48 protein-coding genes (1 of these 48 running past the window's edge) are annotated in these 57671 nt (G+C 44.7%); 14 read left to right on the forward strand and 34 right to left on the reverse strand.

All coding sequences use genetic code 11. The features are described from left to right. Window positions 1-58: 58 nt before the first annotated feature. The 6 genes from RN22_RS15710 to dinG all read right to left on the reverse strand — a co-directional run bounded on the left by RN22_RS15710 (window position 59) and on the right by dinG (window position 6410). Window positions 59-1477: a sodium:alanine symporter family protein gene (locus tag RN22_RS15710; RefSeq protein WP_002535528.1), complete on the reverse strand. Its 1419-nt coding sequence runs from the start codon at window positions 1475-1477 to the stop codon at window positions 59-61. Window positions 1478-1893: 416 nt separating this feature from the next. Further along, window positions 1894-2055: a pleiotropic regulatory protein RsmS gene (gene rsmS, locus RN22_RS15715; RefSeq protein WP_046305656.1), complete on the reverse strand. Its 162-nt coding sequence runs from the start codon at window positions 2053-2055 to the stop codon at window positions 1894-1896. Beyond that, on the reverse strand, window positions 2052-2972 hold the full coding sequence (locus tag RN22_RS15720) for a histone deacetylase (protein WP_046305657.1): 921 nt from the start codon (window positions 2970-2972) through the stop codon (window positions 2052-2054). Before RN22_RS15720 ends, rsmS begins: the two co-directional genes overlap by 4 nt. A gap of 7 nt (window positions 2973-2979) precedes the next feature. Then, complete coding sequence (gene priC / locus RN22_RS15725; RefSeq protein WP_046305658.1) at window positions 2980-3528, reverse strand: primosomal replication protein PriC; 549 nt, start codon at window positions 3526-3528, stop codon at window positions 2980-2982. Window positions 3529-3549: 21 nt separating this feature from the next. Continuing rightward, window positions 3550-4323 carry a TSUP family transporter gene (locus tag RN22_RS15730; RefSeq protein WP_046305659.1) on the reverse strand — a complete coding sequence of 258 codons (774 nt, stop codon included), beginning with the start codon at window positions 4321-4323 and terminating at the stop codon, window positions 3550-3552. 2 nt (window positions 4324-4325) lie between these two features. Then, window positions 4326-6410, reverse strand: coding sequence for an ATP-dependent DNA helicase DinG (gene dinG / locus RN22_RS15735; protein ID WP_046305660.1), 2085 nt, complete (start codon window positions 6408-6410; stop codon window positions 4326-4328). Between the two features lie 517 nt (window positions 6411-6927). Here dinG and RN22_RS15740 point away from each other — a divergent pair. Continuing rightward, on the forward strand, window positions 6928-7938 hold the full coding sequence (locus RN22_RS15740) for a porin (protein WP_046305661.1): 1011 nt from the start codon (window positions 6928-6930) through the stop codon (window positions 7936-7938). 66 nt (window positions 7939-8004) lie between these two features. Then, the gene (locus RN22_RS15745) at window positions 8005-8625 is read left to right on the forward strand and encodes a DUF2057 domain-containing protein (RefSeq protein WP_046305662.1); all 621 of its coding nucleotides are present in this window, start codon (window positions 8005-8007) and stop codon (window positions 8623-8625) included. A gap of 21 nt (window positions 8626-8646) precedes the next feature. Here the strand turns inward: RN22_RS15745 and RN22_RS15750 are convergent, their stop codons facing one another. Further along, window positions 8647-8994: an RNA polymerase-binding protein DksA gene (locus RN22_RS15750; protein WP_046305663.1), complete on the reverse strand. Its 348-nt coding sequence runs from the start codon at window positions 8992-8994 to the stop codon at window positions 8647-8649. 335 nt (window positions 8995-9329) lie between these two features. Here RN22_RS15750 and RN22_RS15760 point away from each other — a divergent pair, with 335 nt between their 5' ends. From RN22_RS15760 to recR, 5 genes are all read left to right on the forward strand, one after another. Next, entirely contained in the window at window positions 9330-9728 is a 399-nt protein-coding gene (locus RN22_RS15760; protein WP_046305664.1) for a YbaN family protein, read from the forward strand. A 102-nt stretch (window positions 9729-9830) separates the two neighbouring features. After that, on the forward strand, window positions 9831-10376 hold the full coding sequence (gene apt / locus RN22_RS15765; RefSeq protein WP_046305665.1) for an adenine phosphoribosyltransferase: 546 nt from the start codon (window positions 9831-9833) through the stop codon (window positions 10374-10376). 105 nt (window positions 10377-10481) lie between these two features. Continuing rightward, window positions 10482-12698 carry a DNA polymerase III subunit gamma/tau gene (gene dnaX, locus RN22_RS15770; RefSeq protein ID WP_046305666.1) on the forward strand — a complete coding sequence of 739 codons (2217 nt, stop codon included), beginning with the start codon at window positions 10482-10484 and terminating at the stop codon, window positions 12696-12698. A 56-nt stretch (window positions 12699-12754) separates the two neighbouring features. After that, window positions 12755-13084 carry a YbaB/EbfC family nucleoid-associated protein gene (locus tag RN22_RS15775; RefSeq protein ID WP_002539630.1) on the forward strand — a complete coding sequence of 110 codons (330 nt, stop codon included), beginning with the start codon at window positions 12755-12757 and terminating at the stop codon, window positions 13082-13084. Between the two features lie 2 nt (window positions 13085-13086). Further along, window positions 13087-13689, forward strand: coding sequence for a recombination mediator RecR (gene recR / locus RN22_RS15780; protein WP_002539629.1), 603 nt, complete (start codon window positions 13087-13089; stop codon window positions 13687-13689). 37 nt (window positions 13690-13726) lie between these two features. Here the strand turns inward: recR and RN22_RS15785 are convergent, their stop codons facing one another. Together RN22_RS15785 and RN22_RS15790 are read right to left on the reverse strand one after the other, a co-directional pair. Next, entirely contained in the window at window positions 13727-14281 is a 555-nt protein-coding gene (locus RN22_RS15785; protein ID WP_046305667.1) for a regulatory protein ToxS, read from the reverse strand. Next, window positions 14272-15150, reverse strand: a complete 879-nt coding sequence (locus RN22_RS15790; protein ID WP_046305668.1) for a transcriptional regulator — start codon at window positions 15148-15150, stop codon at window positions 14272-14274. Before RN22_RS15790 ends, RN22_RS15785 begins: the two co-directional genes overlap by 10 nt. 219 nt (window positions 15151-15369) lie before the next feature. Here RN22_RS15790 and htpG point away from each other — a divergent pair, with 219 nt between their 5' ends. The 4 genes from htpG (at window position 15370) to RN22_RS15810 (ending at window position 20702) form a co-directional block, all read left to right on the forward strand. Beyond that, on the forward strand, window positions 15370-17277 hold the full coding sequence (gene htpG, locus RN22_RS15795; protein WP_046305669.1) for a molecular chaperone HtpG: 1908 nt from the start codon (window positions 15370-15372) through the stop codon (window positions 17275-17277). 259 nt (window positions 17278-17536) lie between these two features. Further along, complete coding sequence (gene adk / locus RN22_RS15800; protein ID WP_046305670.1) at window positions 17537-18181, forward strand: adenylate kinase; 645 nt, start codon at window positions 17537-17539, stop codon at window positions 18179-18181. A gap of 114 nt (window positions 18182-18295) precedes the next feature. Then, complete coding sequence (hemH, locus tag RN22_RS15805) at window positions 18296-19267, forward strand: ferrochelatase (RefSeq protein ID WP_046305671.1); 972 nt, start codon at window positions 18296-18298, stop codon at window positions 19265-19267. A 130-nt stretch (window positions 19268-19397) separates the two neighbouring features. Next, window positions 19398-20702 carry an inosine/guanosine kinase gene (locus tag RN22_RS15810; protein WP_046305672.1) on the forward strand — a complete coding sequence of 435 codons (1305 nt, stop codon included), beginning with the start codon at window positions 19398-19400 and terminating at the stop codon, window positions 20700-20702. A 120-nt stretch (window positions 20703-20822) separates the two neighbouring features. Here the strand turns inward: RN22_RS15810 and RN22_RS15815 are convergent, their stop codons facing one another. From RN22_RS15815 to nagB, 25 genes are all read right to left on the reverse strand, one after another. Next, on the reverse strand, window positions 20823-21266 hold the full coding sequence (locus RN22_RS15815; RefSeq protein ID WP_046305673.1) for a low molecular weight protein-tyrosine-phosphatase: 444 nt from the start codon (window positions 21264-21266) through the stop codon (window positions 20823-20825). Further along, entirely contained in the window at window positions 21259-22686 is a 1428-nt protein-coding gene (locus RN22_RS15820) for an O-antigen ligase (RefSeq protein WP_046305674.1), read from the reverse strand. Before RN22_RS15820 ends, RN22_RS15815 begins: the two co-directional genes overlap by 8 nt. Window positions 22687-22766: 80 nt before the next feature. Further along, window positions 22767-23228, reverse strand: a complete 462-nt coding sequence (locus RN22_RS15825; protein WP_046305675.1) for a hypothetical protein — start codon at window positions 23226-23228, stop codon at window positions 22767-22769. Between the two features lie 97 nt (window positions 23229-23325). Continuing rightward, on the reverse strand, window positions 23326-23721 hold the full coding sequence (locus RN22_RS15830) for a VanZ family protein (RefSeq protein ID WP_046305676.1): 396 nt from the start codon (window positions 23719-23721) through the stop codon (window positions 23326-23328). Next, entirely contained in the window at window positions 23714-24343 is a 630-nt protein-coding gene (locus tag RN22_RS15835; RefSeq protein WP_046305677.1) for a hypothetical protein, read from the reverse strand. The genes RN22_RS15830 and RN22_RS15835 overlap by 8 nt, the downstream gene beginning before the upstream one ends. Window positions 24344-24440: 97 nt before the next feature. Further along, window positions 24441-26591 carry a choice-of-anchor A family protein gene (locus RN22_RS15840; RefSeq protein WP_046305678.1) on the reverse strand — a complete coding sequence of 717 codons (2151 nt, stop codon included), beginning with the start codon at window positions 26589-26591 and terminating at the stop codon, window positions 24441-24443. Window positions 26592-26653: 62 nt separating this feature from the next. After that, the gene (locus tag RN22_RS15845) at window positions 26654-27388 is read right to left on the reverse strand and encodes a WecB/TagA/CpsF family glycosyltransferase (RefSeq protein ID WP_046305679.1); all 735 of its coding nucleotides are present in this window, start codon (window positions 27386-27388) and stop codon (window positions 26654-26656) included. 141 nt (window positions 27389-27529) lie between these two features. Next, window positions 27530-28615, reverse strand: coding sequence for an acyltransferase family protein (locus RN22_RS25635; protein ID WP_046305680.1), 1086 nt, complete (start codon window positions 28613-28615; stop codon window positions 27530-27532). Further along, entirely contained in the window at window positions 28615-29775 is a 1161-nt protein-coding gene (locus RN22_RS15855; RefSeq protein ID WP_046305681.1) for an aspartate-semialdehyde dehydrogenase, read from the reverse strand. The genes RN22_RS25635 and RN22_RS15855 overlap by 1 nt, the downstream gene beginning before the upstream one ends. An 18-nt stretch (window positions 29776-29793) precedes the next feature. After that, window positions 29794-31974 carry a bi-domain-containing oxidoreductase gene (locus tag RN22_RS15860; protein WP_046305683.1) on the reverse strand — a complete coding sequence of 727 codons (2181 nt, stop codon included), beginning with the start codon at window positions 31972-31974 and terminating at the stop codon, window positions 29794-29796. After that, complete coding sequence (locus RN22_RS15865; protein WP_046305685.1) at window positions 31971-33026, reverse strand: glycosyltransferase family 4 protein; 1056 nt, start codon at window positions 33024-33026, stop codon at window positions 31971-31973. The genes RN22_RS15860 and RN22_RS15865 overlap by 4 nt, the downstream gene beginning before the upstream one ends. Further along, entirely contained in the window at window positions 33023-34012 is a 990-nt protein-coding gene (locus RN22_RS15870) for an O-antigen ligase (protein WP_197076307.1), read from the reverse strand. Before RN22_RS15870 ends, RN22_RS15865 begins: the two co-directional genes overlap by 4 nt. A 227-nt stretch (window positions 34013-34239) precedes the next feature. Further along, window positions 34240-35427 carry a hypothetical protein gene (locus RN22_RS15875; RefSeq protein WP_046305689.1) on the reverse strand — a complete coding sequence of 396 codons (1188 nt, stop codon included), beginning with the start codon at window positions 35425-35427 and terminating at the stop codon, window positions 34240-34242. 43 nt (window positions 35428-35470) lie between these two features. Next, complete coding sequence (locus RN22_RS15880; RefSeq protein WP_156168216.1) at window positions 35471-36376, reverse strand: hypothetical protein; 906 nt, start codon at window positions 36374-36376, stop codon at window positions 35471-35473. Between the two features lie 311 nt (window positions 36377-36687). Beyond that, the gene (wecC, locus tag RN22_RS15885; RefSeq protein ID WP_046305693.1) at window positions 36688-37926 is read right to left on the reverse strand and encodes a UDP-N-acetyl-D-mannosamine dehydrogenase; all 1239 of its coding nucleotides are present in this window, start codon (window positions 37924-37926) and stop codon (window positions 36688-36690) included. A gap of 129 nt (window positions 37927-38055) precedes the next feature. Beyond that, on the reverse strand, window positions 38056-39192 hold the full coding sequence (wecB, locus tag RN22_RS15890) for a non-hydrolyzing UDP-N-acetylglucosamine 2-epimerase (RefSeq protein WP_046305695.1): 1137 nt from the start codon (window positions 39190-39192) through the stop codon (window positions 38056-38058). Window positions 39193-39201: 9 nt separating this feature from the next. Continuing rightward, window positions 39202-41430: a polysaccharide biosynthesis tyrosine autokinase gene (locus tag RN22_RS15895; protein WP_046305697.1), complete on the reverse strand. Its 2229-nt coding sequence runs from the start codon at window positions 41428-41430 to the stop codon at window positions 39202-39204. A gap of 161 nt (window positions 41431-41591) precedes the next feature. Then, entirely contained in the window at window positions 41592-42125 is a 534-nt protein-coding gene (locus RN22_RS15900) for a polysaccharide biosynthesis/export family protein (RefSeq protein WP_046305699.1), read from the reverse strand. 23 nt (window positions 42126-42148) lie between these two features. Then, window positions 42149-43381 carry an outer membrane beta-barrel protein gene (locus RN22_RS15905; RefSeq protein ID WP_052737554.1) on the reverse strand — a complete coding sequence of 411 codons (1233 nt, stop codon included), beginning with the start codon at window positions 43379-43381 and terminating at the stop codon, window positions 42149-42151. 10 nt (window positions 43382-43391) lie between these two features. Further along, complete coding sequence (locus RN22_RS15910; RefSeq protein ID WP_046305703.1) at window positions 43392-44795, reverse strand: undecaprenyl-phosphate glucose phosphotransferase; 1404 nt, start codon at window positions 44793-44795, stop codon at window positions 43392-43394. 624 nt (window positions 44796-45419) lie between these two features. After that, on the reverse strand, window positions 45420-47093 hold the full coding sequence (gene asnB, locus RN22_RS15915) for an asparagine synthase B (protein WP_046305705.1): 1674 nt from the start codon (window positions 47091-47093) through the stop codon (window positions 45420-45422). Window positions 47094-47340: 247 nt separating this feature from the next. Then, window positions 47341-48912: a cation:proton antiporter family protein gene (locus RN22_RS15920; protein ID WP_046305707.1), complete on the reverse strand. Its 1572-nt coding sequence runs from the start codon at window positions 48910-48912 to the stop codon at window positions 47341-47343. Between the two features lie 165 nt (window positions 48913-49077). After that, on the reverse strand, window positions 49078-50292 hold the full coding sequence (locus tag RN22_RS15925; protein ID WP_002539586.1) for an ROK family protein: 1215 nt from the start codon (window positions 50290-50292) through the stop codon (window positions 49078-49080). A gap of 7 nt (window positions 50293-50299) precedes the next feature. After that, the gene (nagA, locus tag RN22_RS15930) at window positions 50300-51436 is read right to left on the reverse strand and encodes an N-acetylglucosamine-6-phosphate deacetylase (protein WP_046305708.1); all 1137 of its coding nucleotides are present in this window, start codon (window positions 51434-51436) and stop codon (window positions 50300-50302) included. A gap of 15 nt (window positions 51437-51451) precedes the next feature. After that, window positions 51452-52252: a glucosamine-6-phosphate deaminase gene (gene nagB / locus RN22_RS15935; RefSeq protein WP_002539584.1), complete on the reverse strand. Its 801-nt coding sequence runs from the start codon at window positions 52250-52252 to the stop codon at window positions 51452-51454. A gap of 265 nt (window positions 52253-52517) precedes the next feature. Between nagB and nagE the strand changes: the two genes are divergently transcribed. The 3 genes from nagE to glnS form a co-directional block, all read left to right on the forward strand. Further along, window positions 52518-54008, forward strand: a complete 1491-nt coding sequence (gene nagE / locus RN22_RS15940) for an N-acetylglucosamine-specific PTS transporter subunit IIBC (RefSeq protein WP_002539582.1) — start codon at window positions 52518-52520, stop codon at window positions 54006-54008. Window positions 54009-54103: 95 nt separating this feature from the next. After that, on the forward strand, window positions 54104-56782 hold the full coding sequence (locus tag RN22_RS15945) for a beta-N-acetylhexosaminidase (protein WP_046305709.1): 2679 nt from the start codon (window positions 54104-54106) through the stop codon (window positions 56780-56782). 204 nt (window positions 56783-56986) lie between these two features. Next, on the forward strand, window positions 56987-57671 hold the beginning of the coding sequence (gene glnS / locus RN22_RS15950; protein ID WP_046305710.1) for a glutamine--tRNA ligase. Its footprint extends 983 nt past the window's final position; 685 of the gene's 1668 nt are visible here — the first part of the coding sequence; the start codon lies at window positions 56987-56989; its stop codon lies beyond the right edge, outside the window.

The following is a 57671-nucleotide window of genomic DNA, read 5'->3' on the forward strand; positions in this document are numbered from 1 at the left end:
AATTCACATGCATTAAGCCCATCGGCTCCCTTTTTTGATGTTGTGTTTTAGGTGTTTTTTACCAAACGTCTTTGTCGATCTGCTTGTCCAGCTTCGGGAACTTGGTGCGATCGAACGTCGGCTTTTTGCCTTCTTTACGCTGGGTTTCATAGTCTTTAAGCAGCGCAAACACGATGCCAGACAGCGCAAGAATTGCCACAAGGTTGATGAGGGCCATCATACCCATCGACAGGTCTGCAAATGCCCAAACTGTTGGTAAATCAACAACAGCGCCGATCACTACCATTGCCAGAACAGCAACACGGTAGACATTGATGGCCTTTTTGCTTTTGAAGATGTACTCGATGTTTGATTCACCGTATGAGTAGTTGGCAATCAGTGAGGTGAATGCAAACAGCAGGATGGCGATAGCAATAAAGCCTGCACCCCATGCGCCTACTTCTTCAACCAGAGCCGCTTGAGTCAGCGCAATACCAGTGACGCCGCTGTCAGTATCCAGCATGCCTGATAGCAGGATGATAGATGCGGTCGCGGTACAGATAACGATGGTGTCGATAAACACGCCCAGCATTTGTACATAGCCTTGTGCCACTGGGTGGTTAGGGCGGGTGGTTGCTGTTGCTGCTGCGTTAGGCGCAGAACCCATACCTGCTTCGTTTGAGAACAGACCACGTTTGATACCTTGCATCATGGCTGCACCAATCGCACCGCCTGCTGCTTGTTCAAAACCAAGCGCACTGCCGATGATGGTACCGAACACATCTGGAAGCAGCGTGATGTTGATGCCGATAACGTAGAACGCGACAACCAGGTAACCAATCGCCATAAACGGAACAATCAGCTCGGCCACTTTGGCAACAGAGCGCATACCACCAAAGATGATAGGTGCCGTTGCCAGCGCCAGAATTACACCTACCCAAGTGTTATCAGTGCCGAAAGCAGTGTTCATCGCCGCAGCGATAGAGTTCGACTGTACGCCGTTGAATGCCAGACCAAATGCGATGATCAAACAGATAGCAAAGGCGATACCCAGCCAACGCTGACCCAAGCCCTTTTCAATGTAGTAGGCTGGACCACCGCGGAAGGTGTTGTCTTTGTGATTGATTTTGTATGCCTGTGCCAGTGTCGATTCTACAAAGCTGGTAGACATACCAACCAGTGCAGTAATCCACATCCAGAACACTGCGCCAGGACCGCCAAGGTAAATCGCCACGGCAACACCTGCCATGTTACCTGTGCCTACGCGGGCTGCGAGACTGGTGCTGAATGCCTGGAATGATGAGATACCACCGTCGGCGCCTTCACGGCTACCTTTGATGAGCTCAAACATGTGCCCGAAAGAGCGGAATTGGAGGAAACCGGTGCGGAAAGTGAAGTAAAGACCAGCGCCGATCAAAAGGTAAATAAGCACGCTTCCCCACAACAAGCCATTCCCGGCGTCGACAAAGGAAACGAATAGTTCTTTTAGTTCCGTCATATACAAACTCTACTGTCGTCAAATTTAAAATGGCAGTTGAGTGAGAAGGAGGAGACAAGGGATCTGAAACTTCCTTTTCAGCTCTCTGCCCCGGACAAATAACTTGTCCTGGCGACGCTTCCGTGCAGAGATTCCAGCCAGCAGATTTGCGCGTCGATTGCGCTACTTACAAATCCATTTGAGCATGATCTGTGGCCGTTTTTTGCTCACTTGACGTCAAGATAAGCAAATAAAGCGGCGGGATAATACTCCAAATTTGATCTTCTGGCATCTGTAAATTTCACTAAAAGATTAAATGTTAGGCAAATAGTTTAATAAAAGGATGTTTTTACAACATTATTTACTATCAAAGTTAACATTTTCGAAGGGGATGATCTGGCCTCACAATCGAGGGAGTTAGAAGACGTTCCTGAGAGTTAATCGTTTGCTTTCGACACTTTTCGTTCAAGGTCAGATCTGACGATCTCCAGCGCTTTTAACGCGGTTTCAGGGTCGACCTCATTGCTTTCCAAAAGGTAGATTAAATCAACAGCAAGTTTGATTTCATCAGGGGCATTATCCAGTCCTGATTGACTCATGATTCTTTACTCCTATTTGGGAAATAGATTTTGAATGCTGCTTTTATCAATTCGGCATGAAGCGGAACCAAAGCGCTCTGTTCGGTGCGATATCCGCCGCCGATAACCGCGGCGACAGGAATACCATTTTGATGACAAGTTTCCATGACGGCTTTATCTCTATCGGCGATACCGCGCTGACAAACATTCATATAACCAAGCTCGTCGTCGACGTGAATATCAACACCTGCGTCATAGATGACCATATCCGGTTGGTGCTGGGCGATAGCAAGGGTTAGGACTGGCACGAACTCAGACAGGTAAGTGTCTGATTCGACCCCTATAGGCATGGGAATATCAATATCCGAGTCTGGCTTTCTTGATGGGAAGTTTTTGTCACAGTGCACCGAAAGGGTAATGATATCTTCCCTCTCTTGAGCGAGTGTCGCTGTGCCATCACCATGATGAACATCGCAATCGACGATAAGCACCTTGTCTATATTCGGATAGAAAAGCGCGTGGTCGGCTGCGAGAATCAAATCATTGAATAGGCAAAAACCACTGCCAAAGTCTTTATGTGAGTGATGGTATCCACCAGTAAGGTGAACAGCGACACCGTGCTCAATGGCTTTATCGACAGTGAGAGTGGTTCCTCCCAGTGATGTGAGACTACGTTGTATCAGTGCCTCACTCCAGGGGAAGCCAATACGTCGCATTTTTACCAGAGGTAAGGAGCCGCTCACCAAAGCATCGACATAGTCATCGTCATGGAAACGTTTTAGATGTTGATGATCAAGACGTGTTGGCTGAAACGTTGTTACGGGCCAGCCCATTTCATCAATGTGTTCTTTGAGCAGCCGGTACTTTTGTAGCGGATACCTGTGACCTTCAGGCAATGGAAAGTCAGAATAGATCGGATGATAAATAATCGGCAACATCAGAGCTTTAGCCTTTGCGCTCACGGAAAGAGATACGGGATTCGATTTTTTGTCTGGCTTCACGACAGCGTGATAAACGCTTTTCCAGCGCCAGTAGCTGCTTCTGGGCTTGCTGCTGTTCCGCAAAGCTGGCGTATTGCCCCATCTTGGCCTCCGCATCGCGAACCATATCCTCCAGCCTTCTTTCCCACCCTTGGTGCTGTGCGAGATCCTGGTAGAGCTGGCTGATAGAAGCGCCGGTTTTCGGAGCCATGGCTTTTTCTTGCTGTCGAATAGCCAGAGTTGCCATTTCACGCTGAAGCGCACCGATTTGATTCACCAGTTTTTCGCATAGGTGCTCGGCACGCATTGCTGAAAGGCGCCCGCTTGCCTGCTCGCGTTCAATGCTATCAACGACACTTTTTGCTTCAGACACACAAGGCGTAAGCAGCCTTGCTAGGCAAGAGAACAGGCGTTCATCGAACAACGGCTTTGCACTCTCACCGCGCTTTCGGTCAATCTCCGCTGCGCGGTTTGCCAGCGTTTGAAGCTCGGTTCTGAGGGATGATAAATCCATAGCTCTTAATACCTATTGGGCTTAAAGCCAAGCGTCGATGGCCAGTTTAACGGATAGCACCACAACCACAGTAACAAACACAGGGCGAATAAACTTAGCGCCAAACTTAATAGCAGAATGTGCGCCGATGTAAGCACCTACCATCAGGCAGACACCCATAGTAAGCCCAAGTGCCCAGTTCACATGACCCAAAATGATAAAGGTAACGAGTGATGTAATGTTGCTGACGAAATTCATCGCTTTGGCCAAACCTGACGAAAGCAGAATATTCATTTTATACATCGACATCGAAGACACGGTCCAGAATGCGCCGGTTCCCGGCCCTGCAACCCCGTCATAGAATCCTAAGGTGAGCCCTTGAGCCCACTGCTTTTCTTTTAGGTGAGGCTCATCCTTCGGCAGATTGTGATTCTCTGCTTTTGGTTGGCGATGCCAGATGGTGTAGGCGGCGGTTGCCAGCACCACTAGCGGCAGGGCTTTTTCCAGCCACTCGGTGGAAATATAGTCCACGACCAAGGTACCCAAAATTGCGCCAATGAAAGTGGCGACAAAGGCATGAATCCAAAATGAAGGCGAAAACAGCTTTTTCCGGTAATAGGTAAACGCAGCCGTCGAGGAGGCAAACGTTGCTGACAGCTTATTGGTACCTAATGCGATATGCGGCGGTAAGCCAATGGAAAGCAACGCAGGAACCATTAACATGCCACCACCACCGGCAACAGCATCAATAAAACCTGCCGCAAGTGCGACCATTCCCAGAATAAAGAGGGTATTTGGATCCAGAAGTTCGAGCATCTTTATTTTTCTTTGTGTTCGATAACACGCTTAAAGGGAGGCAATGAATCCAACAAGGCTTTTCCATAACGCCTTGTAACAACTCGTCTGTCTAGCAAAACGACTCTACCAGAGTCCTGTTCTTTGCGCAGCAGTCTACCTGCTGATTGAACAAGCTTTTTACTGGCTTCCGGCACGGAGATCTGGAGGAATGCATTACCGCCTTTTCGCTCTAGATACTCAGCATGAGCTTCTTCCACCGGAGAGGTGGGTACCGCAAACGGAATTTTGGTGATGATAAGGTTGGTCAGCTGTTCTCCGGGCAAATCGAGACCTTCAGAAAAGCTGCCCGTTCCGAAAAGGATGCTGATCTGGCCTTTTTCACAACACTTGCGGTGCGCGTCCAATATAGAGGTGCGTGATGCTTCTCCCTGCACATGAAGGTGCCAGCCAAGTTTTTTGATATCGGCACGCATCTTTTCAGCGACCTGATTCATCTGCCAGTAAGAGGAAAAAAGTACCAAGCTGGCAGTTTCACCTTCGAGGTATTCCATCAAGATATCGGGAAGGTGGCTGGTGAACTTTTCGTCTTGCGGTTCGCAAGGCATAGCTGGGACGACCAGACGCGCGTTTTCCTGATAATCAAACGGTGACGGCAAAGCAAGAAAACGTGTGCCATCGTTTTCGTCCAATCCCACCTGGCGACAAAAGTATGTGAATGAGTTTAGGGCACGTAATGTGGCTGAAAGAAGGCACACTCCTGCTGCGCGAGACCAAAGTAGTTGGTCCAGTCGCCAACCGATTTCCAACGGTGATACATGAACAATAAGGTCAGATTCGCGCTCGGGACATTTTTGAATCCACCTAGCCAGTGGTGCACCTTTATCTGAATTAGGTTGTGCCATCAGCGTCCACACTTTTTCGAGATTCTCTAAGCGCTGTAAGAAAAAGGCGCATTCAGCAAGAAGAGGGTCGGCAAGCCTTGAAGCAAGTTCACCGTCTTTTACACGCTCCGAGATAAGGTCGTGGAGTTTTGCGAGCGACTGATTAGCTTTTTTTGCGGCTTTTTGCATTTCTTTAGATTCAAGATGTAAGGCTTCGGGTAGCTCACCATCAGTAAAACGATAGACGCCATCATTATTCAGAGGGAAACCAATCAGCATGTCGCGGATGCTTCGCAGCCCGGGAATAAGCACTTGGATTCCTGACTGCAACGCATCTAAAAAGCGGCCACTGCGTTTGATGTCGCCGCCATTGGCAATCTTGGATGCGCTTTGGTTGAGTTTTTCCAGCCAGGATGCAGCGCCAACCAAGCTTGCAGATGCAGCAGAGAAATCTCGCGCGACAGTGGGCAAGTGGTGTGCTTCGTCGACCATATAAAGCGCGTGCTCTGGCTCAGGCAGAATCACGCCACCGCCGAGTTCTAAATCCGCCATCAATAAACTGTGATTAGCAACAACAACATCGGCTTTGTCCAGATGTTCGCGGGCCTTTGCGAAAGGGCAGTTACGATGAGCGGCTAATCCTGAATGGCATGTGTGCTTATCTGAAACAATAGTTTGCCAGAGGTGATCAGGAATCGTTTTGGGCCAGGCATCTCTGTCACCATTCCATTTTCCGCGGGAATAAGCACTATACATGGTGTTAACCATGTCGATATCTGCCTTTTTGGGTTTCTCTGTAAACAAGGCTTGCTGCCCATGTCCTTCAGCGCTGGCAGCGGCGGCGAGTTTCTCCCCACAACAATAGCGCTGGCGACCTTTTGCCAGCACAAAGCTGAACTCCCTTGAAACCACTCGGCGAAACAGTGGCAGGTCTTTTTCTATTAACTGTTCTTGCAGAGCGACTGTGGCCGTGGAAACCACCACCTTTTTATTGTTGTTGAGGGCGTAACAAATGGACCCCATCAGGTAAGCCATTGACTTACCGATACCCGTTCCTGCTTCCGCCACCAGAATACGTCTTTTTGGGTTGTATTCCCCCGCGAGTGTTTTTGCAATTTCAGCAACAAGGTAGTTTTGCGCTTTTCTTGGAATAAAATTCTGTAGCTGGGCTCTCAAATTCTCGTAGCTGGAGCGGATGTCTTTTTTGGTTGATGGGCTAAGCATGTTTGTCACAATCTGAGTGGTAGAGCCGCAGTATATCACGCGCGGAGAATGTGAAAGAGTTCAAGTATTCGATCATTTATTCCAATTTATGCGATTTAGATCACGAATATCAATTGAACTAATATTAGCTATCACTATGAAATCCAAAGGGAATGCCATTCACTGCACAAATTGCTTACATGTAGAATATAATTCTGATTCATGGGTATATTATTGTTGTTTGTAGATTAATGCTCTGATATGGCTTTGCGATCAACTTTGCAGAATTTTGACAATGTGGTTTCGTTTCCGTGACCCTGCTCGACGGGTTGTGTTTATCTACATGTATTTAAAGGTTATTTTTGTTTTTTGACATTGATTTTGGTTGATTTGACAGATTTTAGATTTCTCTGCACTCTAAGTTTCGAAGTTTAAGCGTACTTGTTGTGATGTTTTAGTGACGTTGTGACACGTACAAACATAAAAGGGATCCTGGAACAGGAATTCCAATCTAATAAAGAAAAGGCAGTGGATTAACATGAAAAAGACTATCCTAGCGATGGCAGTACCAGCTCTGCTGGCTGCTGGTGCAGCGCAAGCGGCGGTTTCAGTATATGACCAAGACGGCACCTCTGTAAGCCTTTCAGGCACGGCAGAAATCCAATACCGCTTGACTGGTAAGCAGGACCATGCGAACGAAGATGCTCAAATCCGTGTTGATGACGGTGACTTGAGCGTCGGTATCAAACATCAAATTAATGATGACCTGTACTCTGTAGGTAAATTGCAACTTCGTGTTGGTGAAACTACAGAAAACACGGCTGACGCAGGCTCTGGTTCTGGTGACGTAACAAACGGCGACTTATATGCAGGTCTTGGTGGTTCTTTCGGCGAAGTAACTTTTGGCCGTCAAGCTGCTTTCATTGATGATGCTGGTATTAGCACTGAGAAAGAGTTGAAAGACTCTGCTGGTTTGCAGTTTGAAGATACAGATTTTGACCAGCTGGTAAAATATAGCTACAGCAATGACAATTTCTGGGCGGGTGCTAGCTACAATGTAAGCCAAAGCGATACTGCTGGTAAGAATAACGATGAGCTATACGAGATCGCATTTGGTTTACCAGTTGCGGAAGTATTTGATTTTGCTATTTTCTATGGCAATTACGTCAATGAACAGTCCGACGATGTAGATAACAAAGGCGTTGTAGTTCAAGGCACCTATAGCGATGGTCCATTCTACGCTGGACTGTTGTACGGTAACTTTGAAAATGAACAAGCGTCGACAGGTGCAAAAACTGGTGATACCGATGTTTGGGAATTCGCTGTTGCTTACACCATTGGAGATGGCAAGTTTGGCGCTGGTGTTGCGTTCGAAGATGATAGCAAAAGCAAAAAAGAAGACACCTCTTGGTATGTCAACTACTCTTACTCTCTAAGCTCGCTGACTACAGTCTACGCTGAAGTTGGCTTTGAAGACGAAGACGCTGAAGGTGTTGTCGATGACTTTGATGGTACTGGTTATGCAGTGGGTTTGGAAGTGAAATTCTAAAGCTATCTGGACTTCTTATAAAGCCGCCTTCATGGCGGCTTTATTTTTAATTAGGAATAACTTCGCATGAAATTAGTTTGCTTACTCTTTAGTATTTTGCTGAGCAGTCCAGCATTTTCTGCATCACTTTCAGTGGAACAGGGGTTAGATGTACTGGCCATAAATGGAACAAAAGTTGATTATCGAAAAGATTCTTTTGCTCTGGAGGATGGTGCTAATCAGATAGTCGTGAGAGTGGACAGAGATTTCAGAGTTGGGTCCAAGTCTGATGTGTTTACATCTTCTCCGTTTGTTGTTTCATTTGAAGCATCCAAAGACGTCTCTATTGGGCTGCCTAATCGTGTGAACAATTTTAGGAAAGCGGAACTTGAGTTTAAAGATGATACTCCTGAGTGGAACATACAAGCTAATGGTAAGCTTATAAATTATAAAAGTGAAAAGTTGCCTGGTGGGGCTGGTTTATTCCCATACTCTGATGTAGAAAAGTTACTTCGAAGCTATAATGCGGACAATGGTGTATTAATCGAAAATGGTATAGTTTCGAGCGAAAATGAATTGCTACCAGCTTCATCTATAAGTCCTATAAATGAACAATCTGACAATCTTACTCAGCTCAAACTCTGGTACACTAAAGCGTCAAAAGAAGAACGCAAGGCATTCCGTAAATGGGTGATTGACCAAGAGTAAAAAACGCCGAGAGGCGTTTTTTTATGCATGGTGATATCGACTATGTTCTCTGCAGGCTCGACAGCGTGATTCTGCAGGGTCAGAAAGAATATCCTCGACTTCAACCTCTTCTTCACAATCTGCACACAGCCCAAATAGGCCAGTATGAATAGCACAAAGTGCGGCATCGATTTTCTCTAGTCGTAAGCCATCGTCATGTAATTTTGTGCTTTTTTCCCTTCTACATAATTTAATCAGATGCGCTGTCGGGACGTTAGAAACGTCCAATCCGGTTAGGCCAATCAATGCATCTTCCAATCTGCTGCGTACCGCTTCCTTCTCATTCGCGAGCTTTTGTTGTAGCTGTGCTACAGTTTCTGTATCAATCATTGTGATCTCTCGGTGCGCGTTGTAACCGGATCAGTGTAGTGATACCAGCCTTATTTGTTCTGATATATATCAAGACATAACGAGTTAGGTTTGAGCAATGCGTATATTGACCCTGCAGTTTGTCGGTATTTAGCCGTTCGCTAAACGGTTATATTTGCAACCTGCTCAACAAAAGTCAGAACAAAAAGGATGTACGAGATGGACACTAACTTTAAAGACCCGTTTAACTTTGCTTATTTCTTGGGAATGATCGCTGTGCTGCTCATTCCTACGCTGCCAGCTACCTTGACCTGGATTGGCATGCTAAGCAGATAAAACCCTGTTTGGGAGGAAGAGTGCAAGAGTCGATTAAACGCATACTGCTTCTGAGTATCGGATGGGTCTGTGTACTGTTAGGTGTGATTGGCATCTTTCTCCCATTATTGCCAACAACCCCTTTTATGCTTCTCGCTAGCGCATGTTTCATGCGTGGCTCTCCCCGTATCGCTCACTGGCTCCATAACCATCCAACCTTTGGTCCGGCGATCAATAACTGGAATGAGCACCGGGCCATTGACAAGAAAATTAAGCGACGGGCAACTGTCTTTATCGTGCTCAGCTTTTCACTCTCTATCGTGATTGTTCCTGAGCTTTGGCACAAGATCATGCTAGTGACCATGTGTGTCGCACTTTTATTTTGGTTTAACCGTTTGCGTGAAATCGAACCTGTTGCCGGAGCCTCAGAAAATACATAACATGAGCCCTTCGTCTCCCCATCGGCTGGCTATTGAAAGCGCGCGTAAATGGGGTCATTTACTTCCAGCATTATCGGAAGCCACATACCGTGGTGAGTCATTATGAGCCAAGACAAAATCGCATTTATCAAAGACAGCATCAAAACCATTCCTGACTATCCAAAACCAGGCATTATGTTCCGCGACATCACTAGTCTGATGGAAAACGCAGAAGCGTATAGAGCGACCATTGGCTTGCTCGTGGAAAAATACAAAGATCAGGGTTTCACAAAAATTGTGGGTACTGAGTCCCGTGGCTTTCTGTTTGGAGCACCATTGGCACTGGAATTAGGCGTCGGTTTTGTTCCTGTTCGTAAACCAGGAAAGCTGCCACGTGAAGTGATCAGCGAAAGCTACGAACTCGAATACGGCACAGACAAGCTCGAAATTCACACGGATGCTATTGTTGAAGGCGACAAAGTACTGATGGTTGATGACTTGCTTGCGACTGGCGGTACGATTGAAGCAACCACTAAACTAATCCGCCGTTTGGGTGGTGATGTCGCCCATGCAGCATTTATCATCAATCTGCCAGAAATTGGCGGAGAAAAACGTCTTCAAGAGAATGGCATCGACGTTTATAGCATCTGCCAGTTTGACGGTCATTAATCGAGCGTTCAAACCGTTGGAGCAAGAAGAGCGTGTTCGTCAAGATCGCGCTCTTTTTACGTCTGTGCTAGCATGGCAGCAGACTATTGGAAGAATTTATAACGCATGAGTTATCAGGTACTAGCCAGAAAATGGCGACCACACCAGTTCCAAGATGTGGTTGGCCAATCCCATGTATTGACCGCTTTAGCGAATGCGCTCGATCACAATCGTTTACATCACGCCTATCTGTTCAGTGGCACGCGCGGTGTGGGTAAGACCACTATCGCCCGCATCTTTGCCAAAGGCTTGAACTGCGAACAGGGTGTAACCTCAACGCCTTGTGGAGTGTGCTCGACCTGTCAGGAAATCGATCAAGGTAGGTTTGTTGACCTGTTGGAGATTGATGCTGCTTCACGCACCAAAGTAGAAGATACTCGTGACCTTCTGGACAACGTTCAGTACAAACCCGCTCGTGGTCGCTACAAAGTCTATCTGATAGACGAAGTGCACATGCTCTCGCGCCACAGCTTTAACGCGTTACTCAAAACACTCGAAGAGCCGCCTGAGTATGTGAAATTTCTGCTAGCAACCACTGATCCACAAAAGCTGCCAGTCACCATTCTGTCGCGTTGTCTGCAATTCCATTTGAAGCATTTGGACGCCACGCAGATAAAAGATCAATTGTCACACGTTCTCGAGCAAGAAACGGTTTCAGCAGAACCTAGAGCACTGTCCCTTATCGCACGTGCGGCTGAAGGCAGTATGCGTGATGCGCTATCGCTGACTGATCAAGCGATTGCTTTAGGTAATGGCAGTGTTCTCGAAGGCCAAGTAACAGAAATGCTGGGCACTTTGAGCACCGATCAGGCGATCTTACTGCTGGAAGCGTTGGCAGAAGGCCATGCAAACCATGTGATGCAGTGCTTGACGCACTTAGCCGAAGTGGGTGTTGAGTGGGATGGACTATTAAAAGAAATAGCGGGGCAATTGCATCGCGTGGCCATGGCGCAAGCCTTACCTGAGTCTGTTGATGCTTCATCTCCGGATGCAGAACGTATTTTGATGCTGGGTCAATCCATTTCTCCGCAAGATGTACAACTTTACTACCAGATTGCGTTGCAGGGACGTCAGGATTTGCCTTATGCACCGGATGGGCGTGCAGGTCTTGAGATGGTGTTGCTGCGAATGCTGGCATTTAGGCCAGTCACGTCTCAGCAATATCAGCCTTCTGTGGTTAGCGTCCCTACGAATGAAGCAGGGAAAGCACCAGCGGTGTCTGCACCTCAGTCCAACTCCAGGCTTGAAACGTTAAAAGCACAGGTTGAAGCTAGTCGTACAGTGAGTAAGGCTGCTCCTGCTCCTGCTCCTGCTCCTGCTCCTGCTCCTGCTCCTGCTCCTGCGCAGCCAGCGCTTAATCCAACGCAGTCTCAACCTATTCAAGCTGCTCAGCCGAATGTGGTTCAGGACGATCCTCAGATGTCTGCGCATATGGCAGCGATGGAGATGGAAGCGCAGCGGGAAACTGAGTCCCATGCTGACTACGATTTGCCGTCTCAACCAACGGTAGTAACATCACCTCAGCAGCCTCAGCAGCCTCAGCAGCCTCAGCAAACAGCACCTTCTTCCGCAGGGAGTCTGGTGGCCGCACGCAACATGTTGAGAAGCCGGGTTCGTCATCAAGAGGGCCAATCGCCAAAAAAGGGTAGTGCGGCAACAGCCGGCGGTGATGCACTGTCGGTTATCGACCGGATCGCAGCAAAACATAAACCTGCTGATCCTGCTGTTTTTCAGCAAGCGTCGATGCCGAATGAAAATGCCGCGACCCAAGATGAAGCTTATCGTTGGAAACCGACCAAGATAGAAACGGCCGAAGAAAAGCCCGTTACTGTTACGCCGGATAAGATTAAAAAAGCGCTGCAACACGAGCGCACGCCGGAAATGCGCGATAAGCTGGAAAAAGAGTCGATTGAGTTGGATGAGTGGAGTCGCATTGCCAGCGCGCTGGAAGCACCGCGATTGGTCAAGCAGATGGCATTGAACGCATCCATGGAGCGACATGGCGACCAGATCAATCTTTGTTTGCGTGGTGAGCAAGCGCACTTGAACACTGAAAAAGCACAGGCTGCCTTGCTTGATGCTTTAAGCAATCAGCTGGGTACTTCAATAACATTGTCAGTCACGCAGGGAGAAGCGGGAACGACACCGCTGGAATGGCGTGACAGGCTTTATACAGAAAAATTGGCTCAGGCTTCACAAAGCCTGAGTGATGATCCCAATGTTCGCTTTATCTGCCAGCGTTTTGCCGCGCAACTGGATGAAGAGAGCGTTAGACCTATATAAACCTAAAAGGGCTGTGATTTAGATATCTCAGCGCAAAGCTAAATAGAGAGAAGAGTATGTTTGGTAAAGGCGGAATGGGCAACCTGATGAAGCAGGCGCAGCAAATGCAAGAGCGCATGCAGAAGATGCAGGAAGAAATTGCGAATATGGAAGTCACCGGCGAAGCGGGTGCAGGCCTGGTAAAAGTGACCATCACCGGCAGCCACAGTGTTCGTCGCGTTGAGCTGGATGACAGCCTGATGGAAGACGACAAAGACATGCTGGAAGACCTGATTGCTGCAGCCTTTAACGATGCAGCGCGTCGTATTGAAGAAGCTCAGAAAGAGAAAATGGCTTCAGTCACTGGCGGCATGCAGATGCCACCAGGCTTTAAAATGCCATTCTAAGTATGCGTACAAGCCAACTGCTTGAGCAGTTGATGGAAGCCTTGCGTTGTTTGCCTGGGGTCGGTCCCAAGTCAGCACAGCGCATGGCTTTTCATCTTCTGCAACGTAATCGCCAAGGTGGTGTGAAGCTTTCTGAAGCGTTACTTTCTGCGATGACAGATATCGGACATTGCGGTAAATGCAGGACCTTTACTGAGGAAGAGGAGTGTGCGATTTGTGCTAATCCCCGTCGTCAGGAAAACGGTCAGATCTGTGTGGTAGAAAGCCCTGCTGATATTGCTGCGATTGAAGCTACTGGCCAATACTCTGGCCGTTACTTTGTTCTTATGGGGCATTTATCACCACTTGATGGAATTGGCCCTTCTGATATCGGTTTGGATTTGTTGGAAAAGCGTTTATCGTCAGAGTCAATTTCTGAGCTTATCCTAGCAACTAACCCAACGGTAGAAGGTGAAGCGACCGCGCATTACATCAGTGAGCTTTGTCTAGAACATAGTGTCATTGCTAGCCGCATCGCACACGGTGTGCCAATGGGCGGAGAGTTGGAGCTGGTGGATGGTACCACGCTCTCTCATTCGATTATTGGACGTCACCGTCTGGGATAAAAAAAGGCCGCTTAGCGGCCTTTTTAGTTTTTGTCGATCACGACTTGCTGTAAAGCACCAGCGAACCATGGTTCAAACTGGTAAGCAGCAGTGAACCGTCATTCAATACATCAATGCGGCGAACCTTTTCAGCGCCTAGGCGGTAGAAAGTGCGTACCAGAGTCAGGTCCTCCTCTGAAAACTCCGCGGTATCTCCGGTCGTCACATCTTTGATGCTACCGAGCTTGAGTTTCAGATAGCCGCCACTGATTTCCCATTCACCGGACTCGGATATCGACATCACCACTTGAGTATTCTGCTCTTCATTTTTCAACACAATTTGAGTGTCACGGGAATAAGTATTATCGGGCAAAAACACCATATTGCTTTGTTGTTCGGTCTCTGTCAGACCTGCCACATCACGATAATCGGCTTCTTCAATATGATTGATCGTACGTGACTTCCATTCCTTAGATAACAGCAGGTTGGAAGTGCGCATGTCTTCACCGAGGAAAATCCAAGCGCTAGCTAATACTGAAATCAGCAACAAGGCAAATGGACCAAATCGCTTTAGCTGATCACGACGTCTTGGTGCGTTATGACTCAACGACATAGTGCGTCGCTCCCTTGCTGGCTGGTAAGAAGAACATAAGTAATGTTGTCATCTGCGTCTTTGGCACTGTGGATATAGTTCAGGGAAATTTGGTTATCTTGACCGCCCGTCACAATCACTTCTTCCAATTCGCGCTCTTCACGATAGAAACCAATGTACTTTTCAACACAGCGCTGAACCATGGGTTGCCATTGGTTGATACGCGCATTGGTCACGGGAATGTAAACCGGTACATCTTCCACCGTTAAGATTTCCCGAAATGCTTCAGATTTAGGAGTGGAAGCAACGTAAAATGCCAGAGGTACCAGCAATGCGAGCACGAATGCTACCCATGAGCCAAGCGGGATTTTCACCGCAACCGGAGCTCTAGGAATGTCCGCTTGTTCTGGCTGAGGTGCCGATACAGCAACCTCTGTTGGTGACTCTTGGAGCTCGCTTTCAGCTTCAGCAGTTACGATCTCTGCTTCGACAACGTCGTCTTCCATCTCATTGACAGTAGATTTTGGCAGGTCAACTTCCTGATCGTTATAGACTTCTACTGAACACACTACCTGATATCCACGTTTTGGCACGGTTTTGACAAACATCGGGCTTTTCGTGGAGTCTTTCAGGCCTTTTCTTAAGGTAGAAATAGATTGTGTCAGGCTGGAATCGTCGACTTCGAAACCTTGCTTGCGCCATACAAAGTCGTGGATTCGGTTTCGGGTGACAATAGCGTGAGGTTCTTCTATGAGAACCATCAATACTCGGCACTCGTTACTGCCCAGTCGGATCAACTCATTATTTTCATAAAGATCAATCAAAGAGCTGTCGCTGGGAGAAAAAACAAAACGCTCTCCCAGAAGGTAACGGTTCGATTTATTTAACATTCGATTTACTTACCTGCGCGAATCTTGAAAAGTTTGGCGGGTTAACCTCGAAATTGGAGGTGAATAGCGCCTAAATTGGCTAAAAATAAAGACGATTATACCTGAAATGCGAAAAATAGCTCAAGAAATCAAAAATTCCTTGCCTGCCCTTGAATTGGAAAATCGTGACCATATTTACAGGTAGTGATTAAACCAAAATACATTTAGTTTGGGGTTAAAATGAGCGATCAAGCGACTCTACAAAGTAAGGAAACACGTGGTTTCCAATCTGAAGTGAAGCAACTGCTACACTTGATGATCCACTCACTCTATTCCAACAAAGAGATCTTCCTGCGTGAGCTGATCTCTAATGCTTCGGATGCATCTGACAAGTTGCGTTTCAAGGCACTGTCGGATTCAGCACTGTATGAGAGTGATGGTGATCTTCGTGTCCGCCTGAGCGTAAATAAAGAAGCGGGCACTTTGACTGTTGAAGACAACGGCATTGGTATGAGCCGTGACGAGGTGATTGAAAACCTCGGTACGATTGCAAAATCAGGCACAGCAGATTTCTTTAAACAACTTTCCGAAGACCAATCGAAAGACAGCCAGCTGATTGGTCAGTTTGGTGTGGGCTTCTACTCTGCATTTATTGTTGCAGACAAAGTCACCGTTATGACCCGCGCAGCAGGTGCTGAAGCCTCAGAAGGTGTTCAGTGGGAATCGGCTGGCGAAGGTGAATACACCATCGAAGGCATTGATAAAGCGTCTCGAGGTACATCTATTACGCTTCACCTTCGTGAAGAAGACAAAGAGTTTCTGGATGAATGGCGTTTGCGTGACGTGATCGGTAAATACTCTGATCATATTGGTATCCCTGTCGAAATGTGGGAGCAGGAACGCGACGAAGAAGGCAAAGAAACGGGCGAAGGTAAGTGGGAAAAGGTCAATAAAGCTCAGGCTCTGTGGACTCGTTCAAAATCAGACATTTCTGATGAAGAGTACAACGAGTTCTATAAGCATCTGTCCCATGATTTCGCTGACCCACTGCAGTGGAGCCACAACCGCGTAGAAGGTAAAAACGACTACACCAGCCTTCTTTACATTCCATCTAAAGCTCCATGGGATATGTTCAACCGCGATCATAAACACGGCCTGAAGCTTTACGTGCAGCGCGTGTTCATCATGGATGATGCGTCGCAGTTCATGCCAAGCTACCTGCGCTTTGTCCGCGGTTTGATTGACTCAAACGATCTGCCATTGAACGTTTCCCGCGAAATACTGCAAGACAATAAAGTGACTCAGTCTTTGCGTAATGCCTGCACCAAGCGTGTTCTGACCATGCTTGAGCGTTTGGCAAACAATGACGCGGACAAATACCAGAGTTTCTGGAAAGAATTTGGTTTGGTACTGAAAGAAGGACCGGCGGAAGATTTTTCAAATCGTGAGAAAGTCGCTGGCTTACTGCGCTTTGCCTCGACGGAAACAGACAGCAGTGAACAAACCGTTTCTCTTGCTGACTATGTATCTCGCATGAAGGAAGAGCAGGACAAGATTTACTATCTGACTGCAGATTCTTATCAGGCAGCAAAAAACAGTCCTCACTTAGAGCAATTCAAAGCCAAAGGTATTGAAGTCATTCTGATGTATGACCGTATCGATGAATGGCTGATGAGCTATCTGCCTGAGTTTGATGGCAAGCAATTCCAGGCGATCACTAAAGCGGACTTGGATCTCAGCAAGTTTGAAGATGACGCAGAGAAAGAGAAACGCGAAGAAACCGAAAAAGAGTTTGCATCTGTGGTTGATCGAACCAAAGCATATCTTGGTGACCGTGTGAAAGATGTTCGTCCTACGTTCAAACTGTCTGGCACACCAGCGGTGGTGGTCACCGACCAGTTTGAAATGGGTACACAGATGGCGAAGCTACTGGCTGCGGCTGGGCAAGAAGCACCAGAAGTGAAATACATCTTTGAGATGAACCCAGAGCACACTCTGGTGAAGCAAATGGCTGACGAAGCGGACGAAGAAGTGTTCGGACGCTGGGTTGAGATGCTGTTGGGTCAGGCGATGCTTGCAGAGCGCGGCTCGATGGATGATCCATCTCAATTCCTTAGTGCGGTGAACCAACTTCTGACTAAAGGCTAATTGCATAACGATTCATTTTCGTTATTAATATGACCGAGCCCAGCGGGAATGCTGGGCTTATTAACTTCAATACCTAAACGATTTTGTGATCCATAGCCTCTTCTTTTGCCGACCCAATGTCGAATGAAGAAACTAAGAGACCTGAGCCGATGTCAGCGCCAATTGTGTTGAAAACGTCGGGCACGAGGTTGTTTAGGTATCAATATACGTGTATGTTTCGTGTTTTTGCGAAACTCCAAAGTAAATAAAGGGGATAACTATGCGCATCATTCTTCTGGGCGCACCAGGTGCAGGTAAAGGGACTCAAGCGCAGTTCATCATGGAAAAATATGGTATTCCACAAATTTCCACTGGTGACATGCTGCGTGCAGCAATCAAAGCCGGCACCGAGCTGGGCAAACAGGCGAAAGCAGTTATCGACGCGGGCCAACTGGTATCTGACGATATCATCCTTGGTCTGGTTAAAGAGCGCATTGCACAAGAAGACTGTGCGAAAGGCTTCCTTCTGGATGGCTTCCCACGCACTATTCCACAGGCAGACGGCCTGAAAGACATCGGCGTAGTGGTTGACTACGTACTGGAATTCGACGTGCCAGACAGCGTTATCGTTGAGCGTATGAGTGGTCGCCGCGCGCACCTGGCTTCTGGCCGTACTTACCACGTGGTTTACAACCCGCCTAAAGTGGAAGGTAAAGACGATGTAACTGGCGAAGATTTGGTTGTTCGTGATGACGACAAAGAAGAAACCGTACGTGCTCGTCTGGGTGTATACCACGATCAAACAGCACCGCTGATTGCTTACTACTCAAAAGAAGCGGAAGCAGGTAACACCAAGTACCTGAAATTTGATGGTACTCAGCAAGTTGCTGAAGTAAGCGAAGAAATCGCTAAAGCGCTGGATTAATATCCCCAGTGTTTAAAAAAAGGGCAATCAATACGATTGCCCTTTTTTGATCTTTTTCTCCCAAAGAAAAGTAGTGGTATCCTCGGGGTAAAACAATCTGTGTTGCAGGACGAAATGGAAAACAAAAACAACAAAGTAGGAGTATTGCTGGCTAACCTCGGCACACCGGAAGCACCGACCGCACAAGCAGTAAAAGCCTTTCTCAGCGAATTTCTTCATGATCAGCGTGTCGTCGATATGACACGTTGGCTGTGGTGTCCGCTATTGCACGGGATTATCTTGCCTGTGCGTTCTCCCAAGGTAGCAAAACTCTATCAAACCGTCTGGATGGAAGAAGGTTCACCACTGATGGTCTACTCCAAGCGTCAAAAAGAGGCGTTGGAGCGGGAAGCGGGATTACCTGTTGAGCTCGGCATGACGTATGGCAACCCAAGCATTCTGACGGGTGTTGAAGCGTTAAAAGCCAAAGGCTGTAATAAAATTCTCGTGCTGCCGCTTTATCCGCAGTACTCGCGCACCACGACAGCGGCTGTTTTCGACAAAATTGCGAAATCACTGAAGCAAATGCCCGAATTACCAGAGTTCCGTTTTGTGAACCACTACTACAGTGAAGACAGCTATATCGAAGCGCTGGCGCAATCGGTTGAAGCCCACTGGGCAGAGCATGGTAAACCTGACATGCTGCTTTGCTCTTATCACGGCATTCCAAAACGCTACGCAGACAACGGTGACCCGTACCAGAGTCACTGTATAGGAACAACAGAAAAACTGGTGGCAAGATTGTCCAGCGATGTACCGCTGAAAACGACATTCCAGTCGCGTTTTGGTCGTGAAGAGTGGCTACAGCCCTATACCGACAAAACGCTAGAAAGATTGCCAAGTGAAGGGGTGAAGCGTCTGGATGTGATTACGCCGGCGTTCTCTGCGGATTGTTTGGAGACATTGGAAGAGATTTCTGAGCAGTGCCATGAGAGCTTTATGGAAGCTGGCGGCGAGTCATTCAGATACATCCCTTGCCTCAATGATTCTCCTGCTCATATCGACATGATGAAGCTGTTGGTAGAACGAAATACCAAAAGTTGGTAACGCCTTCTTTTCATTTTCGTTTTATGCCCGGGCTGATTTTTCACCCGGGCATATTTTTGTCCGAAAGATTCCTCGCTGAAATTTGTGTGATAGAATTCGCACTTTCGCCACAACAACGACGCATTGAATCATGAAATTCCCGGGCCAACGCAAGTCTAAGCATTACTTTCCTGTCCATGCACGCGATCCACTTTTGGTGCAAGCGAGCGAGCAGCGCAAGCTGAAACGTCCACATGTTATCGGTATCGACCAGACGCTGGTGGATATTGAAGCGAAAGTAGCCGACGATTTCGTTGCGAAATACGAGTTGAGTAAAGGGCATTCTTTGGTGATTGATGACAAGCGCGCAGAAGCGCTGTATCAAGAACTCAAAGATAACAACATGGTTAGTCACGAGTTTGCAGGCGGTACTATTGGTAATACGTTGCACAACTACTCAACGCTTGCCGACGACAAGTCTATTCTGCTTGGTGTCATGAGCCAAGACATCACGATCGGCAGCTATGCATATCGCTATCTTTGTAACACTTCAAGCCGCATGGACCTTAACTACTTGCAGGCAGTTCAAGGGCCAATTGGTCGTTGTTACACGCTGATCAGTGAAGAAGGTGAGCGTACTTTCGCTATCAGCGAAGGTTTGATGAACCAGCTTCACGCAGACTCTATCCCAGAGCATATCTTCAAAAATGCATCTGCATTGGTACTGACCGCTTATCTGGTTCGCTGCAAGGAGGGTGACCCAATGCCTGAAGCGACGATGAAAGCGATCGAATATGCGAAGAAACACGACGTACCTGTGGTAATGACTATGGGCACCAAGTACGTGATTCAAAACAATCCGCAATGGTGGCGTGACTTCCTGTCAGAGCATGTTTCTGTTGTTGCAATGAACGAAGAAGAAGCGGAAGCGCTGACTGGTGAGTCTGATCCTTTGTTGGCGGCAGACAAAACCCTTGAGTGGGTAGACATGGTGCTATGTACAGCTGGTCCTGTGGGACTTTACATGGCTGGCTACACGGAAGAAGAAGCCAAGCGTGAAACCAGCTTGCCGTTGTTGCCTGGCTCAATTGCCGAATTCAACCGCTACGAATTCAGCCGCCCAATGAAAAAGTCGGACTGTGAAAACCCATTTAAGGTTTACTCACACATTGCGCCTTACATGGGTGGCCCAGAGCGTATAAAGAACACCAACGGTGCGGGTGATGGTGCATTGTCAGCGGTACTACATGATATGTCTGCAAATCGCTATCACCGTGATAACGTGCCAAACTCCAGCAAGCACGCCCATTCGTTCCTGACCTACAGCTCGTTCTCTCAGGTATGTAAATACGCCAACCGTGTAAGCTATGAAGTGCTGGCGCAGCATTCACCACGTTTGTCTCGTGGCCTGCCAGAGAAAGAGGATTCTTTAGAAGAAGCGTACTGGGAACGTTAATCTCTTCGACTTAACTAAGCACCAACTGAGTTGTGATTAGCGACTTTAAAAAAATCCGCCACTTGGGCGGATTTTTTAATTGGTAGGGAGAACGACTCGAATGAACTGGAGTCGTTGGGCTTAAGACAGTCTCTTAGCCCATGTATTCGTCGCGCGGACGAGTGTGTGATAAAGGGTATCAAAAGACGCTTTGGGCTCAAGGATGGGATCTTCGATATCGCTAAGGCCAATCCATTGGCCGATTAGCATGGTTTTGCCTCTCGAACCTGGAGAAAGCAGCGCGACTTCCTCAATATGCTCATGGGACATCACCAAAATTAAATCAAAGCCATCGCAAAGCTCTGGCGAAAGCTGACGCGCATTGTGGTTAGAAATATCAAGGCCATTTTCGTGACATACTTGCTGGCTATATGGATGAGCCATTGCGTCAAGAAGATTGCTCTTGGTAACTGCAGTGCCGGCTGATTCAATGACAAATTCTGGCAAAAGCTTCTTTAGCAAAGCCTCTGCAATTGGTGACCGGCAGATATTCCCAGTACACACCACGAGAATGTGCTTAAACATGTTCGGACTCCTTTAAGCGATCTACCTGATTTGATTTCGGGGGTATAGAGACTAACTGCCCCAAAGCAGGTAAAGCCGAACATGCATTGGCAATGAAGAGTATCAGGATAAATGTCAGCGCATTCGCCATTGGCTGAAGGTTAAAATCCACACTGATATGAATGAGCATACCAATGATGGACATGATACAACCCAGCGCTATTCCTTTCATTGTTCGGCTATGTCTTTTCCGAATCGTATGGAAGGCGCGCGCAAAGGCCAAAAGTACCACGATGCCTAAAAGCAATGTCGCTGGAATTCCTGCTTCGACCATAAACTGGATATAGTCATTATGGGCATGGTCATAGAACCCAATATCGGCCTTGGAATACATGGGAAAGACCGTGTAAAAGCTCGCCATACCAGTGCCGGTGAAAGGGAAGTCCCTGATAATATACAGTGACCATACCACCACCTGATCGCGGGACTCCGCGCCAAGGGAGGTTTCAACCAAGCGCTGTTTAACCTTTTCCAGCCCGAATAAGGCACCCACAACGATTGTGTCGACAGCAATAACACTGCCCACCAAGATGGTTAAAGCACGTGGCTTATTTTTATAAAACACCAATGCAAGTAAACCACCGATTGCTGTCGCGGCAAAAAAAGCAGTATTTCCCATTCTCGAACGTGTCATTACCAACGCAATCACCATGATCACAAGGCAGAGGCGTATATACATTTTCCGGCTGAGAATACCTTCCATCAGTCGTTTAACAAACATATGGCGCGACTCGGAAGGGGAGGTATGAAGCTGAGAGACGATAAGGCCAATACCCATACAAAGCGTCATCATCAAATAATTTGCTAAGTGGTTCTTGTAAACAAAAGAGCCAGTGGCAATCCCTTTTTCACTATAACCAAATATCAGGCTCTCTTCGATATCAAGCAAAACGACCATTGCTGCGTAGAAGGCCTGTAAGGTGCCGCTAACCACAATTACCAATACCACTTGCTTAAGTCGCTTACTGGAGTTCACGAGATATATGGCGTTGAAAACCAGCATGGTGTAGGCAATCCCTTTGAAAAGAGACGCCAATGTCATTCGAGAATCAAGGGAAATAAAACCTTCGGGTGCTCCAACGAGTTGGTAAATCTCGGCACTTTTTCCAGAAAAGACGGCTAGTACTTCCCAAGGAAGAGGAAGAGTTTGAAACAATACCCATAGCTGGAACAGTGCCAAACCAGAAAGAAGCCATTTGTAATGCTTTAACGGCTCGAAAGGTAAATTCCCCCGATAGGCGATGATCAGCAGTATTGATTGAAATGCTATCCAGAATTCCGCAATTGACCATGCCCAATCTCGATTGCTCCCAAGGGGGATAGGTAACCAAATGATAAGCGCGAGTAGGGAATAGAACGAGGATTTTTCAATAGACGCCATGTGAATCACTCAATTTGTGAGTACAACAAAAAGCCCAACGAACGCTGGGCTTTGGTGGGGTGAATCTTTTCTGAAAATGATTAGTTTGGAGAGATGACGTCTTCACCACCCCCACCTTGGCCGCCGACTGCCGGCGCTGATGGTGGAGCAGGGCCAACGGCAGCGGTTTGGATACCAGCCGCGGTTGCTTCTGCGATTTCTGTTGGGTCAAGCCCAGCCAACAGTGCCGCAGTCGTAATGTTTTCGTTGGCAATCCCTGCATCTCGGGCAAACTGCGCAATTTCAATCGCTTTGTCCGGCGCGGCGGTCATTGCTGCCTGAATCGCGAACTGAGGGTCGACGCCTTCCATCTCCAACAATAAAGCGAGGATTTCAACTGCGAACTCGGCGTTTTCAAACAAAACGTTCTGGTATGTTTCCTCGCTTGGAACATCACCGAGTTGTGAAATGATGGATTGACGCTGTTCGTCACTTTCGAAAGCAAAGGCCATTGATGACAAAGCCAAGCTTGTTACACCGAAAATGGTGGTGGTAATCTTCATGTTTTTTCCTTGAAAGTGTTTTCAAGAGTCTGATTAAAAAGACTATATCAAAGTTAAAATGATTAAAGATAACTTCAAAGCAATTAGAAAAGCTCAATCAGTGAATGGCTTTTGCTTTTGACTGAAGTGTCGCAATTAGACTGCAAAAATATGTACCAAGCAGTACGCCAAAAACATTGACGATCATATCCAGCCAGGAAAACTGTCTTGATGGGATCTGGGACTGCAGTGATTCGTCTAGTACGACCAAGATCAGGACAAAGAGAGTTGTAACGGGAAGCCCTAAAATAATTCCCTTCGATGAGGCTAGGCGGCAGAGTATGCCCAGCGCGACAGAGCCAAACATATGCAGATAAATGGCACCACCGATCATGAGTTCAGTTGCTTTTATATGGTTGCCCCAAATACCGGCAGATTTCAGTACTGAAGCACCACCCAAGAAAGACAACATTGCGATGAGGATAAAAAACGGAGCTTTATGAACGCTATACACAGGCTTTGACCCTAATAGTGTTGAAAGCAAGCAGGTTACACATTCTTTGTTTCGCGGAGGAGTAAGAAATCATAGTCTCCAGCGCTTCTCTGTGACGCCATATACGAGCCAAAGAAACAAGATGTTTAGATGCCAAAACTTGTTCATCCAAATCTGCTTTTTCCCACCTTGTAAAAGTATACTCAATCATGAGTAATCGACTCGATGGGGCATATGGGCCGAAAAGTGAAGCTAAATGAATGTATCTATCGCGCTCACGCTTTGATTCTGAGAGCTTTGCTAACTCAACGTAAGTATTGGACCAAGTGGGTCTTATGTGGGTACTGGTCTGCAGAACTGATTGTGAATCAAGGTAGGACTCATCCTTTTTTTCAAGGTATGACATCCACTGGTCGAAGAGCACAATGCTGTTTAACTGGTGAGCGGTCGCCGATGAAGCTAATGCCGCTTCCATTAGCTGCTCATCGTTTTTACGTAATGGCTGGTTGGGATGTTGTGAAAAAGAATCGAGCCTAGTCGTTATTGCGTTTGCAGTTAGTGCATCTTCAAGAGAAAGTGGAGCTAAGACGGCCAATAACAACGCGAAAAAAAGTGCAGTTACAGAAACAAAATAAAGTTTCATATGCAGCTTAGCATCCCAATAAGTTTCAAATTTAATTTCCTTTTGTCAAACCAAAGCTGGACTTGGAGCGTTATTCGCTTCCAAGTCCATATTGCTTTTACCTTAATGTACTAGAACGATAGGTGTTGTTGAGAAGCCAGCTAGGCATTTCGTACTGTGGAATTTTACCATCTTGCGTAATGTTGGTTTGATGGTAAGAGTGCTGGTTCCAGATGCGAGTAGCGTTTTTCCATTGATTGCCATTAGACTCAAAAACGCGCACGCCTCGATGCGTGTTGAAACGGGAATCATAATCGTTAGAAACAACAATTAACTCTGCATTATCATCACCTTCTAGGTCAACAAGGATAGGATATTCCCAGAGCGTAGCACTAGAATTTGCTACTGATAGCAATGATTCACCGGTCGCTCCATGGAGTACTTGTACGCCAAGTTGATCTTGAATAATAAGCTCATCACTTCCATCTGCATCAAAATCAAAGGCACTTACACCAATTTTTCCGCTAGTACCGTCACTAATCTCGCGAGTCCATACCAAATTACCGTCCACATCATGCATGTCTACGCTTTTATAGCCTGAATATGCAATCCCTAAGTCCCCATCCTCTAAAAATGCGGATATGGCTTGGACGCCGCCACCATGTGCGAGTCCTTTATCTAACTCCCAGATTACCGTACCGTCTTCATCGACGAGCGCAAAGTAATGGCTATTGTTGTACGACCCTGGTACAGAAACAATCAACTCTGGAGTGCCATTGCCATCTGTATCTGCCACGGCAGAAAACCAAGCACCTTTACCTTTCGGGTGAGACCAAAGGAGTTGGCCAACCGAATCGTAGAGGTTACCTCCAGCAAAAATAACTTGCTCAGAAGCGTTTGTGGCTTTGAAAGAGATCGCGCTTGGTGACCAAGCATGAGAAAACAAAAAACCGGTATCAGAACTATATACGGCATCAGCGTTCAAAATTTCGGGTATACCGTCTTGATTTATATCGCTGACACCGATGTTGCTAACACTTCTTCCATAACGCTCAATTTGCTTTTTAATCCTTCCACTATGGCTGAGAATGTTAATAAATTTATCTTCACGATTAGCGACTATCACTTCAACCAGGCCGTCGTTGTCCACATCAGCTATCGCTGGTGAATATCGAGGGTCAGCAAAAATAGCACCATCTTCGTAGTTCCAAAGATCTGAGCCATCCACTCCGCTTAACGCTCTAACAATACCCGGCTTTGCATAGTTAGATCCGTTAAATGACGTTATAACAATGTCTGCAACATCAAGGTGATTGATTTCTCCATCGCCATTGTCATCATTAAGTTGTCCTACTACTGGTGTCATCATTACTTGATTAAAGTCGGGGAAAATACTACTTCCGCTCCAATGCCACTTTAGCTGAGTATTTAGAGTAGGGGTCGGTAGCTGGCCATTGAAGGGCAAATAACCCAATGACATTGAGCCTTTCCAGCTATTGGCTATTATTCCAACGTTTGAAGAACCAGATGGTGCAACAATATCGGCATAAGGAGACAGTACCAATCCTTCAATAGATACACCTGATAAGCTCAGCGAGGTAGCTTCGAAAATATTAAATACTGCTTTTTGTTTATGGGGAGAAAAGTCAGATAAACTAATATTACTCAATGGTTTGAAATCAGGTTTATCACCACTAATATTTACAATAATAGTAGCTTCATCAGGTATGCACTGTAGATATATCGAATGTGCCTTTTCAAGTTCGAAACCGTCCAAATTGAAAACTTGAACATCACTAAGACAGTCACCCTCTAAATATAACCCACCCCATTGAAGCGTTACACTTCCGTTACTATCTAACTTGCTTAGGTTGTTGGATAGCACCTGATGCTTGTTCTCAAGCGCGTTGAAATCAATTGGCATGTCGGAGTACCCAGTAATGGTGCTACCATTTGCCAACCCCAAGTATATTGATTCAGACACATTGGATGTATCACCACCAACAACACCACTTCCTTGATATAGTCGTCCATTTACGTAGTTCAAATCCCCTCCGACAATCAGAGAGTGACTGGTTGCTGGAAATGAGTCCTCGCCATACAGTATACTATATCCGTTTAGCGATGCATTTCCTGCAACGGCCAGTGGGCCCTCACTCGATGAATGTGGAGAACTAAAATTACCAAATATTAAAGCACTATAATCATTTGTTATGGCATTGGTGTTAGCGGCGAAGGTTAAAATTAATATACCAAGTATTTTTTTCATTTCTTTCCCTGATTAAATCTTTAATGGTAAACGTCTGTATGAAAAAGAATTATCACGATGTGTTATCGAGATAAAAATTTCCTTTTTATCAACATCCAGGCAAACCTTGAGTTGGTGACTAAGTAACGACGCCACATTCTTCGAGGTTCTTGATAAACTCGATACAGCCACTCAAATCCATATTTTTGCATCCATAGTGGAGCTCGACTAACTTTTCCTGCAACCACGTCAAAAGTCCCCCCAACGCCCATGACGAAATCAACACCAAGATGATCTTTCCACTTGTTTATAAAGTTTTCTTTTTTGGGAGAGGTTATAGCTACAAATAATAATTTTGCCCCGGAGTTCCTTATTTTTTTGACGACTTCTTCTTCGTTTTCCCAAAAATATCCGTCATTATATCCTGCTATATCTAGGTTAGGATATAGTTCCATGGCTTTGTCATGAGTCTTTTTAACTACTTCATCCGTTGCTCCTAATAGAAACACTGGAAATTCTCGGATGGCACTCATTCTTAAAAGCTCATGGAATAAATCAACACCAGCGACACGTTCCGGGATATGATGTCCGAGAAATCTAGCTCCAAAAACGACACCCATGCCATCAATATTGATAATGTCACAGGCGCTAACAGATTCGGCCAATTTTTTATCTCTACGCATGTTAACGATCTTTGCAACATTAACGACGACATGTTGCAGAAACTCTCCACGTTCAATTCTGTCTTCTATAAGAGATACAGTTTCTGACATCGTCCCTACATCCATGGGGGAGTCTAAAAATTCAATACGTTTCATAGGTACTCTCATTTTTTAATGAATCGAGGTGTGACTTTGAATATGGTGTAAGGTGTAACTACTGAATTATGACGCTGTATAAAATGTTTTATTTGTTAGATATGGAAAGACAAATACATAAATGACTATATGAAATTCAATTTAATGTTGGAGGGTGGGGTTTTGATTGCCCCCCGATTTTTTCACGTTCTTTCCATTTAAAAGGAATTTCAATGGCCTTACTTTTTCAATTATTAAATAATGGCTGGTTATAGTTAAAATAAGACACAGTGTAACTAGAATAAAAAAAGAAAAGTGAACATTGAGTTTGTTTAATGTGTCTCCTATGGTAATAACTAAAATGTTAATCATTAATGGATGTAGTAAATACACAGTATAGCTACAACTGCTTAAAAATGAGGTGATATATCCCCGCTTCCCTAAAAGGTTTAGCATTGAAATTATTGAGAATGATAGCAATAAGACAATATAAAGATCGGCAATATAAACCATATATTTGTTATCAGTTAGTTCTGATAACAAATAAATAGAAACCGTGGCAATAATTGCTATAGTGGAATTCTTAATGTTTGCTATGCGGAAGAATTCTTCTCTAGCATGCCATATTAAAATTCCAAATGCGAAGTAGCTATAATGATAGAAAAGCAGTCCCACATCAACAAACATAAAAGTTTCACTATACATAGGCTGCGATAATAGTTTTAGGAATATTGTAAAAATGGGAATGAGAAAGTATGAGAATACAATCATCCACTTTTTTAATCTTTTTATTTTTGTCTTGTTTATTATGCTGTATTTAACTAAAGGGTAGGAAATTATACAGTAAATGATCAGGTTTCCTATAAACCACAAATGTGCGAGCCATTCGCCATAGACTATGTATCTATATAGAGTATTGAAGTCAAAGTTATGACTTGTAAGGTTAAGTAATGTATTTATAGTTGCTCCTGCGAAAATTAAAGGAACCCCTAATACAATCATTCTGTTTTTTATGGCATTTCTGTAGGTTTTTCTTTCAACCAACATTGTAAAGAAAAAACCTGATAGTAAGTAAAAAGATGACATCCTGAAAATATGAATAAAGTCTATAATAATATTATAGACACCATTACTATGGTTTAGTACTGCCCGAGAATTAACGTCGATAGCAAATGCTACTGAGGAATGTATTACAACACCAAGCATCATTAAAATAGCACGTGTGAAGTCTAATCCGTGATATCGCATTATGAAGCCTTATTTTTTTCGTAAAAAGAAAAAGAATAATATACCCACGCTTGAGTCCAACGCATGTAATTGACCTTATTGGAAAAATACCGACCCGACTGATATATAAATCTATTTTCTTTTGGCAAATACATTTGCTTAATGGATGTTTCGATAATTTTTTCCGTTAATAATAGGTCATCTTTTGTTTTTCCTACTTTCAATAGAGTTAGTATTGCTTGAGAGACGCTATGCATATCTAGTGGATAGAGGTTGTCACTATAGTATTTTGCTGTTCCGTTGGCTTCGAAAAGGTTAGATTTATAATAACGTAATCCTTTCTCTATTGCCTCGTCGAACTCGTTGGTTTTTAGAGAGCGGCTAATGACATCCAGTGCTTCTAAATTATAACCGGTATGAAAACCATCGATAAATTGATGGTGGTGACGAGTGCCGTAAACCCATGAACCATCGTCTTTCTGCTCTTTTACTGATTGCCTTGCTACTTGCAGAGCAAGGTTTTTATAATGAATGTTATCTGTAAGTGAAGCCACTTTGGCTACCCATGCTGCACCCCAAAGGCTAGCATTATGAACAAAAACATTTTCACCGGGTATATAAGCGAAGAATTTTCGACCCTCATGTTTTGTATAGAGTGAATTTACTATAAAATTTGCTGCATCTAATGCGGGCTTTTTGTAGCGTAAATCGCCAGTAACCTCACTGAGTTCAAGTAATGCCTGTGCTACGTAAATAGTAGTAATTACGTTTGGTTTTCCTTTTGGAACGAAAAACGCTCTAGCATTCCAATCGAAATGATAACCCCAACAACTGTATTGCCAGATTTTGTTGTCGCTTTGCTGGCTAAGTAGCCAATCGCCTAGTTGTTTGGCCTCTTCAAGATATTCACGATTGCCAGTGATTTTATATTCCTCGATCATGCCTAGGATAAAAAGACCAATACCTTTTGGGTTACGGCCTTTAGGAATCAAGCAGAGTCGTCTAAAATTAATTGGCATACGTTTATGAAATTGTATCCAAAAAAGCCCCAATATGCCTTTTCTAAGTGATGGTAAATAGTCGAAAATTCGACTATTCAAACCATCAAAAGGATCTTGGCCAGCGAAATCGTTGTTCTTAGCATCGATAAAAATTTTCTTTGTGATTTCCCCAATTTTCATAAAAAACTAAATCCCCAATTAATCAATGCTTGAAAGAATGCTTAGATCAACATTCATAGAAGAACCAATCATCATGGATTCGACAGCCATTATAGAAGCTAGACTATTTGATAATAAGCAATTGTAGTCAATACAACTTTCTCCAGATTTCAATGAATCAATCCAGCTATTTATCATCATTGATTGACCTTTGTCTTGTGAAGGTTGCTTTAATACTTCTTTGGTGGTGTCACTTGAATACAAAATGGCTTCTTTAAAGTCATTTATTACTGCAGATCTTCCGCCACCAAAAACTTCAACATACTCTTTTTGCAATGCTTTGGACCCATCGGATATATAGGTGATAGAAGCGACAGAGCCATTTTCAAAAGATAAATTAATGATTACATTATCATTAAGAAGTGCAGATTTATCATTTCGAGCTGTTCCAAAAGCATGAACAGTTTTAGGGTTACTTTGGACTATGGCTGAAGCTAAATCGACGAAATGGCAACCTTCACCAATGATCCTTCCTCCACCAGTATGAGGATCTTGGATCCAATGCTCTTTAGGTATATGGCCTGCATTTACCCTAATATTGACAATTAGAGGCGTTGTTATTGGCTTAAAGTGGTTAATTACATGCTTGGTGCATGGGGCGAATCTTCTGTTAAAGCCTACCATGATTTGGCTATGCGGATTTGATTGCTTTGCGTTATCAATCAATGCTAGTTCGTTAACTGTTAAGGCTAAAGGTTTTTCTACGTACACATGTTTTTGGGCATTGACTGCGGCTATAACAGAGGATGCATGTGTGTCATGTCTTGTGGTAACCATGATTGCATCAGTGTCTTCGGTAAGGATTTCGTCGAATTCTGCAGCGCAATAGGAAAACCCGAACTGTTTTGCTACACCTTGAGCGGTTCTGCCGCTAGCAGTAACCAAACCTCTAAGCTGTACCTTTGAATTCTCGACGATTGGTGGCAGTAAACTGGCTGTTGCATAATTGCCGGCACCAAAAAATGATAGCCCTATCTTTGAACTGTTTATTGGGTTTGAATTGGTTTCTATCCTAGAAGGGTGTGTTAATGAAGAATCATTTGACTGATATTGCATTAGAATACCGAGATAAGGTTCTTTTTTGGCCCCTTCGATGAGGTGATAGGCCTCTGCAGCTTGTTCGACGGTAAAACGATGTGACACCAAAGACGTTACATCCACTTTTTTCTGACTAATTAGATCCAAAAATGTCTGCATATTTCTCTGTTCTGTAAACCGAACATACGCTAGTGGGTAATCATTGCCATTTTCTTCGTAGAATGGGTCATATCGGCCAGGGCCGTATGATCTAGAAATTACGATACTTATTTCTTTTTTGAAGTAATCTTCTCGTGGTATATCCATTCGCACAGCTCCCACCACGACAACGCGTCCTTTTGAGCGAGTCGCTTCACCGCACAACTCAATAGGTTGGTTGCTGGCTGTACCTGCACATACTAAAACACCGTCAACGCCATGCCCTGACGTAAGCTCTTTACACAAACCAGCAATGTCAGAGCCTGGAGTAGCAGCTATAGCTCCAAATTTTTTGGCTTGATTAACCAGCGCTATATCAAGGTCTGTGGCAATAACGTTACAGCCATTAGCACGGAGTAATTGGACTGCAATTTGGCCCAAAAGCCCTAACCCTAATACAAGAAAGGTCTCGCCTAGTTTGGGTTCCGCTAGCCTTACACCTTGAAGTGCGATCGCACCTACTGTAGTGAAGGCTGCCTCTTCATCGGATACATTGTCAGGGACCCTTGCAATTAGATTTCGAGGTATTGATACAAATTCCGCATGATTTGCGTAGTCGGCCCCACCACACGCAACTCGGTCCCCTGGCTGAATGCCCTCAACAAGCCCTCCAGCAGCTACAACCGTTCCGGTACAGCTATATCCTAGTGGGGAAGGTGAGTCCAAACGCGATTTAACAGTACGTAAAGTCTTTCTTAAACCTTCGGTGTTAACTTTCTGTAGGACCTGCTTTACGAGATCTGGGCGAGCCTTTGCCTTTTGTAGCAAGTTTTTCTTACCCATATCTATTTTGGTTTTCTCTGTACCAGCACTTATTACTGAAACGGTATTTTTAACTAAGATAGATGTATCATTGATGCTGGGAATTGGAACCTCGTTAACTTCAACTTCGCCAGTTCTTAGTGTTTGAGTAACTTGTTTCATCGAATAACTTCCTCGTAAATTTCTTTTAAATCTTTGAATACGGCATCAGGATAGTAATTTTTCACTTTATCGAATGATAATGAGCTGTATTTTTTACGGACAACAGGACATTTCATTTTGCGAATACCCTCACTAAGAGCATCAATATCTCCAGGCTCTAACAAGTATCCATTTACATCATGTTGAATTAATTCGGGTATGGCTGCTATATTCGTCGATATTACAGGTACGCCTAATGACATTGCTTCTAGAATTACAATTGGCATACCTTCTCGATAAGAAGGTAAAACAAGTATGTCTGATGAAGATATGGCTGAATACTTTTCATCTGAATCTAGCCAGCCTAAGTTTTTTATGGTTAATTGTGGTTTCTTTGTAGCTTCTTCAATAGCTGATTCTAATTCTCCAGTACCAGCGAATAGGAACTCAATGTTCTTATCGGCAATGTTTTCTGCAGCTTCAAGTAAATCAAGTACACCTTTGTTTTTGAGGAAGAAACCGAGAAAAAGAACTTTTAAACTCGATAAGTCGGTATGTCTATCTAACAGATTTGAATGAGATAGGTTACGTGGTTCTACAGGGTTCCTCAATGAAGTAACGTTGTCTATTTTGTAGTGTTCTTGTAGATTAATCCTCAGTATATTGCTAAGAACAACTATACTGTTAGCTTTACCTAAAAGCCAGCCAATTAAATTTTTTTGAATGCCAGTTTTATTAAGGAAGAACTCTTCAAATCTACTCGCATGAAAGTTCCATATGACAGGCTTATTTATAGCTTTAGATAACAATAAGAATACGGATTTCCGATAGAAACTTCCATGAGAAGAGCCTTGAAGGTGAACCAGATCTACATTTCTAACCATGGAAAAAAATTTGAACAGAGCTTTAATAAATAAAAGTTGGTTCACTAAAAAATTGGAATGTTTGTAGTTGGTGGTTTTTAATAAAGAATACTCAACATTGTTACTTTTGGCTACGCTATTGAATGTTCTAACGACACTAGCTATACCTCCATTACTCGTTAAGTCAGTACCTATAACTAAAACCTTCATCGAGACCTCTCTGGTTCATTGCTATTACTAAATTTCAATTGAAGAAGTGTTAAGGAAAACAATACATCTAGGAAGAACCTGCTACCACCTTGGAAAAAAACAAATAAGAGATAAGAGAAAAACATAGAACATGCTAGAGAATAAAGCCTTTTGTCTTTATTCTTACATGACGCAATAAGTTTATAAGATAGTGTTAGTACCATTAAATATAAATAAAGTCCTATGATGCCATTATGAGTAAGTGCATCTACAAATCCATTATGAGAAAATACTCTAATCCCAACTACAACCTCCATGTTATCTTTGGAGGGACCAATGCCTGTGCCAAACAACCATGAAATGATGCCGGATTCATACCAGTAAACTAAATTAGCCCATGCCATCCACAGGCGTCCCGAACCGATATTGTAAAACCAATGGTCATATTCTCGTTCATATACACTTCCATCGAACAAGCGCATCATTAATTGTTCATCACCAGAAACTAAAAAAGCGACTATGATGGCGATTAGTAGCCCAATAGGAAGGAGTCGAAGTATTCTTTTTATACCAAAAAATGTATATAGGTAAACAAATATCCCAATAAATATCATCATTAGCCCAGTTCTCACAAGAGTATTGAATATAACTATTAGAGAAAAAATGAATAATGATAAGTATAACGTTCTAGTGATCCTTTTGGTCTGCAGAGTAAACTTATATAGCATTATAAGCCCAATCGCACCCATTGATATGCTGGCAGCATGCCCATTCTGAAATGGACCAGAGTAACCAGTGCTATCTCCTCCTAAAGCAGTTAGTGCTATGCCACTAGATAACTCGGGAAGAACGCCAAAAATAAATGGAATATTAAAAAGAAGTAGGCTGATAGAAATAAAAGATAGTGACTTCTCTACTAATATGTTGGCTCTGTCTGGTGATCTGTTATATATGGTTCCAAAAAAATGTAGTATTAATGGTATGGTAGAGGTTTTTATAACCTCCATAAATGACTCTGAAAAGCTCTTTAATGCACCTAGAGATACAATATGTTTTATGCAATATAAGTAATAAAATAGATTTAACTTAGTTATTCTAATGTCGGAAATTGCTACGAGAAGAAGGCAACCGAGTACAGTGCCTTTCCAAAGTAAAGATATCTTCAATCCAAATATGCTAACGGGTTCTAGGTATACCAAAAAGAAAAATAGTGTGAAAATGAAACTTCGCTTTATCATTTTATCAACTTGCTTATAGATGTAATTATGTTGTCACTGGAGAAAATTTGTTTATAGTTTGAGAATGCATCTTCATTTATAACCACATCCTTAAATTCATATAGTTTTGAAGTCATTGTACTTCTATCCATGTCATGTGTAATTACAATGCCGTTATTTACAGATCTAATTAGTTGGCTGGATTCACTATTTTCATTAGTTAAGCATATGATTGGAACAGGTAAGTTGAAGTATTCGGCAAGTTTACTCGGTACAAATGGTGAGTCATCCATCTTTGCTTCTATTAGTAGTACTGCTCTGGACGACCTAGCAATATTCAATGCATCTTTGTGGCTTAGTTCGCCGGTAAGTTCGAATATGTCACTCCATCGTTTTTCTTTTATTAACTGAATGAATCCATCACATACTCTACCTACTATTTTTACCTTGCTAATATTTAGTGTGTTTAATGAAGATACTAGGCTATAAAAAAAATCAACATTTACTCTTTCTTTCGATAAATGGCCTATATGAACAATATGGTTAGCTTCATCTTTATCAATTTTTAATTCTTTTATATCAAGAGCCATCTGATGTCTTATAATTTCTGACTTATACTTCAACTTAAGGTCTAGTTTTTTTTCAATGAAGTTAACAGCACGACTATTTGTAAGTAGAACACCATCGGCAGAGTTTAAAACAGTTCTACTTTTCTTCTCTTGAAGCCTACTTAGTAAAGGTAAGGCACTGTTACTATATGGTTTGGGCATTATAGAGTGTGGCCAAGGGTCGCTATAAAAACACAACCAATTAAATTCCAATTTACGTCGAATTTTTAGCACAGCTAGATGAGAATCAAAAGGTTCGGATAGCGATACAACGGTAGCCCCTTTTTCTATTATTTTCGACAATTCTTTTGACGCGCAATTTGACCAATCATTACCAAATGTAACCTTTATCTCCTTGGATAGTTTTCTGTATACCCTCTGTAGAGTATTTACATCATATGAGTCTGGTTGTGAAGGTTTGCCTACTCTTAATATACTCAGCTTACTGTTATGGTTTTCGTAATTTTCAAAAGAATTAAGCGTAACTAGTGTGACCTTGTATTTGGTGGTTAAAGCATCAATAAAAAGCTTTGCTTGTATAGACCTCGCGTTTTTCATAGGAGGGAAGTATTTGGCTACCACTATTAATTCTTTCATTTTCTTCTCTATAATAACTATATTAAAAACCAACAAACCGAGGCTAGGTGTATTTTTTAGCTACGCAATAATAGAATATAACTCTCAGTGTCCATATTGATGAAACCAAATAAATTGAAGTGTAAATGTTGCCGTGAAAGTATGTGTATATACAAGCCGCCACAAGGGTCAGTAAGAAAAAGTGGTTTATTGTGATTAGGTCTGATGACTCACCTTTTGCTCCTACCACTGCGGATAGTATTGAATACGGAACCTTGCAAATAACTACTATAAGTACTGCCAACCAAATCTTATAGTTAAACTCTAAGTTTATTATGTCTCTTGCTAAATATAATAAAGATGAATAAATAAGGAATAGTATAGTTGAAAAACTGGAAACCTTTACAATGCTAGTTGTTATATTTATTTTTTTTCCTTTTTTTATAAACACCAATTCCCTGTATCCTACGTAGTTTCCTATTATACCGATTGGAAAAATCAGCATTGAAACCAAATATAGATATGATGTATATGTGTTTATATCTACTCTGTATTGTAGTAAAACCCTATCAAAACTTCCTAGTATTGCAAAAAATAAAAATGAGATTAGGTATGTGTACTGAAGTTTAAATATTTCAGTTTCTTTATAATCTTCATTGCCTCCAGTGGGTTCTGAAATTTTTATAGATGTTACTAATTTCTTATATGTTAGAGATAGTGTGAATATTAATGATGTAATTAATGATGCTATCACAGCTGTCAAGATTATACTTTTTGTTATACTGCCATTAACAATCAAAACCACAGAGAAAATTACTATTGATATAATCTTCCAAGCGTTAATTGCGAGTATGGAGTGTGAGAATTCAGCCCTAAGTCTAAGTAATATAGATAACCCAAATGATAGTGATGAAAGAATGAAAATAATCAATAGAATTGAGTAGTCGTTTGGTGTTTCTATAAACAGCATCCCAACGCAAGGTAATACTATTGCTGACGCGGCGTATGATCTTTTTAGCTGTGTTATTACGTTTTTGGGAATGAACAATGCTTCGCTAGTGATAGTAGTATGTCTTATTAAGACGCTGTCACTTGATAGAAAGCTAAGTGTGAATAAATATCCAATGTAGATCTGTAATAAGCTAAATAGCGCAAACGATTCGCCATCTGAGTTATTCTTGACGATGATTATTGAAATGAATGTGCACAGGGAGGTACCTAACATAATAATTAATGCTAGGTGCTCCTTGAACTTTCTTGTAACTTGCTTATACATTTAAATTAGAACACACCGCGTGTATCTATAACAACTTTCTTCGCGAGTAACGTTTTATCCACATCTTTAAATTGATGATGGTCTACAAGCACTACTATTATATTGGATTTCTCAATAGCAGTTTCCAAACTAGTCTGTTCAACCCCGGAATGTACCAACTTCTCAGGGATTGATTGAACATTTGGCTCTACCGCAAATATTTGTCCAATATTTCTATTGGCTAATTCTTCAACAATTTGTAAGGCTGGACTTTCGCGCAGGTCATCGATATCAGCTTTAAATGCGAGACCTAAACATGCGACTACAGGTCGCTTAAATTCGTCGGCAGCTTTTTCAATCTGATCAATAACGAAATACGGCTTTGAATCATTGGTTAATCGTGCTTGGCGGATGATTTTAGCTTCTTCAGGGCAACTGTCGACGATAAACCATGGATCGACTGCAATGCAGTGACCACCCACTCCCGGTCCTGGGTTAAGTATATTGACTCGAGGGTGACGGTTAGCTAATCGGATCAGTTCCCAAACATTGATCTTCAATTTGTCACTGATCATCGAAAGTTCATTTGCAAAGGCAATGTTCACATCACGGAATGAGTTTTCGGTGAGTTTAGCCATTTCCGCAGTACGCGCGTTTGTAATAATGCATTCACCACGCACGAATGTTTTGTATAGCTCTACGGCTTTATCACTGCACGCCTTGGATAAACCACCTATTACTCTGTCGTTAGCAACGAGCTCTTGAAGCACGTAACCTGGTAATACACGCTCAGGACAATGTGCAACGTTAATATCTGCTGCGTCACCCAAGTCTTGAGGGAAGGTTAGGTCCGGTCTTGCTACTTTTAACCATTCAGCCAGTTTCTCTGTTGCACCCACTGGTGAAGTGGATTCGAGAATGACTAGGTTTCCCCTCTCTAAGACTGGTGCAATGGCGTTGGCGGCTGCTTCAATGTAAGAAAGATCAGGGGAATTACCTTCTTTAAAGGGGGTAGGTACCGCGATCATAAATGCTTCAGCCGGTTCTGGAACTGTTGTAGCTCTCAGGTTTCCAGTGCTCACGACACCACGTACGACGATATCCAAATCAGGTTCAACGATATGAATTTTACCTTGGTTGATTGTATCAACGGCCTTTGGATTTACATCCACCCCCACCACCTCTATACCGCGAGATGCTACCACTGCGGCAGTTGGCAAACCAATATAGCCCAGACCAATGACGGAAACCTTTTTAAAGGACATAACAGCTCCTCACGCACAGCTTTAATACTTGTGCGCTTTAAAATTGACATTAAATAAAGTTGAATTGGATTTGTGTTTTTGTTGACTGCGAAAAACAGTCAGCTCAGAGAGCAATCGAAGAAATCGACACTAAGAAAACGTTGTAATGATTTTCTCGATAATTCTCTGACAAGACTTACCGTCACCATAAGGGTTATGTGCGCGGCTCATTCTTTCGTAGTCGTCTTCGTTATTAAGTAGGTTGTCAACCGCCGTAATAATTTTGTTCTTATCAGTACCTACGAGTTTAACTGTGCCAGCTTCTACTGCCTCCGGGCGTTCAGTCGTGTCTCTCATAACCAATACAGGTTTACCCAATGAAGGGGCCTCTTCTTGAATACCGCCTGAATCAGTGAGAATGACGTGGGCTTTGTTCATCAAATATACAAACGGCAGGTATTCTTGAGGCTCAATCAGGTGAATGTTATTCACATTTTTTAGTATGCGATTGACTGGCTCTCTCACATTAGGATTTAGGTGAACAGGATAGATAATTTGGCTATCTGGGTGGCGTGTTGCTATCTCTGCAAGTGCTTCACAAATTCGTTCAAATCCCCCACCAAAGCTCTCACGACGATGCCCAGTAACAAGAATAAGCTTTTTGTTGTTATCTATTTGCGGAAAGACAGACGCTAAAGTATCTATGAGGTCCTGATCATTCTCTAGCTTTTCTTTAACAAGAAAGAGCGCATCAATAACGGTATTTCCTGTAATAGAAATACTCTCCGCGCTGACTCCCTCAGAGAGTAGGTTGCATTCTGATGTTTTCGTTGGTGCGAAGTGAAGCGTTGATATTGCCCCGGTCAGTTTACGATTCCCTTCCTCTGGCCAAGGTGAGTAGATGTTTCCTGTACGAAGTCCTGCTTCGACATGCCCTACGGCAATCTGTTGGAAGTAGGCAGCCAGGCTGGCAGAAAGTGTTGTCGCTGTGTCGCCATGAACAAGAACAATGTCTGGTTTGAAGTCCTCAAGGACCGGTTTTAGGCCGGAAATAATATTGCTTGTCACCTCATAAAGTGATTGTCCTGGCTTCATCACATTCAAGTCAAAGTCGGGTTCAATTTCAAAGAGATCTAAGACTTGGTCAAGCATTTCGCGATGCTGCGCGGTAACACATACCTTAGCGTCTATGCCCTCCGCGTGACTTAACTTATGAACCAACGGCGCCATTTTGATCGCTTCTGGACGTGTGCCAAAAACGGTAAGTACTTTAATTTCTGGGGTCATATGCCTTCCTTAGCTCTCCATGTTTCCGTATGCATAACGTGAATACTCTGAGTATGTATGTGTGCCTTTCTTTGGCTGGGGAACCTGATTAATCACTACGCCATCAATAGATATTTGATGTTTCGTAAACAAGGACATGGTGTGCTTATAAACAGACTTGCTTGTGCTATTGGCTTTCAGAATGAGCACAATACCCTTGGTCAACTTCCCGACGATAAATGCATCTTTCACTGGTAAAATAGGGGGCGTGTCAAAGATGATGCGATCGTATCGTTCGCCCAGCTCTTCAATGAGCTTATGGAAAGAGCTGCCACTCAGAAGTTCTTGCGGATTCGCAACAATCAACCCTGCGGGCAGTACGTCTAAATTGGTTCCCTCAATGGTCGTAATGCAATCATTGGGTGATGCATTCATGACCAAAATGTTGGTTAGTCCCGGATGACTATTTGGGAGTCCAAAGCGTATCCCCACTGAAGGTTTTCGCAAATCACAATCAATCAGCAGAACCTTTTCGATGCTTGCGAAAGACTGGGCGAGATTTAAAGCTGTTGTCGTTTTACCTTCACCGGGAACAGAAGAAGACAGCGCCAGAAATTTCCTTTCAGCCTTCGGCATACTCAGGTAGAGAGACGTTCGAATGGAGTCAATGGACTCTTGAAACGCGGCAAACTTACTGTTGCTGAAAACGGAAGCATCAATATGATTGCGTTTATATTCCTTGGCTTTAACCAAAGGAAGTGTGCCTGTAGGCAACAAACCGAGTTTGTTTTCAAAGTCTCTAGCAGAAGAGATGGTGTTGTTGAATGCATCTAAGCAAATCACCAGAACACAAGCAAAACCCATGCTTGCAACTAAAGCAATGACCACGATGAGTTTGCGATTCGGCTTAAAAGGACTTTGCGGAACCAGTGCGTGGTCGCTGAAGCGAGCATTGGCTGCGCTGAAATCGCTAGTAGCAGATGTCTCTTTTTGGCGAGTTAAGAACAAGTCATATAGTTTGGCGTTGCTCTCTACCTCTCTCTTGAGTGCATCGTATTCACTTTTAACAACACTTAAAGATTGAAACTCTTCTTTCTTACTTAACAGCTCTTGTTTAAGCAGAGCTTCTTGCTCTTTCGCACTGGCGAGTTCTTTTTCGACCCCATTGATCAGCTTATAAATTAGGCTTTCTGCGCGACGTTGAACCGACTTCAACCTCGCGTTGGCTTGAATCATTCTGTCGTGTTTAGGGCCATAGCGCTTGGATAGCTGACTGACTTCTTTCTCAGCTTCCGACTCTGCAAGGCGGATGTCACGCACTTGTGGGTGGTTCGAAATCAGGGCGTTAGCACTGAGGGTTGCAATATCGGCGTTAGGACTACTTTTCAGCGCGTTATACAGCGCTTGGGTTTTCGTTCTTCGGTCTGTCGCTTCTGCGATTCTATCTGTCAGGTTTTGCAGTTCATTACTGGTTAGGGCCGCAATACCGCTGTTGTCGATAAGTTCTTGACGTTGTAGAAACTGAACTAAAGCTTGCTCGGATGAATTCAGGTTCTGTTTGAGCTCTGTGAGTCGCTCGTTTAGCCATCCATTTGCTTTATCAGTGGCGAGAAGCTTGGACTCCAGATTGTTTTCTATAAAGGCATAGCCCACGGCATTGGCGATCTCTGCGGCAAGCTTAGGATCTTTTGAGTCAAATGAAATTCTAACTAGCTGTGTTTTACGAATAGGGGATATTGTCAGTCTGGATTTAAATGCTTTTAGTATTTTTAAATTTGTGGCTTCTTTTTCTAATTCAGGGTCAATGGCCATTTCTTCTTTTGATGAAAAGAAAGAGTCAATGACTGGATGAGAGCGCAACCAGTCTTTGATTTGTTCCTTGTAACCAGGCTCATTGTTTGCACCGATTGATGGGTTAAACTCTTCAATCTGATTCAGTTGTAACTTGTCGATAACGCGCTGTGCGACTTGATTGGACTTCAGTATCTCGAATTGTGTGAGATAGTATTCGTTTGCGCGGCTATCTATGCCAACGACTTCTTCAATAGAAATAGCTTTAACTTGTTGCGACTCTATAAGAAGGGTTGCAGTCGCTCGATAAGTAGGCGTAATAGATAGCGCAACGAGAGCTGCAATCGCTGTACAGAGTAACGTAAAGAAGGAAATAGAAAGCCAGCGTTTCTTGAGTAAATGAATATAATATCCAATATCAATCAGTTGCTCTTGGTGTACTGAAGTTTCATTTGGGTGAGCTGACATTATTTATTCCATCTTAAATGCAGTTTTTTCTCACTGTCGTGAGGTATTTATTTCGACCAAAGCCTGACAAAGAAGGGAGTTGAAAATTTTATTGTTAAGGAACATAGACCAAATTTTGTATATCCTCTTGAGAGGTAATTAATTTGGCTGGGACACTGGAGCTAGAAAAAGCTCTGTTCAATAACAATGATGTCCCCAGGTGCGACCATGTGAGAAAGACTTACTCGGTTTTTAGGTTCATTTTTATCTTCGCGAGTAATGTAGATACTTTTCCTTGCAGCCCGCTCTGTGAAGCCCCCGGCAAGGGCAATCGCCTTGTCTACGGTAAGGCCAGGTTGATACTCGTATCCGCCAGGTTTTTTGATTTCACCGTTGACGAAAATACTCCTGTAACCGACGATACCCACACGAACTTTTGGCGAGACGAGGTAGTCGCCCTTTAGACCTCTGATAATTTCAGCCTTTAGCTGCTCGGTCGTTTTGCCAATTGCCATTAATTGACCGAGATAGGGGTAATCGAATTCGCCACTGCTATCGATATACAACTCTTCAATGGTTAGCTCTTCCTCGCCATATACGATGATTTGAATTTTGTCGCCCGCGCCAATGGTGTAGTCGTTACCACTAGCGAAAGCACTTAATGGAAAAGCGAGGATAAAGGTGAACGTAACGAGTAAGCGATAGATGTGTGTCATTTGAACAGCAATCCTTTGAAAAATCAGAACACCAGATTAGTGCCGAGGTACCAAACATTTTGGCTGTAGCGGTTGGTGTCAATCGACGAGTCATTGTCTTCATATCGCCAGCCAGCAGTAATTTCCGTATCTTCCCTGAACGCATATCCGAGGTAGAAAGAGGATCTCAGTAGGTCGTCTTCTCGGGAACTCTGTGAATAGTCATCGTTAATGATGTCGAATGCGATGTTGCTGTATACGCGCGATAGCCAGAAGTGCTTCCAACTAGCAGCAAAGCTGGTTTGATTGATGAAGTTGTTGCCTTGATCCGGGTCGATGGCGCTCTGTGCAGCAGACAAAGCAATCGTTGAATAGGTAAGAGGCTCCCAAACAACATCTAAATCCCAACTGAAACCATTGAAGTCTTCTCTGGCATCATCTTCGTAGTTCTTGTCTTGCAAGCCCAATCTCAGCTTGCCGGTGGTCTTGCCCGTAATGTCCCACTGGGTACCTACAAGAAAGTAAGCATCAAGATTATTCTGTGAACTACCACTGACAGGGTCGCCAAGCTTGTACTGACGATCAGCTAAATCTATTTCGAGTAAAAGCTCTGTCGCTGGAAATATCTGATAGTAAAATGCTAGCGCGCCAGCGAGTTCATCGTAGTCTTTATACTTGGTGCTCAAAGCAACAAAACCCGGAGCAGTGAGGTCGCGATAATTGTTATATTTCTTGTTTTCGTACCTTAAATTGGACTCAAGCCGTCCTGTCGCGTCTTCTGCGCCGTATACATGGGTAATGTTTGCGTTGTGCAGAGAGTATTTCACAGGTTCATTTGCAATAGTTGTAAGCTGGTCACCTGCCAAAATGCCAGTACCGCGAGCTTCGTGAGATTTTAGGTACGTGTAGTTAAAGCCAATCCCACTTCTTTGGCTGATCTGGACAAAATTGTTTGTCGTCAATGCATGGTCGAGAAAGTCATCGACATCACTGTCAAAATAGTTGCCGGAAGATAGTTGGTATGCAATCTGGTATTGGTTTCCGTTACGGTCAGATTCAAACATTACGCCTGGTTTAGCAATCAACGCGCTGGATGACTCAGGGCTTTCAGAAGGTGAATAGCGACCGACGTTGTCGTTGTATTCATAATAAGCTTCAAAGAGTGGGGTGATTTTAATCCCTGACTCTGTGGTGTACCCATTATCTTCATTAGCGACTACCCAACTGCTAGTACTTAACAAAGCCAAAGCAATGAGTGTTTTCTTCGGGCTGTTCATTTTCATTCCTTTAGTAGGCAGTCTTTCCGGTAAAGCCTTTGAATACGGTTTTAAAGATGATTTTTAGATCAAGCCAGGTTGACCATGACTGAATGTATTTGATGTCAAACTCAACGCGCTTCTGCATTTTTTCTAAAGTATCTGTTTCGCCGCGGTAGCCGTTAACCTGCGCTAAGCCAGTGATGCCTGGTTTCACTTTGTGTCGCAGCATGTAACGATCAACGATGGTTCGATATTCTTCATTGTGCGCGACAGCATGCGGACGAGGACCAACGATAGACATACGGCCCTGCAACACATTGATAAACTGTGGAAGCTCATCCAGCGAGGTTCTTCGAATAAATGCCCCAAAGGGTGTGATTCTAGGGTCATTTTTTGTGGCTTGCTTGACGATAGAGCCGTTGTCCATTGTGCTCATTGAACGGAATTTCCAGACTTTGATGCGACGACCATCCAGCCCGTAGCGGTATTGTTTAAAAATGATTGGGCCCGGTGATGAAAATTTGACGCCGATGGCAACACCGATAAGTACTGGGCTGATCAGTAGAATGATCAATGAAGCAAGTACGATATCCTGAGCGCGCTTAAACCAACCATTGGTACCGTAGAAAGGGGTGTCATGAATACTGATGGTCGGTATATTTCCTATCGCGCTCAATCGAGATTGGATAAGGTTGTAGACAAAGAAATCCGGTATCAAATAGGTATTTGCCGTGGTATCTGAAAAGTCTTTCAGATACGCAGTGATACGTTCATTTGCCTTCAGTGGCATCGAAATGTACACATGCTGTGCGTCACCACTTTTAACAAGCTCTAACGCTGAAGGAACATTGCCTCTAAATGGGGCTGGAAGATTGTCGATATCTAGACGGCTGGCTTCCCTATCATCATAAAAACCGCTCACTTTGATGCCAAGTTCAGGGTGCTTTGTCAATTGGTGAGCGAGTCGAATACCATTCTCTGTCACCCCTATGATAATGGCTTCTTTCTTATTATATCCGTAATCGCGAAGTTTCTTTAAAGTCTGTTTGGCTGCATATCGCCAAGTAATAAGTATTACTGGTGTGGCTATCAACCAGACGCCAGTAACAACACGTGAATAATCAGTACTTGTTTTAGTAAAGAAAGCCAGAAAAACTAACGCAATGAAAGTAATAAACCATGCCTTGCTAATACTTAGTGCTTCTTCCCTAAAAAGATGAACTCGCCAAGAGCGATAGAGTTCATTTTTCTCTGCTATAAGCATGTATACCAAAATGGCATAGCTTCCCAATAGTAAATCTTTTTGAATGAACTGATTGGTATAGGACGTAGATATTACGTAAAGTGTCAATAATATAATGAGACAGTCAATCGTTCTATATAGAACATGTAGTGCGCCGTAGTTACTATGTAATTTAAGAGTGGAATCCATTTTCTCTGACCTTAGATAACTAATCGATGATCCATCGTTGGCTTGTGATTTTCGACGCTACCGCCCTTGAGTGTCGTTCCCAAAGTACGAAATCAAAAGAGATGCTTATTGATTGTTTTGATAATAATTAGATTTCCCGTGTCATAAGTTTGACGCAGTAAAAGATGGCAGGATATTAACATCAGAAATTCACGGGTTTACATAGATATTGAGTGTTGGATTTGACAATAAGTCATTCGTGCGTGATGCCACACAAATGAATGTAAATAACATATTAGACAGTAAATAAATTACGGCTCATAACAAAAAAAAACGAATAAAAATGATAGGACTAACAGTAAGGTAATAGATCAGAAAACCGCTAAAACATTATTATTGTTAAGGTGTTAGATGTGAATTCGGTCATTATGTCTATTTACTAGGTTATTACTCTGACTAGTGATGACTTTGTAATATATAAATAGCACCTTGGTACGAAGTGAAAAAAGTCGAAACTAATTTTGGTTAAGTTGATCGCGACCGTATGTGCTATTTATGTGGGTGGTAGGACTGTATATGGGGCTGCGGTGTAGAAAAAAGGCTTTCCACTTGGGAAAGCCTTTATTTAACGATAATAGTTTAGGCTTAAGCCTTTGAGTAAGCCTCGTTGTGAACTGCTGCCACAGCTCGACCAGATGGGTCTGCGCTGTTTTTGAAGCTCTCATCCCACTCAATCGCCTTGGCACTTGAACAGGCGATTGATGGGCCGCCTGGAACACATTCTGCCGCTGATGGCAGTGGAAACAGCTCTTCAAAGATCTCACGGTAAACGTAAGCTTCTTTGGTTTGTGGTGTGTTGTAAGGGAAGCGGAAGCTGGCTGATTCCATTTGCTGGTCAGTGATTTTCTCCTCTGCAACGGCACGCAGGGTATCAATCCAGCCGTAGCCAACGCCATCTGAGAACTGCTCTTTTTGGCGCCATGCGATTGAATCTGGCAGGTAGTGCTCAAAACACTCACGCAGGATGTGTTTTTCCATCTTGCCGTTGCCACACATTTTGTCCTTCGGGTTTAGGCGCATCGCTACATCGATAAACTCTTTGTCGAGGAAAGGTACACGACCTTCTACACCCCATGCCGCCAGTGATTTGTTCGCACGCGCACAGTCAAACATATTCAGAGCCAGCAGTTTACGCACAGTCTCCTCATGGAACTCTTGGGCGTTTGGGGCTTTGTGGAAGTATAGGTAGCCACCGAAGATTTCATCTGCACCTTCGCCGGACAGTACCATTTTGATGCCCATGGCTTTGATTTTACGACCCATCAGGTACATCGGCGTGGATGCACGGATAGTCGTTACGTCGTAAGTTTCAATGTGATAGATAACATCACGAATAGCATCCAGACCTTCCTGAATGGTGTAGGTCATTTCGTGGTGAACAGTGCCAATTTTCTCAGCCACTTCACGAGCGGCTTTCAGATCCGGCGCGCCTTCCAAGCCAATCGCAAAAGAGTGAAGCTGTGGCCACCATGCTGCACTTTGGTCATCATCTTCAACACGCATTGCGGCGAAGCGTTTAGCCACTGCTGAAGTGATAGAAGAGTCCAAACCGCCCGACAGAAGAACACCGTATGGTACGTCAGTCATCAGCTGACGCTTAACTGCGGCTTCCAGCGCTGCTGTCAGTTCTTCTTTGCTTGAGGTGTTGTTTTCAACCGCTGCGAACTCATTCCAATCACGTACATAGTAGCGAACAGGCTCAGCATCTTTAGAACCGTAGCTGCAACCTGGAGGGAATTCGCTGATGGTTTTACATACTGGAACCAGCGCTTTCATTTCAGAAGCGACATAGTAGTTGCCGTGCTCATCATAGCCCTGATAGAGAGGAATGATACCGATATGGTCGCGGCCGATCAGATATTCGTCTTTTTCTTCATCGTAAAGCGCAAAAGCAAAAATGCCGTTTAACTCTTCGAGAAGGTCAGCACCTTTGTCTTGATAAAGAGCCAGAATCACTTCACAGTCTGAATCAGTTTGAAAATCGTACTTGCCTTCGTAACGCGCACGAATTTCTTTGTGGTTGTAGATTTCGCCGTTAACCGCCAATACTACTTTGCCATCTGGGCTGTAGAGAGGTTGGGCGCCAGAGTTCAGGCCAACAATGGCCAGACGCTCGTGCGCAAGAATAGCGCGCTCAGATGAATAAATGCCTGACCAATCTGGGCCACGGTGGCGTAGTTTCTTCGACATTTCCAACGCACTTTCTCGTAGTGCGGTTGCATCTGACTTAATATCCAGAATGCCAAATACAGAACACATAAATCCCTCTCTAAACTTCCTGCTGCCGCCTTTCAAAGGCGCGTTTTATTTTGTGTTGTGTCCAATTTGCCAACTTGAATAAAAAAAGCAAGCAACAACGAGAAAAAAAATATCAAACTTAGTGTGTGGTTAGAAATAATTTATCAAATACGGGGTTTAGGTGAATGATAGTTAGGTTGTGATTAAAAAAACGCCAATTTCAAGTGTGAAATGGCGCTTTCAAAAGGTTAGGAGGAAGAAAGTTAGCCTAGTGAGGCATACGCTCTTTTACATGTCGCGCGAAGCCAGAGCCTGCTTCTCGGTAAATGTTGTAGGCCTCATTAACACCAAGCGCTTTGAGCTGTTCCAGTTCGTCGGCATAACGTGCGATAGCCGCCACTCTACCTTTGTAGTTGAGCTGGTTGATCTGCTCCATTGCAATGGTATTGGCATGACTGTTTGGCATTGCCAACAAGATCAGTTCAATTTGCTTTGAAGACGTTACCCGAGACCAGAAGTCTGGGTCCGTTGCATCTCCCAGAATGACGTCGCGCCCTTCACTGCGGTGGCGCTCAACGGAATCCTCACGTGCTTCGATACCAAGCACGGCTTGTGGGTAATCATCCGACAGTTCGTCGTAGGCACCAGTGCCGATACGTCCCATTCCAAGGATAACGACTCGAGCGTTACCCAAGCTGATAAGTTGGTCGTTGTGGTGCAGCTTATTCGGGTTGGGGTCGTGGAGCTTGTCAGACGCATAGGCGTAAATTCTATGGCTGAAGGTGTTGAGAGGTGCTGCCAAAACGAAAGACAAAGAAACAGCAATGGCAATCGCTACTAACACGCTGCCAGGCATGATGCCCATCTGGTAGGCGATACCGCCAACGATCAAGCCAAACTCACTGTAGTTAAACAAAGTTAGAGTAGCGAAGAGTGATGTGCGTACGCGGAATTTAAACCCGTTGAAAATACAGTAATACAAAAGGCCTTTAAGCGGCAGAAGGAAGAGAAGTATTACTGCGATGAAAAAGCCTTGAAGTGTCGGTTGTTCTGACAGGCCAATGTTTAGGAAGAAACAAACTAAAAAGAGTTCCTTTAGGTTGAATAAGGATTTTGCCATTTCCGACGCGCGGGCGTGGCCTGCCATTAACATCCCCAGAATAAGGGCACCTAGGTCTGGCTTCATACCAACTGCATCGAATAAGCCAGCGCCAGCGACCAACGCAAGGAACACGGCGTAAAGTACCAGCACTTCGCCATGGCCAGCCCTGTCGAGCAGTTTAAACAGCAAAGGGCGGGCGAGAGGTAAAGCAAACAACAACAGCGCTTCAACACCCGGTACTTTGCCTGAAGCTATGGTTAGGAAAATCACTGCAAAAATATCCTGCATGATGAGGATACCAATAGCGAGTGTGCCGTAGGTTGCGTTCATCTCGCCTTTTTCTTGAAGGGCTTTAATGGCAAAAACGGTGCTGGAAAAGGAAAGTGCGAAAGCAATCAGAGCGAGATCATTGAGATTCAGACTGGCAAATGTCGACATGCCAATAGCTTTTAACGCCACCAAGCACAGAGTAAAGAGGGCAGTGGTTGCCATGTTATGGAGCGTTGCACCGAGCCAGATTTCTTTGTTCAGTAGGGATTTGACATCGAGCTTCAAGCCGATCGTAAACAGCAATAGGGTGACACCAAGATCTGCCAGGGTTTGAATCAACGGTGTACTTGTGTAACCCGCTGCATGCAAGGCAAAGCCAGCGATCAGAAAGCCAACAAGAGGTGGCATTTGACAGCGGAGCATAAGAAAGCCGCTGATGAATGCGACAGCAATAATGACTAAATCCATAAACCTGTAAACGTCCTAGAAAGAAGGTGAGAGCTGAAAACGGAAATGCTGAGTATCAACTCTGAAAAGTTGGTTGCAATGATAAAACAAAGGCAACGCTGGTCACCAGCATTGCCTTTGTAACATTTTGCAAACTATGCGCTTAATTCAGCATCAGTTTTGTTTTTAGTCTTCCAGCAGTTTTTGAAGCAACGCTCCGTTCAACATAGCACGCTTAACCAGAGCGAATGCGCCGAGTGTTGGCGTTGAAGAGAGCCCTGCCGCAACGATAGGGAGGTTCTGATGGAAGGTACGCAGAGATTGGTTTTCAATACAGCGTTGAATCGCGGGGAAAACAACGCTCTTTGCTTCCGTGATTTCGCCTGAGATAACCACCTGTTGTGGATTAAATAGGTTGATGGTCATGGCGATGGCTTTGCCAAGATGGTTACCCACTTTCACCAGAACCTGACGTGCCAGCTCATCGCCCGCCACAGCAGCACGGCAGATGTCTGATACGTTCAAATCTTTCTTGCCTTGTAACATGCTGTCGTGGCCTTGGGCCAACAATTGTTGAGCATGTTCTATGATCGCTGGGTTGGAGGCAACGGTTTCCAAACAGCCAAAGTTGCCGCACTGACATTTCTTGCCGAGCGGATCAATTTGGATGTGGCCAATCTCGCCTACGTTACGGTTATAGCCCAGAAACACCTGACCGTTAACGATAATACCTGCACCTGCACCGTTATGAACACTCACCAGCAAGGTGTCATAGTAATTTTTACTCACCCCGAAATAATGTTCTGCCAATGCCTGACCACGGGTATCATTTCCGATGAAACACTGCACGCCAAACTCATCACGAATTAAGTCACTCAGCGGTAGTTTATCAATCGTAATATGTGGCATGTATTCAACGATACCCGCTTCAGCATCGACAAGGCCTGGCAAGGAAATAGCCACCGCAATCAGCTCTCTGACGACGTCTTGGTTTGAAGCAAGGAAGGTATGAAGCTTGTAGATCAGCCCTTCAATCAGTGTGTCCTGATTAGGGTAGTGGAATGGTTCGTCATGCTCTGCCAGCGGATTACCAGCGAGGTCGAACAAGGTCAGTTCGATGCGATCACGTCCAAGGCGGACGGCCAAAGAGTGAAAAGGTGCACATTCGGTGGTCAGCGATATGGCTCGTCGGCCACCGGTGGAAGCCTGTTGCGCGACTTCTTTGATTAAGCCGCGCTCCAGTAACTGGCGGGTGATTTTGGTAACACTGGCTGGTGCAAGGCTGCTTACATCAGCAATTTGGATTCGAGAAATCGGCCCTTGTTGGTCGATGAGTCGATAAACGGCGGCACCGTTTAGCTGTTTGACCAGATCTACGTTACCAATTTGTCCGCCTGTCATAAGTTTCCTAATTCAATGTGTATTCGCCGTTAACCACAGTCGCTTTGACATTGAATTCACGGTCGAACACGGTCAGGTTGGCCACATATCCTTGTTTGATAGCGCCAAGCTTGTCATCCATGCCGATTGCACGTGCAGGATACAAGGTTGCCATGCGTACCGCTTCATCCAAAGCGATGCCTACATGTTCGACAGAGTTCTGTACTGCTTCAATCATGGTCAATGCCGAACCGCCAAGCGTGCCATTTTCATCAACACACTTACCATCTCGGTAATATACTTTCTTGCCAACAAAAATAAAGTGATCCATGTCTGCTCCTGCAGGCGCTGCTGCGTCGGTAACCAGAACAAGTTTTTCACCCTTGAGTTTGTGTGCAATGCGGATGTTTGCATAGTCAACGTGGAAACCGTCTGCGATAACACCGGTATAAACCTCTGGTGTGTCGTAGATTGCGCCAACCATTCCTGGCTCACGACCCGCGATTGGGGTCATTGCGTTGAAAAGGTGAGTCGCGAACGTGATACCTGCTTTGAAACCTTCGCGTGCTTCAACGTAGCTAGCGTTGGTATGACCTGCTGAAACCACGATGCCTGCTTTTGCCAGCTTTTCGATGTGTTCAGAAGGTGTTAGCTCAGGTGCCAGCGTGACTTTCGTTACCACGTCGGCGTTAGCCGCGATGAAGTCAATCATGGCATCATCAGAACGGCGGATGTAATCCACGCTGTGAATGCCTTTTTTAGCAACGTTCAGGTAAGGACCTTCCAGGTGCAGGCCAAGCGCTTGGTTAGCGTACTGCTCTCGGTAATCACGAATCGCACTGACAGATGCCTTCATATCTTCATCAGAAGATGTGATCAGGGTAGGCAGGAAGCTGGTGCAGCCAGACTTGAGGTTTGCCAAGTGCATCGTCCGGATGGTGTCCGCTGTCACTTCGTCGTTGAACATTACACCGCCACAACCGTTTAGTTGCAGGTCGATGAAACCAGGAGTCAGGAATGCGCCGTCCAATGAACGGGTCTCAATGCCCTCAGGCAAGTCGTTTTCTGGGCAGATGTTCTGGATCAAGCCGCCATCAACGACAACGGCATGATTATCCAGCACTTCGCTACCGGTGAAAATTCGGCAGTTTGTCAGTGCGTACATGAATACTTCCTTCCCTTACAGGTTCTTGATGTTTTCTGCTTCCAGCTCTTGGAAGTACTTAACCGTCTTCACTTTCAGCTCAGCAGTTGATGGCTCATCACATACCATCAGCGCTTTAGGGTGCAGTTGCAGAGCAGATACAGTCCACAGGTGGTTTACTGAACCTTCAACAGCTGCTTGCAGTGCCAGTGACTTATTGTGACCGGTGATCAGAATCATGACTTCTTCAGCGTCTAACAGCGTACCAACACCAATCGTCAGCGCGTGCTTAGGTACCTGGTTGATATCGTTATCGAAGAAGCGCGAGTTTGCAATGCGTGTGTCTTCAGTCAGTGTCTTGATACGGGTGCGTGAAGACAAAGAAGACGCTGGTTCGTTAAATGCGATGTGACCGTCGTTACCTACGCCACCCATGAATAGGTTAATTTTACCGTAGGATTTGATCTTGTCTTCGTAGCGCTTGCACTCAGCGTAGTGATCTTCAGCGTTGCCGTTCAGCAGATTGATGTTTTCTTCTTGAATATCAATGTGGTTGAAGAAGTTGTTGTACATGAAGCTGCGGTATGATTCTGGGTGGTCTGCAGGGATGCCACAGTACTCGTCCATGTTGAAAGTTACAACGTGTTTGAAGCTTACTTCGCCCTGCTTATGAAGGTTAATCAGTTGCTTATAAGTGTTCAGAGGGGTGCCACCAGTTGGCAGGCCAAGAACAAACGGACGATCTTCGGTTGGGGCAAATTTGTTAATCGTATCAACGATATGACGTGCTGACCAAAGGCCTACTTCATGTGCTGTTTGTAGCGGGATAAGTCTCACGGGACACCTCTCAGTTAATTCAAATTCTGACTATACATGATAGTGGATTTGTATCTTAGTTTTCATCATAAAATAAGTTTTATGAGCGTGCTAGCAAAAAACCCGATCTTGTAGTGTTTTGAGTGACGATAATCACAATTGCATCCGTTTTAATTTGCGGGGCGAAATTAATGGAATAAACTCCTCCTGACTCACATTGGATAGTAAAAAAAGTCCCATGTTGTCATTACACATCTGAGAAAGAACCACTATAGGGGGAACAAAGGTGAATATTCTCGGTTATTTCCAAAAAGTAGGTAAAGCGCTGATGGTGCCAGTCGCCACGCTTCCTGCTGCTGCAATTCTGATGGGTGTTGGTTACTGGATTGACCCGAATGGCTGGGGTGCGAACAGCGCACTGGCAGCATTCTTGATCAAAGCGGGCGCCGCAATCATCGATAACATGTCTGTACTGTTCGCGGTTGGTGTTGCGTACGGTATGTCTAAAGATAAAGATGGTGCAGCTGCACTGTCAGGCTTCGTTGGTTTCCTCGTTGTGACCACGCTGCTGTCTCCAGGTGCGGTTGCGCAAATTCAGGGCATCGACCCAAGCGCAGTGCCTGCAGCATTCGGTAAGATCAACAACCAGTTCGTAGGTATCTTGGTTGGTATCGTATCTGCTGAGCTGTACAACCGTTTCTCACACGTTGAACTGCACAAAGCACTGGCATTCTTCTCTGGTAAGCGTCTTGTACCTATCCTGACCTCTTTTGCTGGTATTTTCATCGCGTTCATCCTGATGTACGTATGGCCAACCGTATACGGCGGTCTGGTAAGCTTCGGTGAAGGTATTCAAGGCATGGGCGAGCTGGGTGCGGGTGTATACGCGTTCTTCAACCGTCTTCTGATCCCTGTTGGTCTGCACCACGCTCTGAACTCAGTATTCTGGTTCGACGTTGCTGGCATTAACGACATCCCTAACTTCCTGGGCGGTGCTAAGTCTATCGCTGAAGGTACTGGTGTTGTAGGTGTGACTGGTATGTACCAGGCGGGCTTCTTCCCAATCATGATGTTCGGTCTGCCAGGTGCGGCACTGGCTATCTACCACTGTGCGAAGCCAGAAAACAAAGAGAAAGTTGCATCTATCATGCTGGCTGCTGCTTTCGCATCTTTCTTCACCGGTGTAACTGAGCCTCTGGAATTCTCATTCATGTTCCTGGCACCTGGTCTGTACGTACTGCACGCACTGCTGACTGGTATCTCTGTATACATCGCAGCATCTATGCAGTGGATTGCAGGCTTCGGCTTCTCTGCAGGTCTGGTGGATATGGTTCTGTCTACCCGTAACCCACTGGCGGTTAACTGGTACATGCTGATTGCTCAAGGTCTGGTGTTCTCGGTTATCTACTACACCGTATTCCGTGCAGCTATCCTGAAGTTCAACCTGGCAACTCCAGGTCGTGAAGAAGATGACGAAACTTCTTCAGACGTTCAAGGTTCAGCAGAAACTGGTGTTCTGGCTCGTCAGTACCTGAAAGCTCTGGGTGGTCACGACAACCTGACTAACATCGATGCATGTATTACTCGTCTGCGCCTGACTGTTAAAGACGGCAGCCAAATCGACGAGAAAACACTGAAAGCACTGGGTGCGATGGGTGTTGTTAAACTGGGTACCAACAACCTTCAGGTTATTCTGGGCCCACTGGCAGAAATCGTTGCTGGCGAAATGAAAAAAGTCGGCACTACTGAAGACCTGTCTGACGTAAAACTGCCTTAATAAAAAATACTGACTAAACAGTCAACATAGCCGGCCTCTAACGGGGTCGGCTTTTTTTGGGCCTTTTTTAAGGCTATTCGTAGGGAAAATGAACAATGAACAAAACATTTAAGATGGGTATCTTGTCTGTTGCGATTGCTTCAGGTCTGGCTGGTTGCAGTTCTCTGCAGTCAGACGCAGCGCAACAAGGAAAGGTTGATGCACTGGCTTCTCAACTGAATATCAGCTATGACGTGGAGACAAACCACGGTGCACAGGAAGGCATGGTATGTCAGGATATGGGAGCAGAGTGGGCTTCTTGTAACAAGATCCTGATGACTGTGGTTAACGAAGGTGACGCGATTTCTGGCAACGACTGGAAAATATACTTGCACAGCATTCGTGTCATTCTGGATGTTGAGAACAAAGATTTCGCGATTGAACACATCACCGGTGACCTTTATGTGATGACTCCAACGGCATCCTTCGAGGGTTTTGCAGCTGGCGAAACAATCGAGATCCCTCTTATTCAGGAATACTGGACGCTGTTTGAAACTGACTTTATGCCTCGTGCATACGTGACAGCAGGTAATGCTATTCCTAAAGCGATTGCTTCGCTGAACACAGAAAACGTCGATGCTTACGTGGCAGAGATCGAAGGCAAGAACTGGAAGCGTACGCCGGAAGATAACAACGTGCTGGCGACTGCTGCATCCCGTTATGCGAAAAACAGCGATGTCGCTGCACTGGCAGAAGGTGCAATTGAAGCCTCTATCATTCCAACTCCGCTGAAAACCAAGCAAATGCGTGGCGCGCTGCACATTGCCTCAGGCTTCGCAGTAACCAACAACGCATTGGATGCTGACCAACTGGCAGCATTCGAAAAGCGCGCTGAGCTTCTGGACGTGAATGTTGAGGGTGACATCGCGCTGAACATCAATGTTGATGCGAAAGCGTTCGAAGGCAAAGAAGCGGTATCAGGCGCATACAAACTGGCAGTGAATGCTGGTGGTGTTGAAGTGCTGGGCTTCGATAGTGTGGGTGCATTCTACGGTCTGCAATCTATGCTGGCGCTGATGGACAACGGTGACGACGAGATGCTGCCTTGGGTAGCTATTGAAGATGCACCTCGCTTTGAATACCGCGGTGTGATGGTAGATGTTGCGCGTAACTTCCACTCTAAGGAAGCAATGCTGCGCACTATCGATCAGATGGCGGCATACAAGCTGAACAAGCTACACCTTCACCTGACGGATGATGAAGGCTGGCGTTTGGAAATTCCGGGCCTCCCTGAACTGACTGACGTAGGCGCAAACCGCTGCCACGACCTGAGCGAAACCTCATGTCTTCTGCCACAGTTGGGTTCAGGCCCAAGCACTGACAACTTTGGTTCTGGCTACTTCTCGAAAGCGGATTACATGGAAATTCTGCGTCATGCGAAAGCACGCGGTATTGAAGTGATCCCAGAAATCGACATGCCTGCGCACTCACGTGCGGCGGTGGTTTCTATGGAAGCGCGTTACCAGAAATATGCAGAGCAGGGCGATCTGGCGAAAGCAGAAGAATTCCGTCTGATGGATCCGCAAGATACGTCTAACGTAACCACGGTTCAGTTTTACGATAAGCGCAGCTTCATCAACCCATGTATGGACTCGTCCATGAACTTCGTGAACAAAGTGATCACTGAAGTAAAAGCGATGCACGACGCTGCTGGCATGCCGCTTAACACCTGGCATTTCGGTGGTGATGAAGCGAAGAACATCAAACTGAATGCAGGCTTCCAAGATACCAACGCAACTGACCAGGTGGCGTGGAAAGGCAATATTGATCTGAGCCAGCAAGACAAGCCATTCGCTAAGTCTCCAATGTGTCAGAAGCTGATCGAAGAAGGTGTGGTATCTGATTTTGGTCACCTACCAAGCTTCTTTGCGGAGAAAGTCAGTGGTGCAGTTGCTGAGCAAGGCATTGAGAACTTCCAAGCATGGCAAGACGGCCTGAAGTATTCAAAAGATGCTTCAGCGTTCAAAACCGAAAACACCCGCGTGAACTTCTGGGATGTGCTGTACTGGGGCGGTGATGCATCTGCATACGACTGGGCTGCGAAAGGTTACGACCTGATCGTCTCTAACCCGGACTACGTGTACATGGATATGCCATACGAAGTAGACCCGAAAGAGCGTGGCTATTACTGGGCAACCCGTGCAACTGACACTCGCAAGATGTTTGGGTTCGCGCCAGAGAACCTGCCTCAGAACGCAGAAACGTCAGTGGACCGCGATGGTAACGGATTCAATGGTAAAGGTATCGTTGAACACAACGAAGGCTTCCATGGTCTATCTGCACAACTTTGGAGTGAAACCGTTCGTACTGATGAGCAATACGAATACATGGTATTCCCTCGTGTGATTGCCGCCGCTGAGCGTGCATGGCACAAAGCAGACTGGGAATTGGATTACCAAGTGGGTAAGCAATTCAACCAAGAGACTTCTCACGTTAATAAAGATGCGCAACTGCAAGACTGGACGCGCTTTGCCAATGTGATGGGTCAGCGCGAAATGGCGAAACTGGATGCATCAGGTATCAACTACCGCATTCCTGTTCCAGGCGCCATCATGCTAGACGGCAAACTGCACATGAACATCAGCATGCCGGGTCTGCCAATGCAATACTCTGTAGATGGTGGTCAATCTTGGATGGACTACGTCGCTCCGGTAGCTCTTGACAACAATGCTAACGTAGAAGTGCGTGCATTGAGTGCAGATAAACAACGCGAAGGTCGCGCGGTTTCTCTGTAATTTCCCCCTTAAAGCATCAAAGCCCGCACTTCGCGGGCTTTTTTTTGTTCAAATGGCGTGAGAGCGTTCAGTAGTGGTTGAGTAAATAGCCACGATCGGGGATTATTGGGCGTTATTTAAAGTCTATTCAACCAAGGCGCTGAACGACAGCATCTCAAGTTCGCCTGGGTATAAGATCTGGATCTTCCAACGAGGTATTTTTTGATGAGTGAGTCTGAGGCTCGTCCAACTAACTTTATCCGTCAAATCATTGATAAAGATTTGTCAGGTGGTGTTCACAACACTGTTCACACGCGTTTCCCGCCAGAGCCAAATGGCTATCTGCACATCGGTCACGCAAAGTCGATCTGTCTGAACTTTGGTATCGCCCAAGATTACCAGGGTCAGTGCAACCTGCGTTTTGACGATACCAACCCAGAGAAAGAAGACATCGAGTTCGTTGAGTCTATCAAGAACGATGTGAACTGGCTGGGCTTCCAATGGGATGGTGAAGTTTGTTATTCGTCTGACTACTTCGACCGTCTCCACGGGTATGCGGTAGAACTGATCGAAAAAGGTTTGGCTTATGTTGAAGAACTGAGCCCTGATGAGATCCGCGAATACCGTGGCACCCTGAAGGAAGCTGGTAAACACAGCCCATACCGCGATCGCACTGTGGAAGAAAACCTGGCGCTGTTCGAAAAAATGAAGAACGGCGAATTTGCTGAAGGCAAAGCCTGTCTGCGTGCAAAAATTGATATGGCTTCACCATTTATGGTGATGCGTGATCCAGTGCTCTATCGCGTACGTTTTGCACACCATCACCAGACCGGTGATAAGTGGTGCATTTACCCAATGTACGACTTCACACACTGTATTTCAGATGCGATTGAAGGCATTACTCACTCAC

This window comes from Grimontia sp. AD028 (assembly GCF_000973155.1).
In the GTDB taxonomy this organism is placed as follows: Bacteria; Pseudomonadota; Gammaproteobacteria; order Enterobacterales; family Vibrionaceae; genus Enterovibrio; species Enterovibrio indicus.

Bases quoted from the DNA above. Each gene is read 5' to 3' on its own strand.
- RN22_RS15710 (WP_002535528.1), bottom strand. From the start codon at position 1,477: ATGACGGAACTAAAAGAACTATTCGTTTCCTTTGTCGACGCCGGGAAT.
- rsmS (WP_046305656.1), bottom strand. From the start codon at position 2,055: ATGAGTCAATCAGGACTGGATAATGCCCCTGATGAAATCAAACTTGCT.
- RN22_RS15720 (WP_046305657.1), bottom strand. From the start codon at position 2,972: ATGTTGCCGATTATTTATCATCCGATCTATTCTGACTTTCCATTGCCT.
- priC (WP_046305658.1), bottom strand. From the start codon at position 3,528: ATGGATTTATCATCCCTCAGAACCGAGCTTCAAACGCTGGCAAACCGC.
- RN22_RS15730 (WP_046305659.1), bottom strand. From the start codon at position 4,323: ATGCTCGAACTTCTGGATCCAAATACCCTCTTTATTCTGGGAATGGTC.
- dinG (WP_046305660.1), bottom strand. From the start codon at position 6,410: ATGCTTAGCCCATCAACCAAAAAAGACATCCGCTCCAGCTACGAGAAT.
- RN22_RS15740 (WP_046305661.1), top strand. From the start codon at position 6,928: ATGAAAAAGACTATCCTAGCGATGGCAGTACCAGCTCTGCTGGCTGCT.
- RN22_RS15745 (WP_046305662.1), top strand. From the start codon at position 8,005: ATGAAATTAGTTTGCTTACTCTTTAGTATTTTGCTGAGCAGTCCAGCA.
- RN22_RS15750 (WP_046305663.1), bottom strand. From the start codon at position 8,994: ATGATTGATACAGAAACTGTAGCACAGCTACAACAAAAGCTCGCGAAT.
- apt (WP_046305665.1), top strand. From the start codon at position 9,831: ATGAGCCAAGACAAAATCGCATTTATCAAAGACAGCATCAAAACCATT.
- dnaX (WP_046305666.1), top strand. From the start codon at position 10,482: ATGAGTTATCAGGTACTAGCCAGAAAATGGCGACCACACCAGTTCCAA.
- RN22_RS15775 (WP_002539630.1), top strand. From the start codon at position 12,755: ATGTTTGGTAAAGGCGGAATGGGCAACCTGATGAAGCAGGCGCAGCAA.
- recR (WP_002539629.1), top strand. From the start codon at position 13,087: ATGCGTACAAGCCAACTGCTTGAGCAGTTGATGGAAGCCTTGCGTTGT.
- RN22_RS15785 (WP_046305667.1), bottom strand. From the start codon at position 14,281: ATGTCGTTGAGTCATAACGCACCAAGACGTCGTGATCAGCTAAAGCGA.
- RN22_RS15790 (WP_046305668.1), bottom strand. From the start codon at position 15,150: ATGTTAAATAAATCGAACCGTTACCTTCTGGGAGAGCGTTTTGTTTTT.
- htpG (WP_046305669.1), top strand. From the start codon at position 15,370: ATGAGCGATCAAGCGACTCTACAAAGTAAGGAAACACGTGGTTTCCAA.
- adk (WP_046305670.1), top strand. From the start codon at position 17,537: ATGCGCATCATTCTTCTGGGCGCACCAGGTGCAGGTAAAGGGACTCAA.
- hemH (WP_046305671.1), top strand. From the start codon at position 18,296: ATGGAAAACAAAAACAACAAAGTAGGAGTATTGCTGGCTAACCTCGGC.
- RN22_RS15810 (WP_046305672.1), top strand. From the start codon at position 19,398: ATGAAATTCCCGGGCCAACGCAAGTCTAAGCATTACTTTCCTGTCCAT.
- RN22_RS15815 (WP_046305673.1), bottom strand. From the start codon at position 21,266: ATGTTTAAGCACATTCTCGTGGTGTGTACTGGGAATATCTGCCGGTCA.
- RN22_RS15820 (WP_046305674.1), bottom strand. From the start codon at position 22,686: ATGGCGTCTATTGAAAAATCCTCGTTCTATTCCCTACTCGCGCTTATC.
- RN22_RS15825 (WP_046305675.1), bottom strand. From the start codon at position 23,228: ATGAAGATTACCACCACCATTTTCGGTGTAACAAGCTTGGCTTTGTCA.
- RN22_RS15835 (WP_046305677.1), bottom strand. From the start codon at position 24,343: ATGAAACTTTATTTTGTTTCTGTAACTGCACTTTTTTTCGCGTTGTTA.
- RN22_RS15840 (WP_046305678.1), bottom strand. From the start codon at position 26,591: ATGAAAAAAATACTTGGTATATTAATTTTAACCTTCGCCGCTAACACC.
- RN22_RS15845 (WP_046305679.1), bottom strand. From the start codon at position 27,388: ATGAAACGTATTGAATTTTTAGACTCCCCCATGGATGTAGGGACGATG.
- RN22_RS25635 (WP_046305680.1), bottom strand. From the start codon at position 28,615: ATGCGATATCACGGATTAGACTTCACACGTGCTATTTTAATGATGCTT.
- RN22_RS15855 (WP_046305681.1), bottom strand. From the start codon at position 29,775: ATGAAAATTGGGGAAATCACAAAGAAAATTTTTATCGATGCTAAGAAC.
- RN22_RS15860 (WP_046305683.1), bottom strand. From the start codon at position 31,974: ATGAAACAAGTTACTCAAACACTAAGAACTGGCGAAGTTGAAGTTAAC.
- RN22_RS15865 (WP_046305685.1), bottom strand. From the start codon at position 33,026: ATGAAGGTTTTAGTTATAGGTACTGACTTAACGAGTAATGGAGGTATA.
- RN22_RS15870 (WP_197076307.1), bottom strand. From the start codon at position 34,012: ATGGAGGTTATAAAAACCTCTACCATACCATTAATACTACATTTTTTT.
- RN22_RS15875 (WP_046305689.1), bottom strand. From the start codon at position 35,427: ATGAAAGAATTAATAGTGGTAGCCAAATACTTCCCTCCTATGAAAAAC.
- RN22_RS15880 (WP_156168216.1), bottom strand. From the start codon at position 36,376: ATGCTGTTTATAGAAACACCAAACGACTACTCAATTCTATTGATTATT.
- wecC (WP_046305693.1), bottom strand. From the start codon at position 37,926: ATGTCCTTTAAAAAGGTTTCCGTCATTGGTCTGGGCTATATTGGTTTG.
- wecB (WP_046305695.1), bottom strand. From the start codon at position 39,192: ATGACCCCAGAAATTAAAGTACTTACCGTTTTTGGCACACGTCCAGAA.
- RN22_RS15895 (WP_046305697.1), bottom strand. From the start codon at position 41,430: ATGTCAGCTCACCCAAATGAAACTTCAGTACACCAAGAGCAACTGATT.
- RN22_RS15900 (WP_046305699.1), bottom strand. From the start codon at position 42,125: ATGACACACATCTATCGCTTACTCGTTACGTTCACCTTTATCCTCGCT.
- RN22_RS15905 (WP_052737554.1), bottom strand. From the start codon at position 43,381: ATGAACAGCCCGAAGAAAACACTCATTGCTTTGGCTTTGTTAAGTACT.
- RN22_RS15910 (WP_046305703.1), bottom strand. From the start codon at position 44,795: ATGGATTCCACTCTTAAATTACATAGTAACTACGGCGCACTACATGTT.
- asnB (WP_046305705.1), bottom strand. From the start codon at position 47,093: ATGTGTTCTGTATTTGGCATTCTGGATATTAAGTCAGATGCAACCGCA.
- RN22_RS15920 (WP_046305707.1), bottom strand. From the start codon at position 48,912: ATGGATTTAGTCATTATTGCTGTCGCATTCATCAGCGGCTTTCTTATG.
- RN22_RS15925 (WP_002539586.1), bottom strand. From the start codon at position 50,292: ATGACAGGCGGACAAATTGGTAACGTAGATCTGGTCAAACAGCTAAAC.
- nagA (WP_046305708.1), bottom strand. From the start codon at position 51,436: ATGTACGCACTGACAAACTGCCGAATTTTCACCGGTAGCGAAGTGCTG.
- RN22_RS15945 (WP_046305709.1), top strand. From the start codon at position 54,104: ATGAACAAAACATTTAAGATGGGTATCTTGTCTGTTGCGATTGCTTCA.